General features: G+C 64.4%; 31 protein-coding genes and 2 pseudogenes. 27 read left to right on the forward strand and 6 right to left on the reverse strand.

The features are described 5' to 3' along the window. Window positions 1-107 precede the first annotated feature (107 nt). The 7 genes and pseudogenes from AB0M74_RS32575 (at window position 108) to AB0M74_RS32605 (ending at window position 13,349) form a co-directional block, all read left to right on the forward strand. Entirely contained in the window at window positions 108-1,598 is a 1,491-nt protein-coding gene (locus AB0M74_RS32575) for a DUF2397 domain-containing protein (RefSeq protein WP_366530147.1), read from the forward strand. Continuing rightward, window positions 1,595-2,749, forward strand: a pseudogene (locus tag AB0M74_RS32580) (TIGR02678 family protein). The gene AB0M74_RS32575 and the pseudogene AB0M74_RS32580 overlap by 4 nt, the downstream one beginning before the upstream one ends. A 10-nt stretch (window positions 2,750-2,759) precedes the next feature. Then, window positions 2,760-6,899 carry a TIGR02680 family protein gene (locus AB0M74_RS32585; RefSeq protein ID WP_366530148.1) on the forward strand — a complete coding sequence of 1,380 codons (4,140 nt, stop codon included), beginning with the start codon at window positions 2,760-2,762 and terminating at the stop codon, window positions 6,897-6,899. Next, entirely contained in the window at window positions 6,896-8,131 is a 1,236-nt protein-coding gene (locus AB0M74_RS32590; protein ID WP_366530149.1) for a TIGR02679 domain-containing protein, read from the forward strand. The genes AB0M74_RS32585 and AB0M74_RS32590 overlap by 4 nt, the downstream gene beginning before the upstream one ends. Window positions 8,132-8,253: 122 nt before the next feature. Beyond that, window positions 8,254-12,087 (forward strand): DEAD/DEAH box helicase, encoded by a 3,834-nt coding sequence (locus AB0M74_RS32595; protein ID WP_366530150.1) that lies wholly within the window; start codon window positions 8,254-8,256, stop codon window positions 12,085-12,087. A gap of 148 nt (window positions 12,088-12,235) precedes the next feature. Continuing rightward, complete coding sequence (locus tag AB0M74_RS32600; RefSeq protein ID WP_366530151.1) at window positions 12,236-12,688, forward strand: helix-turn-helix domain-containing protein; 453 nt, start codon at window positions 12,236-12,238, stop codon at window positions 12,686-12,688. Window positions 12,689-12,737: 49 nt separating this feature from the next. Next, a complete protein-coding gene (locus tag AB0M74_RS32605; RefSeq protein WP_366530152.1) occupies window positions 12,738-13,349 on the forward strand; it encodes a PIN domain-containing protein in 612 nt (203 codons plus the stop codon). 546 nt (window positions 13,350-13,895) lie between these two features. Here AB0M74_RS32605 and AB0M74_RS32610 read toward each other — a convergent pair. Continuing rightward, the gene (locus AB0M74_RS32610; RefSeq protein WP_366530153.1) at window positions 13,896-14,207 is read right to left on the reverse strand and encodes a hypothetical protein; all 312 of its coding nucleotides are present in this window, start codon (window positions 14,205-14,207) and stop codon (window positions 13,896-13,898) included. Beyond that, entirely contained in the window at window positions 14,204-14,356 is a 153-nt protein-coding gene (locus tag AB0M74_RS32615) for a hypothetical protein (RefSeq protein WP_366530154.1), read from the reverse strand. The genes AB0M74_RS32610 and AB0M74_RS32615 overlap by 4 nt, the downstream gene beginning before the upstream one ends. 377 nt (window positions 14,357-14,733) lie before the next feature. On the opposite strand from AB0M74_RS32615, the gene AB0M74_RS32620 reads away from it, so the two are divergent. From AB0M74_RS32620 to AB0M74_RS32650, 7 genes are all read left to right on the forward strand, one after another. Beyond that, complete coding sequence (locus AB0M74_RS32620; protein WP_366530155.1) at window positions 14,734-16,080, forward strand: hypothetical protein; 1,347 nt, start codon at window positions 14,734-14,736, stop codon at window positions 16,078-16,080. Continuing rightward, on the forward strand, window positions 16,062-16,760 hold the full coding sequence (locus AB0M74_RS32625; RefSeq protein ID WP_366530156.1) for a dihydrofolate reductase family protein: 699 nt from the start codon (window positions 16,062-16,064) through the stop codon (window positions 16,758-16,760). The genes AB0M74_RS32620 and AB0M74_RS32625 overlap by 19 nt, the downstream gene beginning before the upstream one ends. A 495-nt stretch (window positions 16,761-17,255) precedes the next feature. Further along, complete coding sequence (locus AB0M74_RS32630) at window positions 17,256-17,564, forward strand: WXG100 family type VII secretion target (protein WP_366530157.1); 309 nt, start codon at window positions 17,256-17,258, stop codon at window positions 17,562-17,564. Then, a complete protein-coding gene (locus AB0M74_RS32635) occupies window positions 17,561-17,851 on the forward strand; it encodes a WXG100 family type VII secretion target (RefSeq protein WP_366530158.1) in 291 nt (96 codons plus the stop codon). The genes AB0M74_RS32630 and AB0M74_RS32635 overlap by 4 nt, the downstream gene beginning before the upstream one ends. Then, window positions 17,851-19,059 (forward strand): colicin E3/pyocin S6 family cytotoxin, encoded by a 1,209-nt coding sequence (locus tag AB0M74_RS32640; protein WP_366530159.1) that lies wholly within the window; start codon window positions 17,851-17,853, stop codon window positions 19,057-19,059. The genes AB0M74_RS32635 and AB0M74_RS32640 overlap by 1 nt, the downstream gene beginning before the upstream one ends. Window positions 19,060-19,064: 5 nt before the next feature. Next, complete coding sequence (locus AB0M74_RS32645; protein WP_366530160.1) at window positions 19,065-19,322, forward strand: hypothetical protein; 258 nt, start codon at window positions 19,065-19,067, stop codon at window positions 19,320-19,322. A gap of 54 nt (window positions 19,323-19,376) precedes the next feature. After that, the gene (locus AB0M74_RS32650; protein WP_366530161.1) at window positions 19,377-19,745 is read left to right on the forward strand and encodes a YbaB/EbfC family nucleoid-associated protein; all 369 of its coding nucleotides are present in this window, start codon (window positions 19,377-19,379) and stop codon (window positions 19,743-19,745) included. Between the two features lie 134 nt (window positions 19,746-19,879). Here the strand turns inward: AB0M74_RS32650 and AB0M74_RS32655 are convergent, their stop codons facing one another. The 3 genes from AB0M74_RS32655 to AB0M74_RS32665 all read right to left on the reverse strand — a co-directional run bounded on the left by AB0M74_RS32655 (window position 19,880) and on the right by AB0M74_RS32665 (window position 28,711). Beyond that, the gene (locus tag AB0M74_RS32655; RefSeq protein WP_366530162.1) at window positions 19,880-21,178 is read right to left on the reverse strand and encodes a serine/threonine-protein kinase; all 1,299 of its coding nucleotides are present in this window, start codon (window positions 21,176-21,178) and stop codon (window positions 19,880-19,882) included. A 79-nt stretch (window positions 21,179-21,257) separates the two neighbouring features. Next, on the reverse strand, window positions 21,258-25,268 hold the full coding sequence (locus AB0M74_RS32660; RefSeq protein WP_366530163.1) for a DNA methyltransferase: 4,011 nt from the start codon (window positions 25,266-25,268) through the stop codon (window positions 21,258-21,260). Window positions 25,269-25,843: 575 nt separating this feature from the next. Further along, on the reverse strand, window positions 25,844-28,711 hold the full coding sequence (locus AB0M74_RS32665; protein WP_366530164.1) for a helicase-related protein: 2,868 nt from the start codon (window positions 28,709-28,711) through the stop codon (window positions 25,844-25,846). 251 nt (window positions 28,712-28,962) lie between these two features. On the opposite strand from AB0M74_RS32665, the gene AB0M74_RS32670 reads away from it, so the two are divergent. The 4 genes and pseudogenes from AB0M74_RS32670 (at window position 28,963) to AB0M74_RS32685 (ending at window position 32,036) form a co-directional block, all read left to right on the forward strand. Beyond that, the gene (locus AB0M74_RS32670; protein WP_366530165.1) at window positions 28,963-29,688 is read left to right on the forward strand and encodes a hypothetical protein; all 726 of its coding nucleotides are present in this window, start codon (window positions 28,963-28,965) and stop codon (window positions 29,686-29,688) included. After that, a complete protein-coding gene (locus AB0M74_RS32675) occupies window positions 29,678-31,099 on the forward strand; it encodes a serine/threonine-protein kinase (protein ID WP_366530166.1) in 1,422 nt (473 codons plus the stop codon). Before AB0M74_RS32670 ends, AB0M74_RS32675 begins: the two co-directional genes overlap by 11 nt. Before the next feature lie 241 nt (window positions 31,100-31,340). Then, window positions 31,341-31,604 (forward strand): annotated as a pseudogene (gene rplT / locus AB0M74_RS32680) (50S ribosomal protein L20); the annotation flags it as partial. A gap of 129 nt (window positions 31,605-31,733) precedes the next feature. Then, window positions 31,734-32,036, forward strand: coding sequence for a TrmH family RNA methyltransferase (locus tag AB0M74_RS32685; RefSeq protein ID WP_366530167.1), 303 nt, complete (start codon window positions 31,734-31,736; stop codon window positions 32,034-32,036). Between the two features lie 45 nt (window positions 32,037-32,081). Here AB0M74_RS32685 and AB0M74_RS32690 read toward each other — a convergent pair whose 3' ends face one another. Further along, window positions 32,082-32,657 carry a TetR/AcrR family transcriptional regulator gene (locus tag AB0M74_RS32690; protein WP_366530168.1) on the reverse strand — a complete coding sequence of 192 codons (576 nt, stop codon included), beginning with the start codon at window positions 32,655-32,657 and terminating at the stop codon, window positions 32,082-32,084. A 125-nt stretch (window positions 32,658-32,782) separates the two neighbouring features. On the opposite strand from AB0M74_RS32690, the gene AB0M74_RS32695 reads away from it, so the two are divergent. The 9 genes from AB0M74_RS32695 (at window position 32,783) to ppc (ending at window position 46,459) form a co-directional block, all read left to right on the forward strand. After that, window positions 32,783-34,216 (forward strand): MFS transporter, encoded by a 1,434-nt coding sequence (locus tag AB0M74_RS32695; RefSeq protein ID WP_366530169.1) that lies wholly within the window; start codon window positions 32,783-32,785, stop codon window positions 34,214-34,216. Window positions 34,217-34,536: 320 nt separating this feature from the next. Further along, entirely contained in the window at window positions 34,537-35,601 is a 1,065-nt protein-coding gene (gene pheS, locus AB0M74_RS32700) for a phenylalanine--tRNA ligase subunit alpha (protein WP_366530170.1), read from the forward strand. A 47-nt stretch (window positions 35,602-35,648) separates the two neighbouring features. Continuing rightward, window positions 35,649-38,150 carry a phenylalanine--tRNA ligase subunit beta gene (gene pheT, locus AB0M74_RS32705; protein ID WP_366530171.1) on the forward strand — a complete coding sequence of 834 codons (2,502 nt, stop codon included), beginning with the start codon at window positions 35,649-35,651 and terminating at the stop codon, window positions 38,148-38,150. Between the two features lie 152 nt (window positions 38,151-38,302). Next, window positions 38,303-39,076, forward strand: a complete 774-nt coding sequence (locus AB0M74_RS32710; protein ID WP_366530172.1) for an alpha/beta hydrolase — start codon at window positions 38,303-38,305, stop codon at window positions 39,074-39,076. Between the two features lie 62 nt (window positions 39,077-39,138). Then, window positions 39,139-40,098, forward strand: coding sequence for a DUF4436 family protein (locus AB0M74_RS32715; RefSeq protein WP_366530173.1), 960 nt, complete (start codon window positions 39,139-39,141; stop codon window positions 40,096-40,098). Window positions 40,099-40,126: 28 nt separating this feature from the next. Then, the gene (locus AB0M74_RS32720; protein ID WP_366530174.1) at window positions 40,127-40,645 is read left to right on the forward strand and encodes a hypothetical protein; all 519 of its coding nucleotides are present in this window, start codon (window positions 40,127-40,129) and stop codon (window positions 40,643-40,645) included. 44 nt (window positions 40,646-40,689) lie between these two features. Next, on the forward strand, window positions 40,690-41,718 hold the full coding sequence (locus AB0M74_RS32725) for a hypothetical protein (protein WP_366530175.1): 1,029 nt from the start codon (window positions 40,690-40,692) through the stop codon (window positions 41,716-41,718). A gap of 1,180 nt (window positions 41,719-42,898) precedes the next feature. Then, a complete protein-coding gene (locus tag AB0M74_RS32730) occupies window positions 42,899-43,318 on the forward strand; it encodes a VOC family protein (protein ID WP_366530176.1) in 420 nt (139 codons plus the stop codon). 264 nt (window positions 43,319-43,582) lie between these two features. Then, on the forward strand, window positions 43,583-46,459 hold the full coding sequence (gene ppc, locus AB0M74_RS32735) for a phosphoenolpyruvate carboxylase (protein ID WP_366530177.1): 2,877 nt from the start codon (window positions 43,583-43,585) through the stop codon (window positions 46,457-46,459). The last annotated feature ends 167 nt before the right edge of the window (window positions 46,460-46,626 follow it).

Raw genomic sequence — 46,626 nt, forward strand, 5'->3', positions numbered from 1 at the left:
GGCTACACACCTACAATCATCACCGCGGCCACACCGCACTCGGCGGACATCCACCAGCCAGCCGCGTTCCCAACCTCTCAGGTCAGTACAACTAGGTTGCCATGCCGATGTCCAAACCTGCGCACCTCGATCTCTTCCGCTACCTCGCCGCGGACGAGCGGGTCGAATATGTCGCCATCATGACGCGATTCACGGCGTCACTACTGGCGGATATGTCTGCGGCCACTGTGGCCGAGCAACTCGGTCGCGACGGCTTGCTACTCGACGTGGATGTCGCCGAGTCTCGGTGCCGACAGCTGGTGCGGTGGGGAAATTTGGTGCCCTCGCTGCGCGATGCCCGGGTGACCACCGTGCAGGACTACCTACGGGCGCGTTCGAGGTATCAAGTGTCGAGTCTCGGCGGCCGGGTGCATCGCAGCGCGGTGGAAATCATGGAAGCAGCCGACGGCGCACGTGAGGTTGCGCGCGAATTACTCGGCGAGATCGCCGAATCGCTGTCAGAGGTCATGAACACTGTGCAGCTCCCGATGTCTTCGGATCGGGCCGACCGGTTGGCCGGCATCGTGACGACGATCTTCAACAATCAGCGGCTCTTCACCGCCAGTGTCACGGACTTCTATGCGTACCTGGCCGGTGTGTTGAGTCGCTTCGACCTGCACGGCGCGGAGTATGCACAGTTCAAGGGCCTGCTGCTGGACTACGTCGACTTGATCACCGCGGATGTGAATCGGCATGCTCCCTTGATCGCTGACAGGCTGACATCGGTGTCGCAGAGTCTGGATGAGATTCTGGCCGTGCTGGATTCGGTGCCAAGGCTCGAGCTGGGCGACCTCGCGGCAGTAGAACGCTCGGGCGGCCGCAACCGTTCGGACTGGGAGCAACTGCGGCAGTGGTACACCGGTTCCGGTCAGGACTCGGGCCCGGCACAGCTGCGCGCTGCGGCCGGTCAGGCGCTTGGCCAGCTGCTGGTCAATGCCAAGCGGATGCTCCACTCGTCCTCGACGGGTTTTTCCCGGCGTGCCGATCTGCTGCGCCTGGCGGGTTGGCTCAACCAGTCCGGAGACCGCGAAGCCCACCGGATATTCGCCGCGGCGTTCGGGGCCTGGTCGACTCGGCATCTGTCACTCGGGCCGGAAGAACCCGACCCCAGGATCGGACCGATGACTTCATGGGTGGCTGCGGACCCCATCGATGTGCCGGTTTCGCTGCGGCAGAGAGGTACCCGGGCCGCAAAGGGGCGCTCGGCCCGGGTGCCCGATATCAGCGCCGACCGGGCGATAGTCGAGGCCGCCGTCCGTGCTGAAGCAGAGCGCAATGCTCGAGTGGCCACTGAACTTTCCGCCGCAGGGCAGCTCGACGGCGCCCACCTGTCACCACATGCCCGGACCGTGCTCCTCGACGAACTTGCCCGCCTGCTTGCGACGGCACCGGATCCGGCAACGTCTGCGTCCATCACGAATCAGGATCTCGGCGTGGTCCTGCACGCGGTACCCGGAGGTTCGACAACAGTCACCTCGACCGACGGATCCTTGGTCGTGCACGGGTATCAGCTCAGGTGCAGTCCGGCCGACGAAATTCCGTGGGAGCAGGCGCAATGACCAATTCGGACAGAACTCTCGCCACCAGCAGACAGGATGCCGCTGAGATCCGTGAGGCCGCGCGGATCCTGCTGCGAACACCGATCATCACTGCCGCGCGAGCTCCGGAGTCGATGGCGATTATCCGCAAGCATGCGGTGACCCTCCGAAAGCTGTTCGCCACCAATGTCGGATACCACCTCGTGGTGGAGGCAAGTTTTGCGCGGCTGGCCAAGTTGTCTCCGGAACACAGTGCCACGGAACGAGTTGTGTATCGCCGCAACGGGACACCATTCGGTGCCAGGGGCTACACGCTCCTTGTGCTGGCCTGCGGCGCACTGTTGGCTCCGGGGATAGGCGAGCAGGTCCTGTTGTCGGCGCTGGTCACCCAGATCCGCACCGATGCAGCCCAGCAACAGATCCCGTTGTCGGACAGCATCGTCGATCGTCGACTGCTGGTCGCCGCGCTGGCGGTGCTTCTCGAGTAGGGAGTCCTGACCGAGGTGGACGGCACGGTCGCACAGTGGGGTGAGTCGTCCGAGGAGGCGCTGCTGACGATCTGCCGCCCACTACTACCACACCTGCTGACGCGGTCGATCGGCTCAGGGGCTGACCGCCGCGATCTGCTGACCCCACAACCCGACGCGCCTCGTCGCAGGCTGCGGCGCCGATTGGTTGAGGAACCGGTCGTCCTGCGGTCCGATCTCGATCCCGACGAGCTCGATGTTCTGTCGCGTGAGCGATCTGAATTGACTCGAATGCTGGGTGAGGCATTCGGGTTGGTGCTCGAGGTCCGAGCAGAGGGAGCCCTCGGATACGACCCGGCCGATTCGTTGTCGGATATCGAGTTCCCGGGGACGGGAAGTGTCAAGCAGGCCGCATTGCTCCTGATCGGAGCGTTGCTCGACCTGACGGACGACGGCGTCACCGGCAGTATGGAATTCGCGTGGCCGGTGGTCGACTCTATACTCGCCGAACTGGTTCGCGTATATGGGCGCGCCTGGCGATCCGAATATGCCGATGCGCCAGGGGCGTTGCGCGACGACACTGTGGCGCTGCTGACGACCTTGCGGTTGGCCGAGCCGACACCTGACGCGCTCGTGCTGAATGCGGCCGCCGCTCGCTACCGGCCACAGCCCAAATCCGGCGGCACCCAGCTGACTTTCGAATGAGGAGAATTCGATGACCACCGTGGGTTCGAAGCACTTCGAGAAGCGTTGGCGGCTTTCTCGTGCGGGCATGGTGAATGTCTGGCACTACATCGACACCGAATTCACGCTGTCCGGTGGCCGTCTGATCCTGCGCGGCTCGAACGGGTCCGGCAAGTCGAGGGCGCTGGAGATGCTTCTGCCGTTCCTACTCGACGCCGACCGCCGCCGCATGGATGCGACCGGGTCACAAAAGGTGAGCCTCGACGAACTCATGCACTCCGGTATCGGGAACCAGACGAATCGGGTGGGCTACCTGTGGATCGAATTGACGCGCCCCGGAGAGTATCTGACTCTGGGCGCGCACATTCGATACAGCGCTTCCGCCAGGCGGAGCGAAGTCCACTACTTCACCACTGAGCGGCGCGTCGGACACGACCTGAAACTTGTCGCGGACACTCGGGAACCACTGGCCCGTGATCAACTCGCCGAACTGGTCGGGGCGCATCGGCTCGGCGATGCCGAGCAGCATCGGGAGGCCGTCCGCACGACGGTGTTCGGCCTGCACGGAGAGTCCGGTCGCGACCGGTTCACCGGCCTCGTGCAGTTGCTCCACACCTTGCGGTCCCCGGACGTCGGTAACCGCATCGATGAGGGCAAGCTGCCGCAGATCTTGTCCGATGCGCTGCCTCCGCTGAGTGAGCAGATGCTGGAAGCCGCCGGTGACCGACTCGACGATCTGTCCGAGACCAGGCTGGCTCAACAGCGACTGTCGGAAACGCTGGACCACACGCGCGAATTCCACGACGTGTACCGGCGGTATGCCGCAACGACACTCACCGCCGGTGCTGTGTCTGTGGAAGCGGCGCTCGACGCGGTCGGCACGGCTGTTGACGCGCATGAGGCACAGATCGCCGAGGTCGTCGAGCTCGCAGAGGGGAAGGCCAGTGTCGATCAGACGATCGGCGAGCTGACCGAGGAGCTGGTCACCTTGCAGGGCGCTATCGAGGTCCTCAGCGATCGTCCCGAATTCGCGGAGGCTGACGACCTGAAGTTGCGGGACGAGCACGTTGCGGTGCTGCGCGAATTCGCCGACACGGCGTTGGGCGGAGCAGATCAGGCGCGCAGGGATGAGCAGCAGCTCGTCGAGTCCGTCGAGCGGGACGTTGCCGCGGTCGACGCGGCGGTCGGTGCTGCTACGGCACAGTTGAGTATCGCCAAGGACCGGCTGTCCGACGTCGGCCTCGCCGCTGACGAACTGCCGGACGCCCTCAGTTTGGATCGGAAAACTGTCGGTGCGGTGACGGCCGTGGTGACGGACTCGTTGGATGGGCCGCCGGTATCGATCACTCGACCGATCCTGCCCACGTGGACGCTGGAGCCGTCTGATCTCTCGCATGTGACTGAATCTGCCAGCCGTTGTGCGGAGGCGGCGCTCCAACGTGGTCGCCTCGTCGAGCGTCGAACAGCCGAGGCGCGCCGGCTCGACACCGTGTTGAATCGGGTGCTGGAGCAGGAGAGTCGCGCCGAGCAGGCGGCGCAGACCGCTGAAACCCGCAGGGCTGCTGCGACGACAAGCGCGCAGGTGCGTGACGAGCTGGCCATCGAGCTGAATCGGCGCTGGCGGCAATGGGTTTCGTCGCCGGAGACCATACGGATCATTCCGGGCGCGGTGTGGCCGGCGGCACTATCGGAGGTGCTGGCAGTCGACCTCGAGGCGCTCTGTGGTGATTCCGAGTCCGAGTCCGAGTCCGATGACGTCCTGGCCGAACTCGACGCCGCACCCGCGCGTGCTGCCATACCGGTCCGGGAGGATCTGGCGGTTCGCAGCCGTACTCTGGTGGACGAACAGCGAGCCGATGATCTCTGCCGCGATGAGCTGGTAGCCCGTCGCAAACACCTTCTGGCCGAGCACGACCCCGAACCTCCGACCGGTTCGTGGCATCACGTTCACTCGGGAGTCCCACTGTGGGCGGCAGTAGACTTCCAACCACATCTCACTTCCGAGCAGCGCGCTGGAATCGAAGCCGCCCTTCTCGCTTCCGGCCTACTCACGGCGACAATCGCCCTCGACGCTACGGTTCAGGCCGAAGACGGACAGATTCTGCTGACCACGGCCGACATGCCCGCCCACTCGCCGTTATCGGGCGCACTGCGTCCTGATCCGGCAGCCGATGTACCAGCTGAGGTGATCGCATCGATTCTGGCCAGGGTCGGCCTACACGATCTCGACTGTCGGACAACGGTCGACACCGATGGCAGCTGGCGAAACGGAGTTCTAGCCGGTCGCCATACGCAACCCACAGCGCTCCATATCGGCTCTGCGGCGCGCGCCGCGAACCGTGCGGCAGAACTTGCGCAGATCGAAAGCCGACTCCACGATCTCGCTACCGCTGCCGAGAATCGTGAGACTGCACAAGCCGAGATCGACTGGCACCGTGGCGAACTCGATGCCCACCTGGCAACCGCGCCACGCACGCGCGAACTCGATCTGCAGCGGCAGGCCGCTCGGCTCGCCGAACGCGATGCGGCCGATGCCGAAGCCACGGCACACTCGCAACAACGCATGGCGACCACCGCTCGGGAAGAGTGGAGCACAGAATTCCAGACCCACAGCAGGCAGTGTGACAGTGCGGGTCTCCCCGTTGCGGCCGATCGGCTAGCGGCAATCGAGAAACATTGCACAAAGGCCGAGCAGTCCTGCCTGGACCTGCGAAAGGCGTTCGGGGAGGTGACCGATGCGGCCGACCGGCTTGTCAGCACGCCTGAGCAATTCGCCGAGGCACGCACTCGACGGGAGGACGCGGAGCTCGCCGCGGACGCTCGGCGTAGAGATTGGGTAAAGGAAGCCAACGAGGTCGCCGCTCGCCATGCGGCGCTGGATCTTTCGGTGCAGCAGCTTCATGACGAGCTTGGACGCAGCAAAAAGGCCTACGCAAACACCAGGGGCAAGCTCGGTGAGCTCGGTCGTAAGCAAACCGATCTCATCTCGAAATGCGCTTTGGCCGAACATGATCGCGACCTCGCAGAAGCCGAAGTTCGGACCTGTATCGACGAGATGCGTATTGCTGGAGTCGCTTTCGATACCCGCCTCCGGTTGCCAGGCTTGGCGGCTGCCGCCTCGGAGGCCGCCGTGGAGCGGATCGCGGATACCACGGATCGGGAGCGCATCCGCCGGGTGATTCGCGCGGCCCGAACCACGTGGAAGGTGTCGAAGCCGATTGGACTCAATCAGCTGATCGCTGCGCTGCGGCGTTTCGAGGCGGGTGTAAGCGGGCAGCTCGATGTCACCCACCATGTCGAATCGGATGTCTACCTCGTGCACATCGAAGGTGCGGAGGAGCACCACGATTGCACAGCGGTGCTCGATTACCTGATCCGTCGTGACGAGCAGGGCCGGGCCGCGTTGTCCGAGCGGGAGCGGCAGGTGTTCACCGAGTTCGTTCTCGGCGGTGTCGCCGACGAGCTCCGTCGCCGGGTCGAGCAATCCGATGCGCTGATGAAAGCGATGGATACCAGCCTTGCCGGTAGCCGGACCAGTCATGGCATCGGTGTGTCGATCGCCTGGTCCCTCGACACCGCCGACCCCGAGCTGCAACGTCTGATCGAACTCGTCAAGACCAACGACGCCGTTCGTTCCGAGGATGCCGATGACGAGCTCGTCGGTCTGATCCGCCGCCGTGTCGAACAGCTGCACGCTGCCGACTCGTCGGTCGGCTACACGGCGCATCTGCGGGCAGCCCTCGACTATCGTGCCTGGCACTCCGTCGAGGTCACCATCGTCGGGCCCGAGCCCAATCAGCGTCGCCGAATCTCGAAGCGCGCCAAAATATCCCAAGGTGAGACACGATTCGTATCCTATGTGACGTTGTTCGCCGCCGCTGACGGATTCTTGTCGGGTCTGCCGGCCAGTGATCAAGCACTGCGTTTGGTCCTGCTCGATGATGCCTTCGCCAAGGTCGACGAGCGGGCGATCGGTGAGCTGATGGGGTTGTTGGTGCGCCTCGACATCGACTTCGTGATGACCGGGCACGCACTGTGGGGGACTGTGCCGGAGGTGCCTACACTCGACATCTACGAGATCCGCAGGATCGGTGGCAGCGCGGTGATCCCCACTTGGATCCAATGGAATGGGCGGAAGAAGACCTTCATGCAGGTGGTGCGACCCGCATGACCATGCCAGAGAAGACTCGGCAGTACCTGGCCGACCCAGCCTGGGCGGACCTGTGGATCCGGGTACGCAAACGGTTGGAGACCACCGGGCACAAGGTCGCGGGGACGGTCACGGTCGACCTGGATGATGATGCCGCGCAGCGACTCTCAGGACTGCTCGGACAGCGCATAGTGGTCGGCCGCCGACGCCTGCGACTGAACGAACTCGACGAGGCGCTACGGGACAGTGCTGCCCGCAGTGGGTTGGTCCCGGTCGTCGCCCAACTCACCGGCGGTCCGCTGCGAGATCGACCGTCGGAGCGGCTGGCGCGCGGCGATACGCTGCAGCAATTGTGGGACGATGTCGAAAGAGCATTGTCCGGCAATGGTTTCGGTGCGGCCGAATGGGCACAGCCATGGGTCCAATGGTTGCATCAGTCCACGCTGCTGGTTCGCGGTGGGAGTCGTGCAGTAGCCGAATTCGATATTGCGGCACGGGCGCTCGCTGTCGTGTTGGCCGATCGACGGACCCGGCGAATGCTCGGTGAGCTGGCGAACACCGTCGGCGGCACCGCGCACGCGCTCGACCCGGATCAGCTTGCCGGTCGGATTGCTGTGCGGGGCTTGGGTTTCGCGCTCGACACCGCGGATCCCCAGACACCCCGCGATCGCATCGAACTGTGGGAGCAGGTCGGTGTGTCGGTGGACAGGATCTCGGGGACGGTCCTCACCTGGGGGTTCCGGCCTCCAGGCAATGACCCTTGGTCCCGGATGATGCAGGCTCGCGCGGACCTTGGCCTGATCAGCCACCTGACCTTGGCCGAGCTTTCAGTCACACCGCACGAGCTGGTTCCAGCCACCACGATCGTCAGCGGATGTGAGAACCCCCAAGTGCTGCAGCGCATCGCCGAATCCGGTATCGATCGGCCCGCGGTATGTTTCAGCGGAAACCCGTCGTCAGCTGGACAGCTTGTGGCCGAACGGGTCCGCCTCCGATACCACGGAGATTTCGACTGGCCCGGTGTGGCGATCACCGGCCGTCTCATCGCGGTTGGTGCCGAACCCTGGCGGATGGGCGCCGAGGACTATCTGCGCGCAGTATCCGCGGGGATCCCCCGCATCCAGCTCACCGGTTGCCCGGCGGCAACGCCATGGGAACCCGGTCTGCAACAAGAAATGGAACGCGTTGGTCAGGCCGTCCACGAGGAATCAGTCATGGATGATCTGCTGGGTGACCTGTGGGACAGGACCTGACGTTGTTCCGCATCCTGCCGAACGGTTCAGCATGAGCTGGGCGAGCTGGTGACCCGGTCTAGCCGAATGAGGGTGCCATCGAATTGGAGCGTTGTGCGGCGGCGGTGCCGAGACCGAGGGGGATGCGGTTGCTAATCGCCCCCTGCGCTGGCAGTGGGCTAGTTACACTTAAGTTCAAGTGCGGCAGTGGGTTTCGCCATCAGTCGAGTAGGGGTGGGGTTGTGGGGCGTGATGATCTGCGCGTGAGTCGGCAAGCTCGGATTCTGCGCTATTGGCGTGCCGTCGAGTACTTCACTCCGCAGAAGGTCGACGCGCCCAGCCGTGAAAACGGTGTTGTCAACCTGCATCCCGGAGCCACGCTGCCCTGGCATGCACGCCGCAGCACGCCGCAGGACAGGGTTTGGCGCTACACCGTCTATGCAGGTGTCTTCGGCATCAACCGGGTGCGTGAGGTTCTGGACACAGTACTGGCGCCTGACGATGAACCTTCCGATCCAGGTGGTCGAAAAGAAGGTGATACTGCCCTGGTGAGCCTGACCCTCGACGACACCGGTCGGCTCTACAAGTCGAGCGTGACACTGTCATCGTGTGCCTGGGCAGTCGGCCGCACGGTTGGTACCCCAGGACCGGGTGCCGATGACTGGCTCGATGGTTTCGCCGACCAGCAAGCCCGAATGCTGCGGGTGCTGTTCGACCTCGGTGACGGTCGTATTCCTATCGAGGACGGCGAAGTTCGATCTCGCGGCGCGCGGGCCGTGCGATTGGTCGCGGGTCTCGCTGCCAGGGTCGCGATTGATGTGGGTATCGGTGGGCTCGCTTCGCTTCCTGGACTGGTGGGTTCGGTGATCGAGTCCCGGTTCGGTGAAACAGCGTCGACGGTGGCGGAATCAGTGACCGACGCGATAGCCGATGACGCCATCGGGGGACTCGAGAACCGCCGTGACGGGGCAGACGACGAATCCGGCGAGACAGCGACCTCCGAGAAGTCAACCGGTGAATCACTGGGCACGAAAGTGCTCGAGCTCGACGACCTGGCCGCCATCGCGCGGTGGGTCTCCGAGGAGCTGGGTGTCGACGAAGTACTCGAGCCGTCACGAATCTGGGTGAAGTGCTTCACCGTGCCCCAGCGTCGGGCCGACGAGGTGTCCGGCGACGAACTGCTCAACAGCTTCTACGTCGGTGACCTCGAACGTGTCGCTCGTGAACTGGACCGCGGCAACGTCGGCGCCGCGTTGTCGCGATACCTCACCGAGGATGAATCGACGGCAGCGTCGGGCCGGGTCGATGTGCGCCGGGATCCGTCGGTGTTGTTGCGCGCGGTACACCCGCAGAAGGTGCCGTTGGGTCGCTGGCCGGAGAAGCCGACGCATCCCCTGGCGCTGAGTCAGCAGTTCGCCATCAACACGATCATCGCTGAGCTCGCCGATCCGCATGCCAGTGGTATTTATGCCGTGAATGGACCCCCGGGCACTGGAAAGACGACGATGCTCCGCGATCTGATCGCCTCGATCATCGTCGACAGGGCCACGGTGCTGTCTGAGCTGTCCCGTCCGCGCGCCGCCTTCTGCGAGCAACAACTGCGATGGGAAGACGACGAGGGATGGCCGCGGAAGCTGACTCCGCTGGTAGATGAACTGACCGGTTTCGAGATCGTCTTTGCCTCCTCCAACAACGGCGCCGTCGAGAACATCACCTTGGAAGTTCCGTCCGTGGGAGCGATCGATCGCGAGGCTTTTCCCGACGCTGAATATTTCGCGGGCCCGGCGACGTATCTTGCCGAGGTTCCGTGCTGGGGCGCGATTGCCGCCCGGCTCGGCAAGCGCGCTAATCGCAGGGACTTCGCGCAGCGGTTCTGGTGGGGACCCAGGTCCGGGAGCGACGCCACTGACGATCAGCCAGAGGTCGGAATTAACTCGATTCTTCGCGATCTGCAGGAGGTGGCGCCCGACGAGCGCGCCCGTACATGGCGGGATGCTGTCCAGCGCTTCCGTGCTGCCGTCGAGCGTGTCGATGCCATGGCGACCGCCCGCGCTGCTGTTGCGGATTGTCTCGCCCTGACCAGCGGGCCTGATCCGGAGCTGGACGCGCTGCGCCGTCAACTGCTCGGCGCCGATGGTCGGGAGCAGGAGCTGCGCGCACACCGCGAGCAGGTAGTGGAAGTGCTGGCTCGAGGACGTGCTGCCGCACGGCGCGGCAGTGACAAGGTGGAGGCCGTCGAGGCCGCCCTCGCCGCCGCCCGGGACGCCGTAGCTCGGGCCGACCACGCCCTTGCGCGCGCCGAAGCGGCCTTCCACGCTCAGGGCGCTTCTCGCCCTGGCTGGTGGCGACGGTTCTTCTCACGAGACGCTGACCGTGACTGGGCAGATGCCGTGGCGCCGTACGCCGCCGCGGTCGAAGAATGCGCAGGGCGGGTGCATCGTGCCGACGAATCACGCGAGCAATACGATGTGGAACTGCGGGTGGCTCTCTCCCGGCAATTAGACCTCGATCGAGCGGTGATCGCCGCACAGGGGCAGTTGGGTGCCTGTGATCGAGAACAGTCGTCGGCGCAGCTGACCACCCAGGCGGCTCAGCGTGCGATAGCCCGCCGTGAGGCCGAAATAGAGCGTGCGCGTGCGCAACTCGACCAAGCGCGGTGCGACTGGCCGGGAACTGTGCCTGGACCGGAATGGGACGCACAGCTCGATGACCGTGCGGCGATGGAAACACGGGAACGGTCGGCCCCCTGGATGGACGAGGAGTTCGCCACGGCGCGTTCCGAGGTCCTCGTCGCGGCGCTCGACTTGCACTACGCGACGTTGGCCGCCGAACCGAAATTGGCTTGGGACAATCTCCGCGCTGCCATCGACGTGGTATCCGGAGATTCTCCCGCCAACCTCCCGGAATCCACGGTGTTGGCAGCCTGGCAGATGCTGTTCTTCGTCGTCCCCGCGTTGTCGACCACTTTCGCCTCGCTGCCGACGATGTTCGCCGGCCTCGGTCGCGAAAGCGTGGGTTGGTTGTGTATCGACGAAGCCGGGCAGGCCAGTCCGCAAGCTGCGGTCGGAGGGCTGTGGCGCAGTCGACGGGCGGTGGTTGTCGGAGACCCGCGTCAGCTCGAACCTGTGGTGAGTTTGCCGTGGCAAGGTCAGCGCCGCCTCGCCCACACCTTCGATGTCGATGTCCGCTGGGCACCGCAGCGTGCATCTGCGCAGGCGGTCGCCGACCGCGTGACAAGGTTCGGCACGTGGCTGCCCGATCTGGATTCGCTCGACCAGATCTGGGTGGGCTCGCCGCTGCGTGTCCACCGTCGCTGTGACCGCTTGATGTTCGAGGTCAGCAACGCAATTGCCTACGACCACATGATGGTGAACGGGGTCAGCGGCCGGTCGGCGGATTTCGAGTTGGGCGAGCGCAACCTATGGATAGATGTTCCAGCCATGGCCGACGGACCGAAGTGGAACCCGGTGGAGGGCAAGCATGTCCATGCGATATTGCGGATGATCCGGCAACGTCTTGCTGCGGCGATGGACGTGGAATCAGCGGAGTCGACACCGGAGTGGGTGGGCACGGACAAAGCCCGGAACGACGAACTACGTCGCCGACTCGAGAACTCCGTGTTCATCGTCAGTCCGTTTCGTGATGTCGTGACTGGGTTGGCGAAATACATGCGTGGCGAGGGCATGCCGATCTCGGGCACACGCCTGGGCACGGTGCACACTACCCAGGGCAAGGAAGCCGACATCGTGATCTTGGTTCTCGGCACCGCAACGGACGGCAAGCGCGCCCGTGACTGGGCGTCAGCTACTCCGAACCTGCTCAACGTCGCGGTCACTCGTGCGCGCCGCCGCCTGGTCGTCGTGGGCGACTACGAGAACTGGGCGTCTTTGCGGAACTTCGCGGTGCTGGCACGTCATACGCGGCAGGGCGGGGAGTTGCATCGCTGGCAGCCCAGAGATGGCACGGCGGATGCATAGGCCAGGCTCGCGCGAATGATCGCGTGGAATGAACGGGGACATCAGGGCTGTAGTTGCACTTGTAACCGAAAGGTCTTTGTAGATACAAGTGAAGCTCGCTAGACTTGGTACATGTACCAGCTCCGCAACCAAATCGAAGGAGAGGGCCATGGATCCGCTGCTGCGCGGTGATCGCGCGACAGTGTCGGTGACCACACGCGAGGTCGAGCAAGCCGGTAACGTTCGCGCATTCCTGGGGAATGCTCAGCCGACGCTTTCTGTGCAGGCAGGTGAGGGCCCCGATGCCTTGCTGACTGTGCCGGCCGAACTGACGTCTGTGATCCTGCAGCTGATCGATCTCGTCGGACGAGGCTGCACGGTTACTGTCGGCAGCATCCCCGCCGAGGTGACCACTACCGTGGCCGCGCAGATGCTGAACATCTCCCGGACCACTGTTATGAAACTCGTCAGGGAGCAGAAGATTTTGTCGCACAAGGTCGGTGCGCACACTCGTCTGTTCAGCCGGGATGTCATCGAATACCGGCGGGCCCAATTGGCCCGTCAGAGTGCGGCTTTCGATGAGTTGCGTGCTCTCGAGGAGCAATGGGGAATCACGGACTGACCCGATAGATCCAGCTGCCGACCTGCCTGCGCCCGCTACGATGATCCGCATGGGCGGCAGGCAGGTGCAGCGAGTTCTGGTGGATGCCAACATCTTCTATTCCCGCACATTACGCGACTGGCTCTGTCTGCTCTACCTACGCGGAGGTAGCGAGATGTTCCAGGTTTACTGGACCGAGGACATCATGGCCGAGGCCCTGTACCACCTCCGCAGGAAGAACCCATTCCTCGCCGAGCAGCAGGTCGGAGGAATACGGCGAACTATCATCGAGACCTTCGGCGACCACAGCCAAATCGTCCGTTACACCATCGATCGGGATCTCGTCTATCCCGATGTCATGGACGCCCATGTTCACGGCGCAGCCGTCCACGCGGAGGTGGACATCGTCCTGACGGCGAACCGTGACGACTTCGACTTCGACGGCAGCGATGACCTGACCTACGAGGTCTACAGCGCTGACGCTTTTTTCGAACTGATCGATGACTCGAAGCCCGCGCTCGTTCGCGCGGTGGCGCAAGAGCAACTTGTCTACTGGGTTGAGCGCAAAGGCAAAGCGCTGCCGGAAGCCCTGCGCACGGCAGGTGCCGACGGCTTCGCCGAACGTGTGCGGCGACACCTGCAGACGCTGGATGTGGGTCGGATCTTCGCCGCGAATCCATGATTCGGGTGGGCTGACCAAGCAATCCTCTCCTTGGACACGTTGGCGAGATCGGCGGCGTCGGAGGCTGCAGCGGGCCGGTTGCGGGCGCCGCGCCTTGGCGCCGCCTCCGTACATGTCGGTGCCCAACGTCATCATGGGAAACGGGAGCGAGACAACTCAGCCCAGCGGGGAGTGGCGATGAGAAATCAGTTTATGGCGGCATGTGCGATGTGCGGTGCAGTGCTCGAGGAAAGGGAAGGCACTGTGCTCACCCGCGGTCGGCGTTCCCCGTACCCGGTCGTTTGCGACCCCTGCATGCCTGAGGTCTACGAAATGGAAAGGGAAGCCCGGGAACAGGAGGGTGATTGCGGCTGAATTCAATATCGACGGCCGTGTTCGGTACACGATGTGAAGCAGCCAAAACCCTTGTGAATCTTTGCTATTCACTTCCGCGCCACTTGCGCTTGGGCTTACGCTGCGACCCCCGCACCGGCCAGCACACCGCCCACACCAACACCGCCAACGGCACACCAGCGGCCAGCACCAGGCCGGCTGTACTCCAACCCGTCATCCCTGCCGCCCACACGAAAACGCGGTCCACCGAGCGAAAGACATTCGCGGAGTAACAGTTTCGACGTCGGCGACACACATCACCGCATGCAACATCAGCACGTCCATATGCAGCGGTGACGGCATGATCACCGCATCCACATCCGCACCCCGAACCTGGTCGACCAGCGGCACCAGTGTGATTTCCGGCGGCCACACCAGCGCGTAGCCGAGTCGCCGCGCCAGCCGCCGCACCTGCGCGGCATCCCATTCCGGCATTCCGGTGACCGCCGGGTCTATCCAACCCAGCGCTGTCGGACGCGACCTCATCGCTGCCTTGCATCGCCAGGTGCGGCTGTCAATGTGAGCCGTGCGGCGAGTGCCGCGGCATCCGCACCGGGGTCGGTAAGCCCATCGAGTACATCCAGCAAGGTCTGCATTTCGGGGCCGGGCACCGCCGGTGGCTTGGGATCAAGCAAATGGCGACAGTCCAGCCGCTCGGCGTGACAACGAGTCTCGATCACATGCTCCGGACCTTTGGTCCGTTCGAAGCGGACTGTTTTCGGCCTTCTCTCGTCAGAATCGGTGGGTCTGGATCGCCAGTGCGTGTGCTGCTGGCAGATGTCCGTGTCCGGATTCATTCGTGCTTTCCCTCCTGATCGCGTATTGGTAAGCACCCGCCGCCGAGGAGCAGTCGCCACCGACCAGATTGGGTCGGTGTGCCGATGCGGTGCCCGACATCGAACTCGGTGGCGGGGCTGTATCCACCATCTCGCAACATTGCTGGTCAGACCAGGTACGGGGCGTGTACTGGAGAGGTACTCTCAGGGCACTCGACCGGGTATGAGGGGGACGGATGAAGTCGTGTGGACGATGGACCGGGCGCGAAGTCGCAGCATTCAGGGAGGCGCTGCGACAAAAACAGGAAGAGTTCGCGGCCACCGTCGGAGTGTCGGTAGAAGCACTTAAGAAGTGGGAGCGACGCAAGAGATCCATCCAGCTCTCTGCCTCATACGCCGCACGGATGGATCGCGAACTGCAACGCGCCGATGCCGCTGTCGTAGAACGCTTCTGGTCGATCCTCGAAGACCCGGCTACCGTGAGCGTCAAAGCCGGGAGCAACCTTGGCGCACTGCTCGAATCAAGTGCCGACACCGACTATGTCCTTGTGCCGGCACGCACCGTCACAGGAGAGGTCGTTCTGGTGTCGTTGCCTCGCCGCAGCTTCATCGTCGGCGTCGGTGCTGTCGGCGTCGGTGCCAGCGCGGCACTGTCGAGCCGGCCGTTGGCGGATGCGTTCGCGCACAGCGGCATAGACCACGTCAAGCACTTCCTTGACAAGCGGATGGGCATCATCGAGTCCGACAACATCTACGGGGCGGCGGTCACGCTTCCCGAGGTGCTCAGTGCGATCGCACGTATGGAGGCACTTCGTCGCGCGAAAGTCGCCGATTCGAAGGCAATGCTTCGCCTACTGGCGATATACGCCGAAACCGCGGCCTGGCAGTACCAGGACCAGCGAGCATTCAAGGATGCCCAGCGTTGGGCCGAAAAGGCCCTCACGTGGTCTCATCAACTCGGAGACAGCTACTGCATTGGTTTGTCACTGGTCCGACTGAGCCAACTGGCCACAGATATGGCCGATTTCGAAGGTGGGAAGGAGTGGGCCGACGCCGCCGAACGCACCGCCCCACCTGGCTCATTGTTCGTCGCTGCTGCCGTCACCTTCGGTGCGCACGCACTTGCATTGGGCGGCGACCGGTCAGCGAGCGCGCGCTGCTACGACACCGCCCGCACACTCGTCGACCGTGCCGACACCGACCCCGAGTGGGGGTTCTTTCTCGATCATTCCTACATCAACGCCTACCAAGCCCACAGTCTCGCCGAGACTGGCGAATACGCCACTGCCACAAAGCAGTTCGCCGAAGCAACGGCATGCCTGCAAGCCGGTTATCCGCGGGAACGGGGCGTGTACCTGGCGCGCACTGCGGTTGCCCACCTCGGCGCCGGTGAGATCGAACCCGCCGCCAGGCTGGGGCTACAAGCGTTGCACATCGGCACTGGTACTGGGTCGGGCCGCATCATGGACAAGGTGATCACATTGGCGGGCATGATCGACTCTGCCAGCAGGCAACCGGGAGTCGATGAGTTCGTCGATGAATTCGAGAAATGGAAGGCCGCGAATTGCCCCGACCCTACGTAGTCCTGTCCGTCGCGGTCAGTGTCGACGGCTACATCGATGACACGATTCCCGAACGCCTCTACTTGTCCAACGACGCCGACTTCGACCGTGTCGATCAGGTGCGCGCCGAGTCCGACGCGATTCTCATCGGTGCCGAGACCCTGCGCCGAGACAATCCGCGACTGATCATCAAGAACGAAGAACGTCTCGCCGCTCGCGCCGCTGCCGGCAAACCAGCACATCTACAGAAAGTCGTGGTCACAGCATCCGGGGATCTCGACCCCGCCGCACGGTTCTGGTATCACGGCGTCGAGGAACGAAAGCCGATCATCTACACCACCGACACAGGCGCGGAGAAGCTCCACCATCAACTGGGTGAGCTCGCCGATATCGCGCCCCTCGGCGATGCCGTCGACTTTGCCGTCCTCGTGGACGATCTAGGAGACCGTGGCATCGGTCAACTGATGATCGAGGGCGGCACCAGTATCCACACCGCGGTTCTGTCTGCGGGGCTCGCCGACGAGCTCCACCTCGCTGTCGCTCCGCTGCTGGTCGGACAAGCCGATGCACCACGCTTCGTGAACCCGGCTGCTTTCCCCGGGGGTTCTCGGCGACGGATGCAACTCGTCGACGTCACACAGATCGGTGACGTCGCGCTTCTGCGCTATCACCCCAAGAATGACTCCACACAGTTGAGCTGAGGATGTCCGAGATCGAGGAAGTCGCAACGGAATTTCGGCGACTCGCCAACCTCGGCGCGCTCCCGGCCCTCTGCTTGACGACCTCTGACCAGAACTCGGTCCAACGAGCGAAAGACATTCGCGGAGTGATGGCTTCGACAACCGCGACACACATCACCGCGTGCAGGATGAGCACGACCGACCTCACCAACGAAGCCGCGGCAGCTTCTCACCGGCGAAAGCGCTTCTCGCATAATGACCTTGGCTACAGGCCTGACCGACTCGCCCAGTGACTCCACACGCTTCTGCAGCTCGGACATACACCACACCGGCCCGCAGCTCGTCCGCGACCGGTTCATCCATGAGATCGACAGCCAGTAGCAGGCGGGGTGCATCGGCGGCTGTGAAGCACGATTGTCGTTGTACCCCAATATGTTCTACCGGTGCGCATGCCGCTGCGGAGGCACTCACGCCGGACCCAATTCGCCCTACCTTTCGTGTGCTAACGTCGCGCAAGTGCATGCAAACCCGCAAGAGATGCACGCCACAGCGGACCGGATGTCAGCGAAAGCAGATGAATTCTGGGACGACATCGAGGCGTTGCGTAAAGAAGCCGGAACGCTGATGTCCACCGACTGGATCGGGGAGGCCGCGAGCACACACGCTGCCCTGTGGACGGAGTGGGTCGAGTCCGCTCGGACGGTGGCTACGACGCTGCGCGAGGATGCCGCACTCGTGCATCAAGCAGCCAACTCCTACACCGATACCGATGTAAACAATGCAAACTCATTGACTGACATGCCATTCAGCCTGGGCGATTTGTGACGGACTCCTACAAAGCCGATACTGACCAAATCCTGGCACTCGTTGCGAAGGCCAAGACTATTGGTCAGCAGATCGAACAACGGATCGCCGATATTGAGCGCGAGGTCGCAGCGTTACACATCGAGTGGAGCGGCTCGGCTGCCGATGCCCACAAGAGCAAACACGACATCTGGCAGAGCGAAATACAGGATATGAGGACAGCGCTCGCTGAACTCGAAGCTGCCGCCCAGGGTGCCCACGACCGCTACCTCGCCAACGTCGAGCACAACAAGGGAATGTGGCCCTGATGGCGCCCATCACAATGAATACCGGCCTCGTTAACAATGCCGCGGCGTTGTACAAGACGGCGTACGGCAATGCCGAAACCGTCGTCAAGACTCTCGCAGCAGCCCTCGATGCGAACTGGGGTTGCGCAGGCAGCGACAGTGCGGCGCGTACATGGGCCAGCAGTTACGACCCGGCCGCCTTCGATGCGGTAGCCGCCGGAACAGACATCGTCAACTCTTTCGGCAAACTCCACGATCTTCTCGCATTCACGGCGGTGAATCACTCCAACACCGAGAAGCAGAACAAGCAACCCCCTGAGACCCCTGACCCAGATCCAGCTGTTCTGCCCGCTACTACAGCGCCGACCTTCAAGGGAGCTTTCGGCGGTGCGACCGATCCCCCCTTTGGTTGGGAGGTGATCAGCAGCTGGCTGCAGGGCCACACATGGCCGAACGGCGACCCCGACAAGCTGAGAAAGCTGGGCACTGCCTGGCGAACGGCCGCAACCGGGCTACGGCAGGCCAGCAGTGGGACCAATCAGGGATGGATCGATCTCGAAGAACTCAATTCGGACGAGCTGCCCCAAGCGCTCGCCCAGATGGACATTGTCTTCGCCGGAGTCGAGGACGTCGCGACCCAATACGAAAACCTCGCCAGCGCCTGTGATGACTGGGCGGACCAGATCGAGGAGGCCCACGGCAAGCTTCTCGCGATCCTCGCCGGAGCTCTCGGTGTGGCGATCATTTCGGGAGTTGTCGTCGGATTATTCACCGGAGGCACCGGGGCGACTGTCACCACGGGAGCCAGCGCCAGCGGCGCAGCTGCCCTTGCTATCTCCGTTCTCGTTGGTTTCGAGGCGAGCGCCGCCGTACTCACAGGTGTGACCGTAGCCGCAGGGGCGGCCGCTATTGGCGTCGCCACCGAACTACAGCCCTTACTCGAGGCCAGCCCTACCCAGTTCAACGCAAAAACTAAGGGTGGCGGAAACCAACAGCACTACGTCACACCGCCCAAGGATCTGAAGGGTTTCCCCAATGCCAAGCCGGCAAAGCGCTTGGGCCGAAGGAAGCGCTGGGTAGACGATGACGGCAATATTTACGAGTGGGACTATCAACACGGCGCGGTGGAGAAGTACAGCAAGAACGGTAAGCACCTCGGCGAATACGATGCCGAGACCGGCGCTCAAAACAAGCCAGGTGACTCCCAGCGCAAGCCGGAGGGAAAGTAGCTGCTATGTGGTATTTAGAGGCGTTCGATAAGAAGACTGAATTCTTGGTCCGAGATCATCCTTTACAGGGCCTCGACACAGCGACTCTGCAAGACATCCTTCACTTCGACGATAGCTGCGAGATCGACGGCATCAATTATCCTCCGGAGGCTGGAGGGTACGACGTGCCGCAATCAAAGTTGCCAGAACTCGCCAAATACCTGCCTCCCGACTTCGTTGTCGATGAATCATGCGACTACCAGGTGGGCTACTACCGAGAGTGATCACAGTTGGCCGCGCGTGTGGTGACTATTCTGATGAAAGCATGAGGTGCTGTCATGGACTATTTAGACCAATGGAACGAGGATCAGCGTCGGCTCGTCGCGGAGTGGAAGCGCAAGAACCAGGCCCTACAGCAACGTTTGGGCCAGATTGCCGTTCGTGCCAGTTCCCGTGGTGGCGAGCTGGGGGTGACCGCAGACTCGCAAGGTAACATCACTGACTTGCGACTCACGTCGCAGGCGTTGCGGCTTGGCGACGCACAGCTCGCCCGAGTGCTGCTCGAAACAATTCAGCGGGCCCAATCGGATGCGCACCAGCAGACAGAATCGATCGCACGGTCCTACACCGACAACTCGGAGTCCGCTACCGCGATGAAATTCGTTCAGGAGCTACTAGGTCCCGAGAGTGCAGCGACCAGAGATTGACGCTGCAGTCTGGGCGTTCTGCTCAGGACCGGGCAGACGATTCGCCGCTGCTCGGCGGTGCTCGACGCGACGGCGGGGCCGCGCCTTGCAGGCGGGCCACCGCGACGCAAACCCGGGCGCGGTGATCGCCGCTTCTATGTAATTTCCTTCGTGATGGTTTCTGGTATGAAGTATTGTTGCAGATATGGTTTGAAGAATTCCGTCTCGGTCGGAAACTCTGTGAGGAGATCCGCGATTAGATGCATGTATTTTGGTATCGACCAAACGGAGGCGCACATATTTGCAAACTTACCGCCGACATAGAATCTGTTGTTTTGGTATCCTTGTTCGATCAGCCTCCGGAGTATGACTGTGCGCAGCTCCAAATCATCTGAGTTTCTGAAGAATGGTTCAAGGAAATCTACAATTCTGTCGGCATGTTCGAATGTTGTGTTGCCCTCGGCGTGTGCGTCGAAGTTATTGACTATCGACTTGGCATCTGCGGGATATTTCTTTGCGATCTCCGTCAGCGTTGACGCTGGCACCTTTGGTGCGAAAGCTGTGAATAGAACTGCATCGTTGGGGAACTTCAAGAACACTTCGATCAACTTCTGAAGGGCGCCCGGTTCGCCGCCTTCGAAAGCGGTTAGGGCTGCACGCCCCTGATCTGCGGGCGGAGCGAGCGTCGATGCATCGGCTCCCAACATTGATGTCAAGCTATTCAGGAGATCTCCGGCATCGCTGTATCGGTCGTATGCACGTTCTCGTGTGGCCTTGTGTACAAGAAATTGAAGGCAGTCGGGAACGCTAGAGATATCCATGGAAATCGGATTTCTGCCCGTCAGCATATGATAGAGAATTCTTCCAAGTGCAAACACGTCGGCGGGCATTTCTGCATTGTGAAGTCCGATGAGTTGCTCGGGAGGCATATAGCCGAGTGTGCCTTGCGTCGCCTTGGACTGAGTGTGGGTCATTGTGAGTGACGTCAAGTCGCGGCCGAGCCCGAAATCGGCTACCCGTGGGTCGTTCCCATACATCAGAATATTGGATGGCTTTAGATCGCGATGAATGATCCCTTGGGTGTGTGCGTGAGCCACTGCATTGCACACTTTTTGAAAGATCGACAGCGCCTCGCCCTCGGCTAACCCCCCAGTGGATGAGCTGATTCGTCCCTGCAGCGACTCGTCGGCCAATTCCATGACGTAGTACGGCTCGCTATTGACATCAATTCCGTGTTCGATTACTTGCACGATATTCGGATGCTTCAAAGTGAGCTGTGTTCGGATTTCTTTAGTGAACCGTTGTCGGTCAGTCGCAATGTCGCTGGAGTCAGGATCAACTTTGTGAACCTTGTATGCAACGGTTCCTCCGGAGGGTGAACGTGCTTCCCATACCACCCCCTGAGCTCCGGACCCAATGGTCCTTACCATCGTGAATTCGCGTTTAGCAGACACCGGATATTATCCATTCAATGAATTCTGATGCGATCGCCCTGTTAAGTCTTTGCGCATAATGCCCAAATTCGAGCATAGGTCAGCTCGTGCCATTCGCGATGGATGAAAAGTGGCGGTGAGCGAGTTCCATGTCGCGTTCGCGGTCGACGGGAGTGAAAGGTTCTGTGTAGGTGATGCCGTCGACGGTGAGGTCAGATGGGGGCAGGGAGCCCTTCTTGCGGTATTCGGAGGCTAGTTTGGTGGGGAGTTGGCGGCCGTTGGTGTCGTAGAGGGCTTCGCGTTCGTATTTTTGGAGGACGGGGAATTGGGTGCGGTAGATGGTGAGGAGTTCGTCGGCGGTGATGTTGAGCATTACGGCGACGATGGCGTCGATTTCGATGAGGGCTTGGCGGCGGTCGGCTGGCGTTCGGAGCGGAGTTTGCCAATCCCAATTTGGTCCAATGATCCCCAGCTGCGAAGTTCGCGAGTACCCCGGTTCGATTCTTGGCGCCCAGGTGTCTTCATTCCATGAAGGGTCGAAGAGTTCGGACCACAGTGGGGCGTACGGCGCAACGAGGCAATTCAGTCGGAGACTTCGATGTATCAGCTGCTGGGAGAGCGGATGATCTTGAATGTGGGGAAAGCGAGATATGGTGCTTGTCGTGATATCGGCAACCCCAGAGACTTTAACCTGGAAGTCTGTCACGATGGAAGACCATATCCCCGCCGCGAGTGCCAAGTCTCGATGCGTCGGTGTTATGAGAGATCGAACCGTAAACACGTGGCAAGGGCCCGGGGGGATGATTGCGGAATGAAGAGTTCGTACAGTGGCTGAGTCGGCCATTCGACGCCAAGCGAGGCGGAAATAAAACGAGCTCGGTTGGTTGTTCCACTTCGGGTACGCGGCTTGGTATTCAGCGAGGGGGCGGGCGGGTTGGTAGTTGGTTCTGGGGATGAAGTTGTCGGGGATCGACTGGAGGTCGATGGCGGAGTAGTCACCGGCACTGCGCATCGAGGAGTTGGGCTCCTGGAATAGCGGGAGCGCGACGGTGAGATGGGGCCCTTGGAGGATGGCGTTGCCGAGGGTGTCCGGGACGGCGGATCGGGATTCGAAATAGCCGAGTTTACGGTCACGATCCTCTTCCCAACCGCGCGTCCACTGGAATTCGATATCGCCGAGCCGGGCTGCAGCGGCAATCTTGTCGAGAACCGCCGCACTCGCGCGGTTCACCGGGTACAGCATGCGGGCCTCAGCCGCTGGGGTGCCCGGTTCATCGATCAGCGTCGCCCATCGGGAGAGTACAGAGTTGTCGACGTGCGTGATTCGGCCTGCGTGGGGACGGAGATCCCATTTCTCGTCCTGGTCTCGAATCGTGGGCGGGGGTCCTGAGCCATCGTGGACCAGGGATCGTTCTATGACGCTCGGGGCAAAGATCCATGCCGCGTGGGTGAACTGGACATCAGTCTCCGCGCCGTAAACGTGGATCCCAAACGTCTTCTTGTGCCCGATTTCAGGGAACTGGAAGGTGTTGTTGTGGAATCTGTAGTGCCGCCGAAGACGGCGATAGCATGCACCACGCAGGCGGCCGGCGCGAGCTTCGGTGAAATGGCTCTCTGGATGGATAAGTGTCGAGACGCCAGTGGCCGACGTTGAGCGCCAGACCCGTTCGATGAAGCAGCGGTATAAATCTGGCTGCAGTCCTACGAGGAATGGGCGATCCGTGCCTGAGCTGAGGTGTTGGTTCTGCCCTATTTGGTGGGCTCGTTCATCGAGCAACATGGAATGAACGGTCGGATCCGCCGTAGCCGCAGCGATCTTGGCGCGCTTGTCGGCTTCGGAAGGCTTGTGGGCCAACTGCCACCACGGATCGAACTCGGCCAACACGCCCGCTTCGTCCCAGTCCGGACGCACCCACGGTGGATTACCCACCTGCAAGTCGAACCCTCCTCGCGCGAAGACCGGTGCGAAGTCAAGCTCCCAGTGGTAAGACCCCTGCGCTTGGGCGATCTGGGAAGTGACCGCCAGCCAGGGGAATTCGGAGATAGCCGCGTCGACAGATCTGACCTGCGCGAATACCCGATCGTTGTCTTCGGCGATGTTGAGTTCGAACCAGCCCAGGTCCGAAGCCAAGCTGGTCTGGCCGTACTTCTCGAACCTCCCCGCCTTTGCGGTTGTGCCGATAACCGCCTCGAGGCCGCAGACCCATTGGTCCCAGTCCGGTGCCGCGATATCGCCGGTCACTGGCCATGACCACAGGGCACACCAGGCGTCCATCACTCGCCGCAGCCGTTGATAGGAGCCGTTCTCGTCGTTGAGGACCTTTTCGATCTGTTCGCGGGAGACCGCGGGGACATGGTCGACAGGATCGCTGCGCCACAAGTGGAGATCACGCCGGATTTCGGATTCCGCAATGGTGAGGCGGCGCAGTGTGAACTCCCACAGGGTTTCCACGCGCTGGGCCAGGGAGGCGAGGCGTTTGATGATCTCCTTGGAGGGGGACTTGCGGATCTCGTTGCGCCACAACCGGAGTTCTTCGCGTTGTTCTGGGGCGTAGGTTTTGGCTTCGGCGGTGTCGACCACTGCGCCCCAGCCTTCGGCGGGGAGGAGGAAGTGGTGGATTCCGGCGCCGATTGCGGAGCCGAGGGGAATATCCTTCGGCACGGTTTTGAGCCAAGCTTTTTTGGTCAGCTCGCTGGGCGCGTACACCGCTCGTCGCGCACCGATCAACGAGTTGCCCCGCCGCAGGTGGAGCCCGAACCATGGTGCTTGCAGCCCGGCGACCATGGTGTCCAGCCATAGCGAGATTTCGGCCAGCTCGACAGCAGTCGCGTTGAGGTCGACCCCGTACACCTGATGAAGAGCAATGTGCGCCTTCACCTTCTGCAATTCGACCGTGTACTGGTCGGCATCGATCCGCTCACCCAGATCCTTCTCCTTGCGCTTGAGGTATTCGGCGGCGAGCTGGCGAACAGCCTCGATGGCGAACGCGCCGGACCCGAGGGCGGGCTCGCAGATGGTGAGGGAGAGGATTTCCTCGGGGGTGGTGCGGTGCCCGTCTTGGTCGAGGAGTTCCTCGAGGGCCTGGGAGACAACGAACTTCGTCAGGACTTCCGGCGTGTAGTACGACGCGGACTGCTGGCGCTCGCGGCCCGCGAGGCGGAAGACGAAGGTGCCTTTGGCGTGGAGGACAGGCTTCATCTCGTGGGTGACGGGGTCTTCCACCCGGACGAAGTCCGACTCGGACAGGTGGTCGGCGCGGTGGGTGGGGACTACCCAGGAGCCCTTTTCGGGGTTGCCATCTTTGGCGACCTCGTAGAGGTCTTCCTCGGCGAAGAATCCGGTGTAGGACATCAGGCCCTCGTAGACCGCGCCCAGCTGGTTGATGCCCAGTTCGGCGTAGCTGATGAAGCCGCGGTCGGCTCCCTTGCGGGACTTGCTCTCCTTGGTGAGCAGCAGGTGGGCCAGTACCTGTTGGGTGGCTTCGTTGCCGAGGCCGACCTCATCGATGAGCTCCGTTGCCTTGGGGGAGAACAGGTCTGCGCGCAGTGGGTTGAACTGGAGACCAGGCGCCGGGTCGTCGGTGACGTTCTCGCGAACCGAGGGCGTGTGGCCCCCTTCAACGAGGTCGAACAACCGCTTCAAAGATTCGTACAGATGTGTGCCCGTGCGGGCGTGGTTGGAGACCAGTTCGGTGAGGGTGAGTTCGCGGAGGCGGTCGAGGCCGTAGCCCTCCTCGTATTCGGCGGCACCGGTCGGCAGCACCTGCATCTCCGGCGACGCTTCGGCATAGAGCAGGAACAGGATTCGGTAAAGGAACCGCAGGGAGTGCTTGGCGAGGTCGTTGCCGTCGATGCCGTCCATGGGCAGGCCACGGGCGCGGCGGCGGCGCACGACCTCGTTGGCGATGATTTCGATGGACAGGCGGATGCCTTCGCGCAGGTCCTTGGAGACGCCGACGGTGTGTTTCACCGAGTCTTCCAGGACACCGGTCCACCAGATGTTGCCGTCGGCGTCAGACTTGAGGGCCTGGTGACCGAAGATGGCTGCGGCGCGGTCGATTTCGCCGCCGCGCGCGCCGTGGCGGCGTTCGACGACTACCAGCAGGTCCACGGCGAGGTAGCGGCCTTCGGCCCAGCGTTCGGATTCGGCGAGCAGGAGCCAGCGGCCGGCTTGGACGACGACGAAGGTCGGTGGGGTGTCGGAGCGGAAGGCGGCTGAGACTGCTTTGGAGGCCGATTCGAGAGGCTTGTTGTCTTCGACGGCGGGCGTGATCAGGGTGCCGGTACCCAGGAAGTCTTCGATCGACTCGACAGGGTTCGCCTGCAGGAATAGCACATTTGTAGTGCCGGCGAGTTGGGCGGCGGGGATGGACAACTCGGAGCCTGCGCGTTCGGCGGTGAAGGGGGTCAGTTCGCCGTCGAAACCGAACGCGGAGCGGACAGCGGTATGGGCCTTGGGGGCGGCCTCGGGGTTCTCGGCGAGGGCACCAAGCGCGGCGTGCAGATCACCGGCTGCGGACAGCAGGGAGCTGCGGACGGTTTTCCGACCTTCCTTGGCCTCGGCGTCCCACGCCTTGCGCAGCTCCATCACCTTGCCGTGAAACGACTCCTTCACCGAATCGGTGGTGAAGTAGTGTTCGCTGATCCAATCCTCGCCGACGACGATGGAATCGAAAGAGGCCACGGTTACTGGTCCTTTCCGGGGACGATCACCAGCAGTGGGCGCACCAATTGCTGTGTGGAGGCGAGGGATTCGGCGAGGCGTTGTTCCTCGGCGATGCGGCGGGCGTAGGTGTCGACCTTCTTCTTCTGGCTGCCGAACAGTTCGAGTTGGTCGGCGCCGGACTGCCAGCGGTCGGCTCGGCGGCGCCACTGGGCGAGGCGATCGTTGGCGGTGCGTTCCTGCTCGCCGAGGACGAGTGTCATCGACTGGGTGGCCTTGTCGACCGCGATGGGGATCAGCTGTTGGAAGCGTTCCGGGGCGGGGATCGGGCCGGGGTTCGCGGTTGCGGGCTTCAAACCGGTGTCGGTGAGCAGGAAGTCGAGGTCTTCCAGCGGGGTGGAGAAGGCCAGCGTGGGGCGTTCGGTGTCGGGGAACTCGACGGTGGAGAACACGCGGGACACGAGCTGACCGCGGCGGTTCATCAAGGTGCCCATCAGCAGGACGGTGACGGTGTCGATGTCACCGCGGATGGCGAAGATCTGGTTGCGGCCCAGGGCGGATAGGGCGCGGTCGCTGGCCCAGTCGAGGACGGGGTGCAGCGGGCCGAGGAAGTGGGCTTCCGGCCAGGTGGTGTTGTTGATGCCTTTGCCCTGGCGGGCGGAGCGGAGCTGGGCGTCGCCGACCTGGCGGGAGGTGGCGAGCTTCAGGTGGGTGTCGATGCGACCCTTCTCGCGGTAGTTCTGTGGCAGGTGAGCCAGGCGCTGGCGCAGGTCGCGGGGCGGGACCAGTTCGGCGATACCGTGATTGGTGTGGACGGTCCAGCCGACACCGCCATTGGCAGGGGCCGCATGGGGGACGTCGTTGTAGGCGGCGCGCAGGGCTTCGTCGAGGAAGCCGATGTCATCGGTGTAGAGGCTCTGACGGGGTAGCTCGGCGAGCGCGGGGGTGTCGTCGTTGTCGAGCTGGGCGAAGAAGGCGTCGAAATCGTCCCCTTCGAGGACATCTTCGACCGTCCTGACATGATCGTCGAGGTCGGACTTCCGGGCGAGGACGTCGCGGATCGCCGATTCCTCGTCGCCCACACTGTGTTTGCCCATCAGCGAGGCGACGTCACCGAGCGTGGAATGCGCCTGGTTCTCGCGTTCGAGCAGGCGCGACAGCACGCGGAGGTCACCGGAGAATTCGGGATCTGAAGTCTCCAGGATGAGGGAGGAGATCACCGGCGGGAATTTCTGGCCGTAGCGATCTATTCGGCCGTTGCGCTGTTCGATACGGATCAGTGACCACGGGATGTCGTAGTGGATCAGGTGGTGGCACTGGGCATGCAGGTTCACGCCCTCGGACGCGACATCGCCGGTGATGAGGACCCGGATGGGGGAGGTTTCGAGTTTGAAGCTGTCGACGATCGCCTGCTGCTCCACATCCGACAGGCCGCCGTGCAGCATGGCGATGTTCTCCGGCTTCAAGCCGAGAGCGGCGGGCAGGAGGTCGGTGAGCCACTTCAACGTGGCGACCCGTTCGGCGAAAACGACTGCGCGCAGGGATGACTTGGGGCCGACACCGATCTCGCGCAGGCGGGAGACCAGAGCAGCCTGCTTGCCTGCCGACTCGGTGAACGCCTTGTCGTTGAGGTCGCTGAGCGTGTTCAGGGCAGCCAGTTCGATGCGCTGGTCGGAGGTGCCGTTGCGGAGCTTGTCGCGGCGCTGGTTGATCGACTCGCGCAGCGCGGCCGGGGAGGACAGGAAAGCCTTGGCCAGGGTCCACGGGAACAGCGCCTTGGTTTCGCCGGAATACGGGGTGGCGCCGGTTTCCGGGTGCAGCCAGACCTGCGAGAGTTCGCGGGCGACAGCGTCTTCGACGGGGGACGGCTGCACGAGGCGGTGCACCGGCTCGGCGCGTTCGGCCCAGTCGCTGCCGACCTCCGCGGCGACCTCGTCGTGGTGACGGTGCCTGCGGATCAGCAGGTTCTGGACATCCTCCTTGGTGAAGGATCCGTCGGCGGCGACCGCGGTGGGGTCGAGCAGGCGCAGGAGTTCGGCGAAGGATTCCTCGCGGCCATTGTGCGGGGTTGCCGAGGCGAGGATCAGGGCCTCGGTGTTGGGGGCCAGGACCCGGGCCAGCTCGTTGTTCTGGGTGCCGACATTGGTGAGGTTGTGAGACTCGTCGATCACCACCGCATCCCAGTGCTGGCGCTCCAGATGTGCCTTGTAGCGGGGACTTTTGAGAGTATCGATCGAGATGATCGCGCGCTTGTAGTACGTGAAAGGATTGCGGGTGGCGGGGAGCTTCTGACGGACCTTCTGGATGCCTGCCGAGTCGAGGCGGACGAACGGTAGCGCGAAACGGCACCACAGTTCGTGCTGCATCTGCTCGAGGACATGCTTCGGGGTAACGATGAGAATGCGCTCGCCACGGCCCCGGCGAACCAGCTCCGACAGGATCATGCCGATCTCGAGGGTCTTGCCGAGGCCGACCGCGTCCGCCAGCAGAATCCGGGGGCGGATGTGCTGGGGGTCAAGGGCTTTGGCGACGGCGGCACGCTGGTAGCCGAGGGAGTCGGCGAGCATGTGGGTCGAGACGGTGATTGTCTGGTCGCCGTAGGGGAACGGGGTTTTGCGCAAGAGGGCCTCGAGCCACAGGCGGGAATCGCGGTAGCCGGAAGAACCGTCGGGGATGACCTGGGCCTTGGCCGGGTCGAGCACCTCGATGTCGTCGAGGCTTTCGTAGAACGTCGCGGTGGTGTCGGCGACCAGCTCGGACAGGCCGCGTACGCGAAGCAGCCAGCCGTCGGATCCCTGCTCGGCGGAGGTTACCAGCCATTCCTCATCGCGGACTACAACGATCGAGCCGGGGGCGACGTTGAGCTCGCGAGGCTCGACGGCATGGGTCATCAGGGGTACTCCTGGTGGGTCGATGCAGAGGAGATCCAACTTAGTGCCGAATGGGAAATCATTTGGCATTCAGCATGTTCGGGTTTGGGGACTGCACGTTTCGTTCGGCGGCGCCACCGAAGCTTGAGAGGCGCTGTAACTATGTCAATGGATGAAATGTGGAGGATTGTGTATTCAGGCGAGCGGTTCGACCGGCCACGCGACTGGCGCACTGCTACCGTGGTCGCACCCGAATTGGACAGGTGGGGGAGGTGGCGATCGTGGAGAACGGCGCGGCCGTGGCGCCGACCGAGCTGGTCGCCGACGGTGTGCTCACGCGTGATTTCGCAACCTACACCTCGCTGCGGACCTCCGTCTTCGCGTTCCGTTCGCCGGTCGCGCCCGAACTCGTTGCCAGAGATGGTCCGCGTCCGACCGTGTCGATCGGTGAGCTCGCCGAAGCCGGGGCGCTGGCCGTGCTGGAGTCATCGCCCACCCTGGTGGCGATCTCAGGCGGAGCTCCGATGTTGACTGCCAAGGACATTCGTCTCGGCCGGGAACCGTCGAGGAATGGGGATCCGGGCACGCCCGGCGCGGTGCTCGGGCAGCCGGGCGATGTGGTGGTTGTGGCCGGAGGGGGTCATGTAGTGGTGTCGGTGCGCACGGATGCGGCGTTACTCGCTCCAGGGGTTGCAGTGCTGCGAGTCAATCCGGATGTCATCGACGCGCACTTCTTGTCCGGAGTAGTGCGAGCGGCCGTGGACGCCGCGGACAGTCGACCGGTCGACCTGTTCGCGGTCGCCTTTCCTCGGGTGCCGATCGGTGAGCAGCGCACGGTCGGTGAAGCGGTCGCGCAACTGATGGAGATCGAGAAGGCGTGGCGCGGTCAGCGTCTCGCTGTCGAACGAATGGTCAGAGGCGGCCTGTCCGGGCTCTCGTCGGGAACACTTCGGGTTGCGGACAGGGCGGGTAATGCGGGTGGGCGGCATGGCGAATGACGCGGTGCCACGGATCATCGCCGAGCGTTACGAGCTGATCGAGGTCATCGGTCGCGGCGGCATGGGACGCGTGTTCCGGGGGTTCGACCGCAGGCTCGAGCGCCGGGTCGCCGTCAAGATCATCCATCCTCATCTGGCCGAGAACAACGAATGGGAACGTCGTTTCGTGCGGGAAGCTGAACTGATGGCGCAGATGAGTCATCCCGGTATGGCCACCGTATTCGACGCCGGCATTGACCCGGGGCCGCCCGAGCAGCCGTTCATGATCATGGAATATGTCAATGGTGTCACACTCGACAGCATCTTGTCCGTCCGCGGCCGGCTGCCGTTGGGCGCGGTCGCCGGTATCTGCGCGCAAACCGCCGCAGTGCTCGCGGAAGCCCACGGGCACAGGATCTTCCACCGCGACCTCAAACCGTCGAACCTGATGCTCTGCGCCGATGGAACAGTTCGTGTGCTCGACTTCGGCATCGCCGTCGCGCTCGACGCTGATCAAACACGGCTCACCCGGACCGGATCGGGCATCGGAACACCGGAATATATGGCACCCGAACAGGTACGGGGTAGTTTGGTGGTGCCGCAGACAGACCTGTATGCGCTGGGCCTGGTGATGTACGAACTGCTCACCGGCATCCGGGCCATGCTCGGGTCGTCGGAGTTCGACACGATGCTCAACCAGATCAATACGGCACCACCGATTCTCGAGCAGGAACGCGACGACGTGCCCGAGGAACTGGTGGTGCTCGTGAGGAGCATGCTTGCCAAGGAGCCGGTCGATCGACCGGCGGATGCGGCGACTGTGCACGGGGTACTGATGCGGTATGTGGGTGCGCTCGACGGGCTGATCGAACGTCCCGATCCGGCGAGCCCCGCCCGGCTGTACGCGGCAGCCGTCGGTGCTTCCGCGGCGACACGGACCGCGGTGCCCCAGGAGCGGCCCGAAGTCGGCGATGCGGCTCCCGCGCCCGATTTCACCCGCGGAGATCTCGATCGGGCCGTCCGCCGTGCTCGCGACCTCGCCGACGAGTCTCGTTACATTCCTGCCATCGGCGGATTGAAAGACTTTATCGGCGTTGCTGTGCCACAGCTCGGCGCTCGCGATGTGGACGTCGTCGACGCGCGGGTTCGGCTGGCCGATCTGTGTCTGGAATCCGGTGACTGTGTCCAGGCCAGCACGTTCTACAGCGACCTGATCGACGACCTCACCGCGGAGCGCGGACCCTATGACGACCAGGTCATGTACTGCCAGCGGCAGGTGGCCACCTGCCAGGTACAGAGCGGTCAGGTGCGGGCCGCGCTGACGCGACTGCGGAAATTGCACGCGCAGCTGGCGGCCTGGCACGGAGAGAGCGATGCACGAGTGGTGCAGCTGTCGGAGATGATCACCCAGATCAGGGCTGGCACAAGGTAATTGGACGGCCGAATTCGCGGCCGATGACGCCGCCGCGGCGCTGACGAATCGGTAGCGATCACCGGCGCGGTCGAGCTACATCTGTAGCGGATGCCCCTGACCTGGCGATACCGTTTTGACGGTTGGCCTGTGGGGTAATGAGGTCGGGATGACGTCGCTGCGTTCGTTGGCGGTCATTCGGGTATGGCTGTACTCGCCATCGGGCTCCATTTCGTCGGTCGGCCGCTTGCCTTGACGTGACTCGCTCACCTATGCCTACCGGGCGAGCAAGGGTGACTTCCGCAAGCTGTGGATCGCCCGCATCAACGCCGCGGCGCGCCTCAACGACATCACCTACAACCGCTTCATCCAGGGCCTGAAGGCTGCCGGTGTCGAGGTCGACCGCAAGATCCTCGCCGAGCTCGCTGTCTCCGACGCCGAGGCGTTCGCCGGCCTGGTCGCGGTGGCCAAGGCCGCTCTCCCTGAGGATGTCAACGCCCCGGCTGTCTCAGCTCGGGTTACGTGACGGACCTTTCGGAACGACCCCTGGATGCGCTGTCCGAGCGCAATCCGCGGGTCGTTTCCGCTGTCAAGCTCCATCGCGCCGCGAACCGTCGCGAGACCAAGCAGTTCCTCACCGAGGGCGCCAATTCAGTTGCGGCGGCCCTCGATACGGGGCGGGTGCCTCGCCGAGACCCTGGATGCGATTGCAGCGGCGGGCATCACGATTCTGGCCACCGCGGCCGATGGTGAGGTCGACCTGGACGACGCCGACGCTCTGCTCGCCAGTCCGGTCGCCTGGCTGTTCGGCAATGAGGCGCACGGACTCGCCCCGCGGTCGCGGCCCGAGCCGATCACCGGGTGTGCATCCCTATCCACGGTCGCGGAGAGCCTGAACCTCGCTGCCGCCGCGGCCATCTGCTTGTACGCGAGTGCGCGCGTGCAGCACGCGAACTAGACCGTCTGCCGCCCGAGTGCTGCCTGTGTCGCACTGCGAAGTGGCTTAATCCCCTTCGGCGGACAGGTTTTCGAGGATTTCCTCAGCCCAGGCGGCCGGGATGGCGTCGGGTCCCGCGACCTGCATGGCGCTCATCACGGTGAGCAGCATCCCGGTAGCGATGAAGCGGCGAGCGTCGGTCAGTGGCGCTCTGGTGAGCTCACGCACCAGCGCGAAAATCTGGCCGAACCGCGTGCGGACCTCGTCGCCGATCACCGGATCAGAGCTCGATGCGATGCCGTGCATGAAGACCTGCAGGAGTTCACGCTCGGCCAGGAAGACCTGGTAGCCGCGGCCGAGCTGGTGTAAGGCCTCCGCAGGGGGTGCATCGCGATCGGTGCGTTCGGCGTCGGCCGCGCGGAAGGCCTTTTCGATGCGATCGCAGACCCTGTGCAGTGCGGCCAGGAACAGGTGCTGCTTGGTGCCGAACAGTCGGATCACGTAGGGCTGCGAGACGCCGGCGAGTCGGGCGATTTCGTCGGTCTTGGTGCCCGCGTAGCCGCCCTCGGCAAAGGCGGTGATGGCGGCATTCAGAACTTCTTCGCTCCGTTGCGCGGCGGTCAGCCTGGTGCCGGTCGTCATGTCGTCCTCCTTGGCGTCCCCGTCGATGGCTTTTCTATCAAATCCGACCGCCCTATTGACATGTTATCAGTCGATGCATACTTTTGATGATGTTAGTTATCAGTCGATTACAACAAGGGCTGGACATGAACGAGATTCTTGAAGTCGCCGATCCGTCGGCACCCGTCGCGGCGCCGGAGAGTCCTAGTCGCGCCCGACCGCTCGCCGCGGTATTGGCCGCCGTCGGCATCCCGATGTTCATGGTCACGCTGGACAACCTCGTGGTGACCAATGCGCTGCCGGTGATCCGCACCGAGCTCGGCGCCTCGCTCGGCGACTTGCAATGGTTCGTCAACGCCTACACGCTCGCCTTCGCCTCGCTGCTGCTCACGGCGACAGCGATCGGTGACCGGCTCGGCCGCCGCCGCCTATTCCTGTCCGGAATCGCGCTCTTCACTGTCGCGTCCGCGGCCTGCGCACTGGCTGTCGATCCGTGGATGCTGATCGCCGCCAGGGCAATTCAAGGCTTCGGCGCGGCCGCGGTGATGCCGTTGTCGCTGACGCTGCTTTCCTTGGCGGTACCCGAGAAAATGCGCAGTGCCGCGATCGGCATCTGGGGCGGAATCTCCGGTCTCGGCGTCGCCCTCGGTCCGCTCATCGGCGGTGCTGTGGTCGAAGGGTTGAGCTGGCACTGGATCTTCTGGATCAACGTACCCATCGGCGTGTTGGTCCTGCCCTTCGCGGCCAGGGTGCTGGAGGAGTCCTACGGCGGCAAGCGGCGGTTGGATCCGCTCGGGCTGGTGCTGTCGGCGAGTGGGGTGCTCGCGGTGGTGTGGGGTGTGGTGCACGGCGCCGACGACGGCTGGACCTCGACCGGTGTGCTGTCCGCGCTGCTCGGTGGCGCGGTGCTGCTCGGCTGCCTGATCGCCTGGGAGCTGAAGACTCCGGACCCGATGTTGCCGTTGCGGTTGTTCCGGTCCCGCGCCTTCCGGGTGAGCAATACGACGGTGTTCACCTTCTCGGTCGGCGTCTTCGGTTCGATCTTCCTGCTGGCGCAGTATTTCCAGGTCGTGCAGGGCTATGGCCCGTTGCAATCGGGCATCCGCACCATGCCGTGGACGCTGGCGCCGATGGTGATCGCCCCACTCGCGGGCCTGATCGTCGATCGGGTCGGCGCCCGCACACTGCTCGCCACGGGACAGGCCGCGCTGGCTGTCGCGCTGGCCTGGATGGCGGCGATCGCCACGGTCGACGCGAGCTACGGAGCGTTTATCGGGCCGTTCCTGCTCGGCGGCATCGGCATGGGCCTGACCTTCGCGCCCGGCGCGACGGTCGTGATGGCCAGCGCCGCACCCGAGGATCGGGCGATGGCCTCCGGCACCAACAACACCATTCGTGAGGTGGGTGTCGCGATGGGTGTCGCCGTGCTGGCGTCGGTATTCGCATCACACGGCTCCTACCTGAGCCCGCAGAGTTTCGTCGACGGCATGGTGCCCGCGGTGTGGGTCGGGGCAGGCATTGTCGCGGTCGGCGCGGTGGTCGCGTGGCTGCTGCCCGGGAAGATCACCCAGGTTCGCTGAGTGGCAGGACCCCCTGCTCCGGTCCGCGATCGGAGCAGGGGCACGGCTGTGTGTATGCCCTGCCATCGCGCTGGACGCAGCACTTCATCGCCGCATCCGGCGGCGGCCACCACCGGCCGCGGCTGATCCGCCTCGACGTGACATCGCCGCGATCGCCTCCCCGGTAGACGAACTCGGCCGCTAGCACACGCCGAGCACGCGGGGGAGCGGTAATCCGGGTGAATCGGCCACAGCGGATCGAATACGATTCGACCAGCAGCAATGTGGGTAGGCAATCATGCGGACCCTCGAACCGATCCCCAGGGGAGAGTCGAACGATCGTGGCCGACGACAACGACGCAGCAGTCGAGCAGAGCGCGGCGCTCACCGAGGAGGCACTGGCCGCCGCCGCGGCGGCAGCCGAGAAGGCGTTTGCGGCTGCCGCCGACCTCGATGCGCTCGCCGTCGCGAAAACCGAGCATCTCGGCGGGAAGGCGCCGCTCGCCCTCGCGCAGCGCGCGCTGGGCAGCCTGCCGAAGGCCGAGAAGGCCGACGCGGGCAAACGGGTCAACGTCGCACGGGCACGGGTCTCCGAAGCGTTCGAGGCGCGCCGTACTGCGCTGCTGGCCGAGCGTGATGCCGCGGTGCTCGTCGCGGAGGCGATCGACGTCACGTTGCCCGCGCGCAGGCAGCAGGTCGGCGCGCGCCACCCGATCACCGTCATCTCCGAGCAGATCGCCGATGTGTTCGTCGCGATGGGTTGGGAGGTTGCCGAAGGCCCCGAGGTCGAGACCGAGCACTTCAACTTCGACGCGCTGAACTTCCTTCCCGACCACCCCGCGCGCACGATGCAGGACACCTTCCACATCGCGCCGGAGGGTTCGCGGCAGGTGCTGCGCACGCACACCTCGCCGGTGCAGGTGCGTTCGATGCTGGAGCGTGCGGTGCCGATCTATGTCGTGTGCCCGGGCCGGACATTCCGCACCGACGAACTCGACGCCACCCACACTCCGGTGTTTTCCCAGGTGGAGGGGCTGGCCGTGGATAAGGGCCTGACCATGGCGCACCTGCGCGGCACCTTGGACGCGTTCGCGCGGGCCCTGTTCGGGCCCGAGACCCGAACCCGCATGCGCCCCAACTACTTCCCGTTCACCGAGCCGTCGGCCGAGGTCGACGTGTGGTTCCCGGACAAGAAGGGCGGCGCGGGCTGGGTCGAATGGGGCGGCTGCGGCATGGTGAACCCGAAGGTGTTGATCGCCAGCGGGATCGACCCCGAGGTGTACAGCGGGTTCGCGTTCGGTATGGGCTTGGAGCGGACACTGCAGTTCCGCAATGGCATTCCGGACATGCGGGACATCGTCGAGGGCGACGTGCGTTTCACGCTGCCCTTCGGTATCCGGTCCTGAGCTGAGCGATTCAAGAACTTCCTTCGATCGAGAGAGCGAAACGTCAAGTGCGAGTAGCGCAGTCCTGGCTGACGGAAATCATCCGGCGGACCACCCCCGAGTGGTCGGTGACGCCGGAGGAGCTCGACGCAGGGTTCGTCCGTGTCGGGCTGGAGGTCGAAGAGGTCGACAAACTCGAGCGGGTGACGGGTGATATCGAGAAGCCGCTCGTCGTCGGCCGTGTCGCCGAGATCACCGAGCTGACCGAGTTCAAGAAACCGATCCGGTTCTGCAAAGTAGATGTCGGCAACCCTGATCTGCAGGAGATCGTCTGCGGCGCAACAAATTTCGCGGTCGGTGATCTGGTCGTCGTGGTGCTGCCGGGTGCGGTGCTGCCCGGCGGTTTCGCCATTGCCTCGCGCAAGACCTACGGGCATGTCTCCAACGGCATGATCTGCTCGGTCGCCGAACTCGGTATCGGCAAGGATCATTCGGGAATCCTGGTGCTCGAGCCGGGCACCGCCGAGCCGGGGACCGACGCCAATGAGCTGCTCGGCCTCGACGACACCATCATCGAGCTGAACATCACCCCGGATCGCGGCTACTGCTTCTCGGTGCGCGGTCTGGCTCGCGAACTGGCCTGTGGCTTCGACCTCGAATACGCCGATCCCGCCGTGCGGACCCTGCCCGACGACGAACAGGACGCCTGGCCGGTTCGCCTCGAACCGGACTCGAAGTGCACGCGTTTCGCGGTCCGCCGGGTCACCGGCATCGACCCGAACGCGGTGAGCCCCTGGTGGTTGCAGCGCAGGCTGCTGCTGGCCGGCGTGCGCCCGATCTCGCCCGCTGTCGACGTGACCAACTACGTCATGCTCGAACTCGGCCAGCCGCTGCATGCCTTCGACGCGGCCAAGCTCACCGGCGGCCTGGTCGTGCGCACCGCCAACACCGGCGAAACGCTGCGCACCCTCGATGAGACCGAGCGTGTGCTCGATGCCGAAGATGTGGTGATCGCCGACGATTCGGGCGTTATCTCCTTGGCCGGCGTCATGGGCGGTGCGACAACGGAGGTCGGCGCCGAGTCGACCGATATCGTGCTCGAGGCCGCCACCTGGAATCCGTTGCTCGTCTATCGCACCGCGCGGCGGCACAAGCTCTCCTCGGAGGCGGGCAAGCGCTACGAGCGGGTCGTCGATCCCGAGATCAATGTCACCGCGTTGGATCGTGCTGCCACGATGCTTGCCGAAATCGGCGGTGGCACTGTCGAATCCGTGCTCACCGATGTTCGGGTGCCGGTGCCGGCGGCGGACCCGATCCGGATGGATATCGACCTCGCCGACCGCGTCGCGGGCATCACCTACCCGACCGGTACCTCGGCGCGGCGCCTGGCCCAGATCGGTGCGAAGGTGGATGTCGGGGTCAGCGAGGCCGGGCACGGCCAGCTGGTCGTCACGCCGCCGAGCTGGCGCCCCGACCTGGCCCAGCCAGCCGACCTGGTGGAGGAGGTGCTGCGGCTGGAGGGGCTCGAGCAGATCCCTTCGGTGATCCCGACCGCGCCCGCCGGACGCGGACTCACCCCGACCCAACGTCGCCGTCGCGCGGTGAGCAGGGCGCTCGCCTTCGCCGGTTGTGTGGAGGTGCCGCCGCCGGTGTTCCTGCCGCCGGGTGTGTTCGACACCTGGGGTCTGGACGCCGACGACCCGCGCCGCGCCACCACCCGGGTGTTGAACCCGCTCGATGCGGAGCGCCCCGAACTGGCGACCACGCTGCTGCCCGGCCTGCTGGAAGTGGCCGTCCGCAACATCTCGCGCGGCGCGCGTGACCTCGCGGTCTACGGCATCGCCCAGGTGGTGCTGACCGGCCCGAACGTCGCGCCGATCGCACCACTGCCGGTGGACCGCCGCCCGACCGACGAGCAGATCGCGGAACTGATCGGCTCGCTGCCCACGCAGCCGGTGCATGTGGCCGCCGTGCTCACCGGTCGCCGCGACCCGCGCGGGCCGTGGGGCCCCGGTCGTGTGGTGGAGGCCGTCGACGCCTTCGCTCTCGCCGACGCCGTCGCCGACGCGGCGGGCGTGACCATCGAACGCAAGGCCGCCGCGCACCTGCCGTGGCATCCAGGGCGTTGCGCGGAACTGCTGGTCGACGGCGAGATCGTCGGCTACGCGGGCGAACTGCACCCCGCCGTGCTGGAACGGGCAGGGCTGCCGCCGCGCACCTGCGCCGTCGAACTCGACCTCGACGCGCTGCCGCTGCGCGAATCCCGCCCGGTGCCGGTGGTCTCCCCGTTCCCCGCGGTCCTGCAGGACGTATCGGTGAGTGTCGAGAAGGCGGTGGCCGCCGCATCGGTGGAATCGGCACTGCGTACCGGCGGAGGCGAATTGCTCGAAGACATCGCCCTTTTCGATGTCTACGAGGGTGCCCAAGCCGGCGAGGGCCGCAAGTCTCTCACTTACGCCCTGCGCTTCCGCGCCACCGACCGGACCCTGACCGAAGACGAGGCCAGCGCTGCCCGCGACGCCGCGGTCGCGGCCGCGGCGGATGCCGTCGGCGCGGTTCTGCGCGCCTGACATATTCCGACGTCGAGACCGCGCGGCCATTGCAACCGCGCAGTCTCGACGTGCTCAGCGTTCGTGCGCGGCGAGTTCGGATCGCCGGGTGGCAGCATCGCGATCCGGCGAGGCCCGAGCGCAACGCCGAGTGAGCGAGTAAGAAGATCTGCATGCGGCATCCTGCGAGCCCTATCCTGCATGCGCTGACCTACCTGCCTCAACGGCAGATCGCGCAGACCCCGGCCACCCTGGGGCTGGCCTACACCGAGCTGTCCATCGCGACCGCCGACGGGGAGACGCTGCACGGCTGGTGGGTGCCTGCTCGCCGATCCATCGGGCACGTGCTGTTCGCGCACGGGAACGCTGGAAATATCGGTGACCGGGTGCCGATATTCGCGCTGCTCACCGAGGCCGGTTTCGATGTGCTCGCTTTCGACTACCGGGGCTTCGGGCGCAGCACCGGGCGGCCCACGGAGCACGGGACCTACCTCGATTCCCGCGCGGCGCGGCGCGTGCTGCTCGAACAGCCCGGTGTCGATGCCGACCGGGTGCTGTATCTGGGGAAGTCGCTCGGCGGCGCGGTCATGCTCGAGCTCTCGACCGTTCATCCACCCGCCGGGCTTATCCTGATGTCCACCTTCACCGGTATCCGTGATGCGGCACGGTCGGTGTACCCGTTCCTGCCTCGGCCGTTGGTCCCCGACGCCTACCCGACTCTGCGGCGGATACCGACACTGCGTGCCCCCGTGCTGCTCATGCACGGTGACCAGGATGAACTGCTTCCGCTGCGTCATGCCGAGCGGCTGTATGCCGCGGCTCCGGAACCGAAGCGACTGGTGGTTGTGCCCGGTGCCGGGCACAACGACCTCATCACGCAGTGCGGATGGGATTGGGCGGGCACCATTCGCGATTGGGCCGAGGCCGCGGGCATAGTCTCGGCGTAGCGTTTGCCCGTCTTCCCGCGGTGGCGAATTCGAAGGTGATTGGGCCCCAGTATTTTTGGTGGGTGGGACAAAATGTGAAGAAGAAGCGCGGCGCGGTGCTGCCCGCGATGGTGGCAGTGATCGCGTTGCTCGCGGTGCTGGCTGTGAGCCTGTCGATGTACGAGGCAGGCAAGGCTCGGACAGCGGCGGTGCACCCTTTCGGTGACGTCGACAAGTCCGATCGAGTCGATCTCGACGTGTGGATCGGCAAGATCGATCCAGCCGCACAGGCGGTATCGGTGGAAGTGACAGCGCGGCCGCACGGCGTCTATGCCGATCGGCTGGGCTTTTTCGCGAGCGACGCCATCCTCTATACCTCCGGGCTGAAGTCCGAGCCGATCAAAATCGAGGCGGGCGAACCGATCTCGGCCGCAGAGGTGAAGATCGCCATGTCGGGGACGTTCACCGATTACCCGTTCGACAAGTACGAGGCCATGCTCGCTTTCGACATGATCAGCGGGGACAAGCATGTTCCCGTCGCGGCGGCCGTATCCAGCGGTGACACCTTCTTTTCGGTCTCCGAGACCCCTGAGGCGGTCGACAGCCAGATCGACGGCGTCGATCTCACGCTGCATGCCACCCGATCCACGCCCTCGCTGGTCTTCGCGCTGTTCATCATGGTGTTGATGCTCGGCCTCGCGATCGCGGCGGCAGTAGCGACCTACTACCTTGTCGATGGCCGCCGTGGCCTGATATTCCCGGCCTGCTCGATGATGGGTGCGCTGCTGTTCGCGCTCATCCCGCTGCGCAACGCGGTGCCGAGTGCCCCGCCGATCGGCTCGATCATCGACTTCGCTTCCTTCTTCATCGCCGAGGGCATCATCTCGGCGGCACTGGTCGGTTCGGTCCTGATCGGTTATCGGATCGAGGTTGTCAAGGAGCGCGAGGAGGCGAGCGCGGTGCCGCCCTCGGAATCGGGCCCGGTGGATGACCTGCTGGACCGGCAGCCTGTTCCGGTCGGGATCGGTTCGGGTCAGCCTTAGCCGACGTCACGCTGCGTAACCTGGCCATATGAGCGATACCAGCGAGATTGTCGACCAGTTGGCGGCGTTGTCGGATGACGAGCTGCTGGCCGTGCTGCGCGCCGCGACGGCCGGACGTCCGAGGCTGGCCGGGGCGCACGCGGCGCTCGATAGGGCGCAGGCAACCGATGAGGTGATCATCGATGCTGATGTGACTACCGACACTGAACCATCGCCTTTGCGTGAGTCGCCGGCGACCCTCGGCGCATCCGGGCAGGTCGGAGGGCTTTCTGCGGTACCCGCGGTACCGGTACCGCCGACCGGTATCCCGACGCCGGCGGCGGTGGGTGGATATTCTCCGGACGGAGTCCCTACTTTCGAGTCAGTTCGCGATAAGGTCGAGCAGCGCTTCGGTACCGCGCAGGGCATGAGTGAGCTCGACCGGCAGACTCCGGCGGGCCGCAGCGCCGACGAACAGTGGGAAGCGCGCGAGAAGGCCGGGCGTGAGCGTCTGGATCGGATACGGAAGTCGTTGCACGGCAACGACATCGAAACAACCGAGCCGTAGTCTGCCGGGCGTAGGAGACAACGAATGTGTGAGGGTGCAACTCGATGAGTCAGCCGCGTGAGATCGCCGACCGACTACTGGATGCCCAGGTCGAATTTCTACTGGCCGAGGTGACCGGCGACCGCTTCGCGGCAATGATCGCCCGCGATGTGGAGGCGGTTATCGGTGTCGCCGACACCCTCGTCTTCCGGGACGTGGTCGAGCTCGACCAGGCCAAACAGACCGTCGCCACGATCATCGACCTGATCGGCGGCAGCCCCGTTATCGCCGATATGGTCGGGGTGTTCTCCGATTCGATCTACGACCATATCGCGACCAACAACGATTACACCCTCGGCCAGGTGGTCGATCGGGAGCCGGTCGAGGCGCTGCTGGAGAAGATCTTCGGGATGCATCAGGCGCAGGAGCGCATCCTGGACCGGCTCACCGAGAGTCCGCTGGTCGCCACCGTCGCCTCGAAGTTCGTCGACAAGCTGATCAACGACTTCATGCAGGCGAATCGGGAGCGCGCCGAGAAGATCCCCGGTGTCTCTTCGCTGATGTCGCTGGGGCAGTCCGCGGCCAACCGCGCCAAGAAGGCCGCCGACGGCACCTTCGTCGGGGATCTGGCGGGCAGGGGGGCCATGTTCGCCCTCAAGCGGACCAATAACGCGATCCGTGAAATGCTCCGTGACGCGCCGGTGCATTCGGCCGCGATGGAATTCTGGGATCTGCACGCTGACGAGCCGGTCAGCGGCCTGCGCGACTACCTCACCCAGAAGGACCTCAACGAGCTGGTGCTGATCTGCTACGAGATCGCGATCACCACGCGGGAGAAGGAGTACTTCGGCCTGCTCGTCGACGAATGCGTCGAGGTGTTCTTCACCAAATACGGCGACTACACCCTCGCGGCGATGCTGCCCGAGCTCGGCCTTTCCGGCGACGATATCGCTACCGAGATCCTGCGCTACGGCCCCGCGGTGATCGAGGGCGCCAAGCGCAACGGCGTGCTCGGCAAGCTGATTCGCGAGCGCCTCGAGCCCTTCTACGCCTCTGATGCGGTGCTCGGCATTCTCGCCGACGCCACGAACTGACTCGGCATTCCTCGAACCGCGCTGGTGTGTGTCCGGCGCGGTTCGCTGTCGCCGATCGACCGCCGCGGTCTCGGATTCGACGGTGGTGACCGTCGGTTTCGGCCGGCGCGAAGTCACCGTGCTCTGGGTCGGCGTGCGAGCGGATCGACACCTCGGAAACAGCTGACTACCAGCATGTATACAGATGCACCCGATGTCCGAATTATCGAGTTTCGCGTTGACAGCGCGATGCGGCCTGGGAAAGCTTGCTGGTGATCTTCCGGGTGCTCGCCGTGGAGCCGGCACGGCCGGCAGCGGAGGAGCAGGGTGGTGCGTGTACGTCGAGGACCGGAATAATACGGCGGCACATCGGAACTCACCCCCGCCCAGGCGAGAGATGAAGGTCGAGTGTCGAGCAGTCGAGTAGTACGACCACGCACCATTCGGGCAATTGGCCCGAATCCTCGCTCTCTCATCGACTTCGGTGCTCGCACTGCTCGGTGTCACCATCACCCGTGAGATCGATGCCTTCCGGCGTAGTGGCGACACTGCGGTGTCGGCAAAACAACCTTCATCGGCGCCATCTCCGAGATCGAGCCGCTGGTGACCGAGGCCGTGATGACCGAGGTCGCGGTCGGCGTGGACGACTCCGCACGACCTGATCGATGGCGCACTCGGCGCGGTCATCGTGGTGGACACCAGCCGAGTCGAGGACTGTGACCCGGTCCTCGACTACTTCGAGGAGCGCCGCACTCCGTTTCGTCGTCGTGGTCAACCGCTTCGAGCACGGCGACCAGTTCGACCTCGACGAGGTCGGTGAGGCACTCGACCTCGACGACTGGATCCCGGTCCTGGAATGCGATGCCCGCCACCGAGAATCGGTAAAGCAGTCCTGGTGGCACTCCTCGAACAGGTCCTTCTGCACCGCGTGTCGGCCCCTCGACTCCAGGCTCGCGACGTCGGCCGGCTGTACTGGCTATGGACGTTGGTGACGGCACGTCCGTCGGGGTCTCCGATGCGCTCACCACCGAATTGATCGAGGAATCCGCAGCGACCACGGTCGCCGGGCATGGCAGAGTGGCGGAGCCCGTCCCGGTCTCGGCCGAAGTGCGACCGGACACCAGTAGCGACACCGATTATTTTTCGATGGAGAGGCCGTCATGAGTATTGTCCCCACGAATTCGACAAGAAGGCGAAACCCATGAGCAACGGCAAAGATCTCGCACTCACCCACGTCGCGGTGCTGGTCGCAGACCAGGAGAAGGCGCTGGAGTTCTACCGTGATGTCATCGGCCTCGAGGTGCGCCAGGACCTGCCCTTCGGCGACGTACGTTGGCTGACTGTCGGGCCCGTGTCGCAGCCGAGCATCGAATTCCTGTTGGAGGTTCCCGACATGGTGCCGCACGAGGCGGCCGCCGCGGCGGCCCGTGCCCGACTGGCCAGCGGCGCGCAAGGCACGCTGATCTTCACCACCCAAGCCGTCGACGACACCTTCGCCCGCCTGCGTGACGCCGGCGTCGAGGTCACCCAGGAGCCGATCACCCAGCCGTACGGTGTGCGGGACTGTGGTTTCCGCGACCCGTGGGGCAATCACCTCCGGTTCTCCCAGCTTCCGGGCTGAGCCACCGGTAGGACGCGCCGGGTCGGTTCCCCGTCGCCGCGGGCAGCACTCGGCGGTGCCGGGAACCGAACGCGCCCGCTGCTCATCCGTTAGCGCGAACCAGCACCACGATGGGCAGCCTGCGAATCCCCGCCTCGTCGAAAGGTGGCAGCGGCGGCCGGACCTGACTGTGGTGACCCGGCGTATCCGCCGGGGTGCCCCTCTCGAACAGGGTGCGGCCGACATCACCGCGAAGCACCGATCTCGGCGCAGTAGGGTCGGTTCATGAGCGAAGCGCGGATCGAAACGGAGCAGGACGCGACACGGCCGCTGCGGGACGATATCCGGTTTCTCGGTGGCGTCCTCGGCGACACCATCCGTGATCATGAGGGTCCGGAGGTGTTCGATCTCATCGAGCGGGTGCGCATCGAGGCCTTCCGGGTGCGCCGCGAGGAGGTCGAACGCAGTGCGGTCGCGGAGATGCTCGACGGCGTCGACATCGCTGTCGCGCTCCCGTTGATCCGCGCGTTCAGCTATTTCGTGCTGCTGGCCAATCTGGCCGAGGACATCCAGCGCGATCGACGCCGCGCCGTGCACGAGGCGGCGGGGGAGCCGCCGCAGGATTCGTCGCTGGCGGCCACCTATCGCAAACTCGACGCGGCCGCCCTGGATGGCACCGAAGTCGCCGGACTGATCGCCGATGCGCTGGTATCGCCGGTGATCACCGCGCATCCGACCGAAACCCGCCGCCGCACCGTTTTCGACGTGCAGACCCGCATCACCGAACTGATGCGGCTGCGGCAGCGCTACACCGAGACCGAGCGCGAACGCACCGCATTCGAGCTGAAGATCCGCCGCCAGGTGCTCACACTGTGGCGGACCGCGCTGATCCGGTTGCAGCGCTTGCGGATTCAGGACGAGATCGCGGTCGGGCTGCGCTACTACGAGCTCACACTGTTCGATGTCATCCCGGCGATCAACGCCGAGGTGCGGGCGGCGCTGCGGTCGCGCTGGCCCGGTGTCGAGCTCTTGCCGCGGCCGATCCTGCGTCCCGGCTCGTGGATCGGTGGCGACCGCGACGGGAACCCTTATGTAACAGCGGAAGTGGTCGGCACTGCGGCTCACCAGGCTGCCTCCGTGGCATTCGGCCGGTACCTGCGCGAACTGGTGGAGTTGGAGAAGTCGCTGTCGCAGTCCGCGCGTCTGGTCCCGGTGACACCGGAGGTGGCCGTACTCGCCGCGACCGGCTATCCCGACCCGGCAACGCACGCCGATGAACCGTATCGCCGTGCCCTGCACGGGATTCGGTTGCGGGTGGCCGCGACGGCACGACGTGCGCTCGGTGTGGTGCCGGACGAATCGGTCGAAGGGGCGACTGCGGACCTGTCGCAGGGCGGCGCCGGGTCGAGCGCCTCCGGGGTCGTCGGCGCTGTGGCGCCGGTGTCGAGGATGCCATCGAGTGGCGCGGCGGTCGTTGCCGCGCAGTCTTATCCGACACCGCAAGCGCTACTGGACGACTTGGATGCGATCGACGCATCGCTGCGTGCCAGCGGTGACAGCCTGCTCGCCGATGATCGCCTCGCGGCATTGCGGCACGCGATCGAAACCTTCGGTTTCCATCTGCAGGGCCTGGATATGCGCCAGAACTCGGAGGTGCACGAACAGGTCGTCGCGGAGCTGCTGGCTTGGGCCGGTGTGCATCCGGACTATGCGAGCCTGTCCGAAGCCGAGCGAGTAGATCTGCTGGCCGCCGAGCTGCGCACCCGCCGCCCGCTGCTCGGCCCGCACGCCCGGCTCGGTGAGCTCGCGACCAAGGAGGTCGGCATTGTGCGTGCCGCACGGCAGGTGGTGCAGACCTTCGGCGTGGAGGCGGTACCGAACTACATCATCAGCATGTGTACCTCGGTCAGCGACATGTTGGAGGCGGCGTTGCTGCTGAAGGAGGGCGGGCTGCTCGATCCTGGTGAGCCGGATGGGCCGCCGAGCTGCTCGGTGGGCATCGTGCCGCTGTTCGAAACTATCGAGGACCTCGGTGCGGGCGCCGCGACCCTGGCCGCCGCGCTGGATGTTCCGGTCTATCGAGAGCTGGTGTCCGCCAAGGGAATGCGGCAGGAGGTGATGCTGGGCTACTCCGATTCGAACAAGGACGGCGGGTACCTGGCCGCCAACTGGGCGCTGTACCGCGCGGAGCTCGACCTGGTCGAAGTGGCACGCAAGACCGGAATTCGCCTGCGGCTCTTCCACGGTCGCGGCGGCACCGTCGGTCGTGGCGGCGGGCGCAGCTACGACGCCATCCTGGCCCAGCCCGCGGGCGGGGTGCAGGGTTCGTTGCGGCTGACCGAGCAGGGTGAAGTCATCGCCGCCAAGTACGCGGAACCCGGTGCCGCACACCGTAATCTGGAATCGCTCATCGCGGGCACGCTGGAGTCGACGCTGCTCGACGTCGAGGGCCTCGGCGCCGACGCCGAGCCCTCCTACGAGCTCATGGACGACCTGGCCGCCCGCGCCCGCGCCGCGTACTCGCGTCTGGTCCACGAAACACCGGGCTTCGTGGAGTATTTCCGCCAGTCGACGCCGGTGGCCGAGGTTGCCGACCTGAATATCGGCAGCAGGCCCGCCTCGCGCAAACCGACGAATTCGGTCTCCGATCTGCGCGCCATCCCCTGGGTGATGTCATGGAGCCAAGCGCGCGTGATGCTGCCCGGCTGGTATGGCACCGGATCGGCGTTGGAGGAGTGGATCGGCGGCGACCCCGACCGCCTGGCCACTCTCGCCGACCTCTACCGCCGCTGGCCGTTCTTGCGCACCGTGCTGTCGAACCTGGCTCAGGTGCTGGCCAAGAGTGATCTCGACATCGCCGCCCGCTACGCCGAACTGGTCGACGACGCCGCCCTGCGCGAGCAGATTTTCGGCATGATCCGCGACGAGCACGCCCGAACCATCCGCATGCACGCCGCCATTACCGGCAACGACCAATTGCTCGCCGACAACCCCAGCCTGGCGGAGTCCATCCACAACCGCTTCCCATACCTGGAACCACTGAACCAAATGCAGGTGGAGTTGCTGCGCCGCCTACGCGCAGGTGACGACTCCGAATTGGTCAAACGCGGCATCCTGCTAACCATGAACGGCCTGGCCACCGCCCTACGCAACTCCGGTTAGCCGATCGTCCCCCCACCGCCCCACCAGCCGGACACTCAATACGGCGGGCGTAGTGGAATGGTGGTTCGTACCCCCGGCGGATTCACGTGGTCGATGCAACAGGGGCAGTGTTGGACAGTACCTGGTCGAGGATGTAGGTCGGTGTTCGGAAGCCGTGGCGTTTGCGG

This window comes from Nocardia sp. NPDC051463, assembly GCF_040681975.1.
Taxonomy (GTDB): Bacteria; Actinomycetota; Actinomycetes; order Mycobacteriales; family Mycobacteriaceae; genus Nocardia.

What these genes read in the sequence shown, in the direction of transcription:
- AB0M74_RS32575 (WP_366530147.1), top strand. Translation starts at nt 108, where the DNA reads ATGTCCAAACCTGCGCACCTCGATCTCTTCCGCTACCTCGCCGCGGAC.
- AB0M74_RS32585 (WP_366530148.1), top strand. Translation starts at nt 2,760, where the DNA reads ATGACCACCGTGGGTTCGAAGCACTTCGAGAAGCGTTGGCGGCTTTCT.
- AB0M74_RS32590 (WP_366530149.1), top strand. Translation starts at nt 6,896, where the DNA reads ATGACCATGCCAGAGAAGACTCGGCAGTACCTGGCCGACCCAGCCTGG.
- AB0M74_RS32595 (WP_366530150.1), top strand. Translation starts at nt 8,254, where the DNA reads ATGCGGTTGCTAATCGCCCCCTGCGCTGGCAGTGGGCTAGTTACACTT.
- AB0M74_RS32600 (WP_366530151.1), top strand. Translation starts at nt 12,236, where the DNA reads ATGGATCCGCTGCTGCGCGGTGATCGCGCGACAGTGTCGGTGACCACA.
- AB0M74_RS32605 (WP_366530152.1), top strand. Translation starts at nt 12,738, where the DNA reads ATGGGCGGCAGGCAGGTGCAGCGAGTTCTGGTGGATGCCAACATCTTC.
- AB0M74_RS32610 (WP_366530153.1), bottom strand. Translation starts at nt 14,207, where the DNA reads ATGAGGTCGCGTCCGACAGCGCTGGGTTGGATAGACCCGGCGGTCACC.
- AB0M74_RS32620 (WP_366530155.1), top strand. Translation starts at nt 14,734, where the DNA reads ATGAAGTCGTGTGGACGATGGACCGGGCGCGAAGTCGCAGCATTCAGG.
- AB0M74_RS32640 (WP_366530159.1), top strand. Translation starts at nt 17,851, where the DNA reads ATGGCGCCCATCACAATGAATACCGGCCTCGTTAACAATGCCGCGGCG.
- AB0M74_RS32645 (WP_366530160.1), top strand. Translation starts at nt 19,065, where the DNA reads ATGTGGTATTTAGAGGCGTTCGATAAGAAGACTGAATTCTTGGTCCGA.
- AB0M74_RS32650 (WP_366530161.1), top strand. Translation starts at nt 19,377, where the DNA reads ATGGACTATTTAGACCAATGGAACGAGGATCAGCGTCGGCTCGTCGCG.
- AB0M74_RS32665 (WP_366530164.1), bottom strand. Translation starts at nt 28,711, where the DNA reads ATGACCCATGCCGTCGAGCCTCGCGAGCTCAACGTCGCCCCCGGCTCG.
- AB0M74_RS32675 (WP_366530166.1), top strand. Translation starts at nt 29,678, where the DNA reads ATGGCGAATGACGCGGTGCCACGGATCATCGCCGAGCGTTACGAGCTG.
- AB0M74_RS32690 (WP_366530168.1), bottom strand. Translation starts at nt 32,657, where the DNA reads ATGACGACCGGCACCAGGCTGACCGCCGCGCAACGGAGCGAAGAAGTT.
- AB0M74_RS32695 (WP_366530169.1), top strand. Translation starts at nt 32,783, where the DNA reads ATGAACGAGATTCTTGAAGTCGCCGATCCGTCGGCACCCGTCGCGGCG.
- AB0M74_RS32710 (WP_366530172.1), top strand. Translation starts at nt 38,303, where the DNA reads ATGCGGCATCCTGCGAGCCCTATCCTGCATGCGCTGACCTACCTGCCT.
- AB0M74_RS32720 (WP_366530174.1), top strand. Translation starts at nt 40,127, where the DNA reads ATGAGCGATACCAGCGAGATTGTCGACCAGTTGGCGGCGTTGTCGGAT.
- AB0M74_RS32725 (WP_366530175.1), top strand. Translation starts at nt 40,690, where the DNA reads ATGAGTCAGCCGCGTGAGATCGCCGACCGACTACTGGATGCCCAGGTC.
- AB0M74_RS32730 (WP_366530176.1), top strand. Translation starts at nt 42,899, where the DNA reads ATGAGCAACGGCAAAGATCTCGCACTCACCCACGTCGCGGTGCTGGTC.
- ppc (WP_366530177.1), top strand. Translation starts at nt 43,583, where the DNA reads ATGAGCGAAGCGCGGATCGAAACGGAGCAGGACGCGACACGGCCGCTG.